Annotated in this window: 47 protein-coding genes, 2 tRNA genes and 1 pseudogene (1 of these 50 cut by a window edge); 26 read left to right on the top strand and 24 right to left on the bottom strand. The window is 72.0% G+C overall.

The window, feature by feature from the left end; all coding sequences use genetic code 11:
* Positions 1 to 153: 153 nt before the first annotated feature.
* The 4 genes from ACFZBU_RS10440 to ACFZBU_RS10425 all read right to left on the bottom strand — a co-directional run bounded on the left by ACFZBU_RS10440 (position 154) and on the right by ACFZBU_RS10425 (position 4803).
* On the bottom strand, positions 154 to 618 hold the full coding sequence (locus ACFZBU_RS10440; protein ID WP_391583054.1) for a hypothetical protein: 465 nt from the start codon (positions 616 to 618) through the stop codon (positions 154 to 156).
* Between the two features lie 114 nt (positions 619 to 732).
* Complete coding sequence (locus tag ACFZBU_RS10435) at positions 733 to 1173, bottom strand: DUF6325 family protein (protein ID WP_391583053.1); 441 nt, start codon at positions 1171 to 1173, stop codon at positions 733 to 735.
* Positions 1174 to 1397: 224 nt separating this feature from the next.
* The gene (locus ACFZBU_RS10430) at positions 1398 to 3992 is read right to left on the bottom strand and encodes a PQQ-binding-like beta-propeller repeat protein (protein ID WP_391583052.1); all 2595 of its coding nucleotides are present in this window, start codon (positions 3990 to 3992) and stop codon (positions 1398 to 1400) included.
* 64 nt (positions 3993 to 4056) lie between these two features.
* Positions 4057 to 4803 carry a hypothetical protein gene (locus ACFZBU_RS10425; RefSeq protein ID WP_391583051.1) on the bottom strand — a complete coding sequence of 249 codons (747 nt, stop codon included), beginning with the start codon at positions 4801 to 4803 and terminating at the stop codon, positions 4057 to 4059.
* A gap of 443 nt (positions 4804 to 5246) precedes the next feature.
* On the opposite strand from ACFZBU_RS10425, the gene ACFZBU_RS10420 reads away from it, so the two are divergent.
* Entirely contained in the window at positions 5247 to 5777 is a 531-nt protein-coding gene (locus ACFZBU_RS10420; RefSeq protein ID WP_391583050.1) for a cell division protein SepF, read from the top strand.
* A 154-nt stretch (positions 5778 to 5931) separates the two neighbouring features.
* Here ACFZBU_RS10420 and ACFZBU_RS10415 read toward each other — a convergent pair whose 3' ends face one another.
* Positions 5932 to 6519: an NTP transferase domain-containing protein gene (locus ACFZBU_RS10415; RefSeq protein WP_391583049.1), complete on the bottom strand. Its 588-nt coding sequence runs from the start codon at positions 6517 to 6519 to the stop codon at positions 5932 to 5934.
* Positions 6520 to 6768: 249 nt separating this feature from the next.
* Between ACFZBU_RS10415 and ACFZBU_RS10410 the strand changes: the two are divergent.
* The 3 genes and pseudogenes from ACFZBU_RS10410 to ACFZBU_RS10400 all read left to right on the top strand — a co-directional run.
* Positions 6769 to 7035: pseudogene (locus ACFZBU_RS10410) on the top strand (polysaccharide deacetylase family protein); the annotation flags it as partial.
* Positions 7036 to 7243: 208 nt separating this feature from the next.
* Positions 7244 to 8299, top strand: coding sequence for a DUF4328 domain-containing protein (locus tag ACFZBU_RS10405; protein ID WP_391583048.1), 1056 nt, complete (start codon positions 7244 to 7246; stop codon positions 8297 to 8299).
* Between the two features lie 123 nt (positions 8300 to 8422).
* Complete coding sequence (locus ACFZBU_RS10400) at positions 8423 to 10474, top strand: UvrD-helicase domain-containing protein (RefSeq protein WP_391583047.1); 2052 nt, start codon at positions 8423 to 8425, stop codon at positions 10472 to 10474.
* Between the two features lie 199 nt (positions 10475 to 10673).
* On the opposite strand, the gene ACFZBU_RS10395 is transcribed toward ACFZBU_RS10400, so the two are convergent.
* A tRNA-Lys gene (locus tag ACFZBU_RS10395) sits at positions 10674 to 10747 on the bottom strand.
* 206 nt (positions 10748 to 10953) lie between these two features.
* On the opposite strand from ACFZBU_RS10395, the gene ACFZBU_RS10390 reads away from it, so the two are divergent.
* From ACFZBU_RS10390 to ACFZBU_RS10355, 8 genes are all read left to right on the top strand, one after another.
* Entirely contained in the window at positions 10954 to 12258 is a 1305-nt protein-coding gene (locus ACFZBU_RS10390) for a hypothetical protein (protein ID WP_391583046.1), read from the top strand.
* Positions 12259 to 12302: 44 nt separating this feature from the next.
* Entirely contained in the window at positions 12303 to 14330 is a 2028-nt protein-coding gene (locus ACFZBU_RS10385; protein ID WP_391583045.1) for an AAA family ATPase, read from the top strand.
* On the top strand, positions 14323 to 15597 hold the full coding sequence (locus tag ACFZBU_RS10380; protein ID WP_391583044.1) for a hypothetical protein: 1275 nt from the start codon (positions 14323 to 14325) through the stop codon (positions 15595 to 15597). Before ACFZBU_RS10385 ends, ACFZBU_RS10380 begins: the two co-directional genes overlap by 8 nt.
* Positions 15598 to 15604: 7 nt before the next feature.
* Positions 15605 to 16078 (top strand): hypothetical protein, encoded by a 474-nt coding sequence (locus ACFZBU_RS10375; protein ID WP_391583043.1) that lies wholly within the window; start codon positions 15605 to 15607, stop codon positions 16076 to 16078.
* Entirely contained in the window at positions 16078 to 16980 is a 903-nt protein-coding gene (locus ACFZBU_RS10370) for a hypothetical protein (protein ID WP_391583042.1), read from the top strand. Before ACFZBU_RS10375 ends, ACFZBU_RS10370 begins: the two co-directional genes overlap by 1 nt.
* Positions 16977 to 19544: an Hsp70 family protein gene (locus ACFZBU_RS10365; RefSeq protein ID WP_391583041.1), complete on the top strand. Its 2568-nt coding sequence runs from the start codon at positions 16977 to 16979 to the stop codon at positions 19542 to 19544. The genes ACFZBU_RS10370 and ACFZBU_RS10365 overlap by 4 nt, the downstream gene beginning before the upstream one ends.
* A 1-nt stretch (position 19545) precedes the next feature.
* On the top strand, positions 19546 to 19956 hold the full coding sequence (locus ACFZBU_RS10360) for a hypothetical protein (protein ID WP_391583040.1): 411 nt from the start codon (positions 19546 to 19548) through the stop codon (positions 19954 to 19956).
* 73 nt (positions 19957 to 20029) lie between these two features.
* Entirely contained in the window at positions 20030 to 20593 is a 564-nt protein-coding gene (locus ACFZBU_RS10355; protein ID WP_391583039.1) for a Uma2 family endonuclease, read from the top strand.
* 18 nt (positions 20594 to 20611) lie between these two features.
* Here the strand turns inward: ACFZBU_RS10355 and ACFZBU_RS10350 are convergent, their stop codons facing one another.
* The 6 genes from ACFZBU_RS10350 to ACFZBU_RS10325 form a co-directional block, all read right to left on the bottom strand.
* Positions 20612 to 21535, bottom strand: coding sequence for a M56 family metallopeptidase (locus ACFZBU_RS10350; protein ID WP_391583038.1), 924 nt, complete (start codon positions 21533 to 21535; stop codon positions 20612 to 20614).
* A gap of 4 nt (positions 21536 to 21539) precedes the next feature.
* Positions 21540 to 21923 carry a BlaI/MecI/CopY family transcriptional regulator gene (locus ACFZBU_RS10345; RefSeq protein ID WP_391583037.1) on the bottom strand — a complete coding sequence of 128 codons (384 nt, stop codon included), beginning with the start codon at positions 21921 to 21923 and terminating at the stop codon, positions 21540 to 21542.
* Positions 21924 to 22094: 171 nt separating this feature from the next.
* The gene (locus ACFZBU_RS10340) at positions 22095 to 22247 is read right to left on the bottom strand and encodes a hypothetical protein (protein ID WP_391583036.1); all 153 of its coding nucleotides are present in this window, start codon (positions 22245 to 22247) and stop codon (positions 22095 to 22097) included.
* A gap of 35 nt (positions 22248 to 22282) precedes the next feature.
* Positions 22283 to 22810, bottom strand: coding sequence for a hypothetical protein (locus ACFZBU_RS10335; RefSeq protein ID WP_391583035.1), 528 nt, complete (start codon positions 22808 to 22810; stop codon positions 22283 to 22285).
* 113 nt (positions 22811 to 22923) lie between these two features.
* Positions 22924 to 23379 (bottom strand): hypothetical protein, encoded by a 456-nt coding sequence (locus ACFZBU_RS10330; RefSeq protein ID WP_391583034.1) that lies wholly within the window; start codon positions 23377 to 23379, stop codon positions 22924 to 22926.
* A 611-nt stretch (positions 23380 to 23990) separates the two neighbouring features.
* Entirely contained in the window at positions 23991 to 25211 is a 1221-nt protein-coding gene (locus ACFZBU_RS10325) for an amidohydrolase family protein (RefSeq protein ID WP_391583033.1), read from the bottom strand.
* Positions 25212 to 25415: 204 nt separating this feature from the next.
* Between ACFZBU_RS10325 and ACFZBU_RS10320 the strand changes: the two genes are divergently transcribed.
* Complete coding sequence (locus tag ACFZBU_RS10320) at positions 25416 to 26423, top strand: acetamidase/formamidase family protein (protein ID WP_391583032.1); 1008 nt, start codon at positions 25416 to 25418, stop codon at positions 26421 to 26423.
* A gap of 97 nt (positions 26424 to 26520) precedes the next feature.
* Complete coding sequence (locus tag ACFZBU_RS10315; protein ID WP_391583031.1) at positions 26521 to 27321, top strand: endonuclease V; 801 nt, start codon at positions 26521 to 26523, stop codon at positions 27319 to 27321.
* A 186-nt stretch (positions 27322 to 27507) separates the two neighbouring features.
* Here the strand turns inward: ACFZBU_RS10315 and ACFZBU_RS10310 are convergent, their stop codons facing one another.
* From ACFZBU_RS10310 to ACFZBU_RS10300, 3 genes are all read right to left on the bottom strand, one after another.
* Positions 27508 to 30072, bottom strand: a complete 2565-nt coding sequence (locus tag ACFZBU_RS10310; RefSeq protein ID WP_391583030.1) for an ABC transporter permease — start codon at positions 30070 to 30072, stop codon at positions 27508 to 27510.
* Positions 30073 to 30094: 22 nt separating this feature from the next.
* Positions 30095 to 30853: an ABC transporter ATP-binding protein gene (locus ACFZBU_RS10305; protein ID WP_391583089.1), complete on the bottom strand. Its 759-nt coding sequence runs from the start codon at positions 30851 to 30853 to the stop codon at positions 30095 to 30097.
* A gap of 333 nt (positions 30854 to 31186) precedes the next feature.
* On the bottom strand, positions 31187 to 32179 hold the full coding sequence (locus ACFZBU_RS10300) for a helix-turn-helix transcriptional regulator (protein ID WP_391583029.1): 993 nt from the start codon (positions 32177 to 32179) through the stop codon (positions 31187 to 31189).
* A 64-nt stretch (positions 32180 to 32243) separates the two neighbouring features.
* On the opposite strand from ACFZBU_RS10300, the gene ACFZBU_RS10295 reads away from it, so the two are divergent.
* Positions 32244 to 32741 carry a pyridoxamine 5'-phosphate oxidase family protein gene (locus tag ACFZBU_RS10295; protein ID WP_391583028.1) on the top strand — a complete coding sequence of 166 codons (498 nt, stop codon included), beginning with the start codon at positions 32244 to 32246 and terminating at the stop codon, positions 32739 to 32741.
* 143 nt (positions 32742 to 32884) lie between these two features.
* On the opposite strand, the gene ACFZBU_RS10290 is transcribed toward ACFZBU_RS10295, so the two are convergent.
* Together ACFZBU_RS10290 and ACFZBU_RS10285 are read right to left on the bottom strand one after the other, a co-directional pair.
* On the bottom strand, positions 32885 to 34510 hold the full coding sequence (locus tag ACFZBU_RS10290) for an ABC-F family ATP-binding cassette domain-containing protein (protein ID WP_391583027.1): 1626 nt from the start codon (positions 34508 to 34510) through the stop codon (positions 32885 to 32887).
* A 231-nt stretch (positions 34511 to 34741) separates the two neighbouring features.
* Positions 34742 to 35536 carry a YoaK family protein gene (locus ACFZBU_RS10285; protein WP_391583026.1) on the bottom strand — a complete coding sequence of 265 codons (795 nt, stop codon included), beginning with the start codon at positions 35534 to 35536 and terminating at the stop codon, positions 34742 to 34744.
* Positions 35537 to 35817: 281 nt separating this feature from the next.
* On the opposite strand from ACFZBU_RS10285, the gene ACFZBU_RS10280 reads away from it, so the two are divergent.
* Entirely contained in the window at positions 35818 to 37095 is a 1278-nt protein-coding gene (locus ACFZBU_RS10280) for a hypothetical protein (protein ID WP_391583025.1), read from the top strand.
* A 225-nt stretch (positions 37096 to 37320) separates the two neighbouring features.
* On the opposite strand, the gene soxR is transcribed toward ACFZBU_RS10280, so the two are convergent.
* A complete protein-coding gene (soxR, locus tag ACFZBU_RS10275; protein WP_391583024.1) occupies positions 37321 to 37794 on the bottom strand; it encodes a redox-sensitive transcriptional activator SoxR in 474 nt (157 codons plus the stop codon).
* 134 nt (positions 37795 to 37928) lie between these two features.
* Here soxR and ACFZBU_RS10270 point away from each other — a divergent pair, with 134 nt between their 5' ends.
* Positions 37929 to 38633: an SDR family NAD(P)-dependent oxidoreductase gene (locus ACFZBU_RS10270; protein ID WP_391583023.1), complete on the top strand. Its 705-nt coding sequence runs from the start codon at positions 37929 to 37931 to the stop codon at positions 38631 to 38633.
* Positions 38630 to 39646, top strand: coding sequence for an S-adenosylmethionine:tRNA ribosyltransferase-isomerase (locus ACFZBU_RS10265; RefSeq protein ID WP_391583022.1), 1017 nt, complete (start codon positions 38630 to 38632; stop codon positions 39644 to 39646). Before ACFZBU_RS10270 ends, ACFZBU_RS10265 begins: the two co-directional genes overlap by 4 nt.
* A gap of 70 nt (positions 39647 to 39716) precedes the next feature.
* On the opposite strand, the gene ACFZBU_RS10260 is transcribed toward ACFZBU_RS10265, so the two are convergent.
* The 4 genes from ACFZBU_RS10260 to ACFZBU_RS10245 all read right to left on the bottom strand — a co-directional run bounded on the left by ACFZBU_RS10260 (position 39717) and on the right by ACFZBU_RS10245 (position 43963).
* Positions 39717 to 40412, bottom strand: coding sequence for a DUF6629 family protein (locus tag ACFZBU_RS10260; RefSeq protein WP_391583021.1), 696 nt, complete (start codon positions 40410 to 40412; stop codon positions 39717 to 39719).
* A 169-nt stretch (positions 40413 to 40581) separates the two neighbouring features.
* Complete coding sequence (locus ACFZBU_RS10255) at positions 40582 to 41289, bottom strand: class I SAM-dependent methyltransferase (protein ID WP_391583020.1); 708 nt, start codon at positions 41287 to 41289, stop codon at positions 40582 to 40584.
* A gap of 47 nt (positions 41290 to 41336) precedes the next feature.
* Entirely contained in the window at positions 41337 to 42521 is a 1185-nt protein-coding gene (locus ACFZBU_RS10250) for an Ig-like domain-containing protein (RefSeq protein ID WP_391583019.1), read from the bottom strand.
* A 182-nt stretch (positions 42522 to 42703) separates the two neighbouring features.
* Positions 42704 to 43963 (bottom strand): Ig-like domain-containing protein, encoded by a 1260-nt coding sequence (locus ACFZBU_RS10245; RefSeq protein WP_391583018.1) that lies wholly within the window; start codon positions 43961 to 43963, stop codon positions 42704 to 42706.
* Positions 43964 to 45040: 1077 nt separating this feature from the next.
* Between ACFZBU_RS10245 and ACFZBU_RS10240 the strand changes: the two genes are divergently transcribed.
* From ACFZBU_RS10240 to ACFZBU_RS10220, 5 genes are all read left to right on the top strand, one after another.
* Positions 45041 to 46555, top strand: a complete 1515-nt coding sequence (locus ACFZBU_RS10240; RefSeq protein WP_391583017.1) for a sensor histidine kinase — start codon at positions 45041 to 45043, stop codon at positions 46553 to 46555.
* An 83-nt stretch (positions 46556 to 46638) separates the two neighbouring features.
* Positions 46639 to 47103 carry a roadblock/LC7 domain-containing protein gene (locus ACFZBU_RS10235; protein ID WP_391583016.1) on the top strand — a complete coding sequence of 155 codons (465 nt, stop codon included), beginning with the start codon at positions 46639 to 46641 and terminating at the stop codon, positions 47101 to 47103.
* Positions 47100 to 47459, top strand: a complete 360-nt coding sequence (locus tag ACFZBU_RS10230; RefSeq protein WP_391583015.1) for a DUF742 domain-containing protein — start codon at positions 47100 to 47102, stop codon at positions 47457 to 47459. The genes ACFZBU_RS10235 and ACFZBU_RS10230 overlap by 4 nt, the downstream gene beginning before the upstream one ends.
* On the top strand, positions 47440 to 48063 hold the full coding sequence (locus ACFZBU_RS10225; protein ID WP_391583014.1) for an ATP/GTP-binding protein: 624 nt from the start codon (positions 47440 to 47442) through the stop codon (positions 48061 to 48063). The genes ACFZBU_RS10230 and ACFZBU_RS10225 overlap by 20 nt, the downstream gene beginning before the upstream one ends.
* Positions 48060 to 49370: a cytochrome P450 gene (locus ACFZBU_RS10220; RefSeq protein WP_391583013.1), complete on the top strand. Its 1311-nt coding sequence runs from the start codon at positions 48060 to 48062 to the stop codon at positions 49368 to 49370. Before ACFZBU_RS10225 ends, ACFZBU_RS10220 begins: the two co-directional genes overlap by 4 nt.
* Before the next feature lie 49 nt (positions 49371 to 49419).
* On the opposite strand, the gene ACFZBU_RS10215 is transcribed toward ACFZBU_RS10220, so the two are convergent.
* On the bottom strand, positions 49420 to 50634 hold the full coding sequence (locus ACFZBU_RS10215) for a cytochrome P450 (RefSeq protein ID WP_391583012.1): 1215 nt from the start codon (positions 50632 to 50634) through the stop codon (positions 49420 to 49422).
* Positions 50635 to 50893: 259 nt separating this feature from the next.
* A tRNA-Lys gene (locus ACFZBU_RS10210) sits at positions 50894 to 50967 on the bottom strand.
* A gap of 256 nt (positions 50968 to 51223) precedes the next feature.
* Here ACFZBU_RS10210 and ACFZBU_RS10205 point away from each other — a divergent pair.
* The 3 genes from ACFZBU_RS10205 to ACFZBU_RS10195 form a co-directional block, all read left to right on the top strand.
* Positions 51224 to 53017 carry a hypothetical protein gene (locus ACFZBU_RS10205; RefSeq protein WP_391583011.1) on the top strand — a complete coding sequence of 598 codons (1794 nt, stop codon included), beginning with the start codon at positions 51224 to 51226 and terminating at the stop codon, positions 53015 to 53017.
* 80 nt (positions 53018 to 53097) lie between these two features.
* The gene (locus tag ACFZBU_RS10200; protein ID WP_391583010.1) at positions 53098 to 54297 is read left to right on the top strand and encodes a hypothetical protein; all 1200 of its coding nucleotides are present in this window, start codon (positions 53098 to 53100) and stop codon (positions 54295 to 54297) included.
* A protein-coding gene (locus tag ACFZBU_RS10195; protein WP_391583009.1) for a hypothetical protein crosses the window boundary here: on the top strand, positions 54294 to 54641 show its start. It continues 1191 nt past the right edge of the window; only the first 348 of its 1539 coding nucleotides appear in the window; it begins with the start codon at positions 54294 to 54296; its stop codon lies off the right edge, out of view. The genes ACFZBU_RS10200 and ACFZBU_RS10195 overlap by 4 nt, the downstream gene beginning before the upstream one ends.

Raw genomic sequence — 54641 nt, 5'->3', positions numbered from 1 at the left:
CCCCCCCCCCCCCCCCCCCCCCCCCCCCCCCCCCCCCCCCCCCCCCCCCCCCCCGCCCCCCCCCCCCCCCCCCCGGGCCCCCCCCCCCCCCCGGGGGGGGGGCCCCCCCCGGGGGGGGGGGGCCCCCCTTCCGCGTGCCGGTGTGGGTGCCGGCTATTGCGGTGCGTCGGTGAGGTCCGTGATCCGGCCGCCGGCCAGGGGGACGCGGTACCAGACGTCGATCGTGGAGTCGCCGAAGTGTTCGGTGACGATCACCGTTGCGCTGCCCGCGCCGCTGCCCTCGTAGTGGACGTCGCGGCTCTGCGGGGTGTTCTGGGCGCGGAAGACCGGGTCGGCCATGTTCTGTTCGGCCCATGCGTCCAGGCGGGCGTTCAGCTCGGGGGTGAGGAACTCGTTGCGGACCTCGGTCGGGTCCATGTTCGGGTTGGTGCCGTTGACGGCGGACAGGTACTGGTCGTAGAAGGCGGTCACCTTCTGCACGACACCGATCTGTCGGGACTGATGCGCGCCGGGCGGTGCACCGCCGTCGGCGGCGAGTGCCGGAGCGGCGGCGCCGGCGGAGAGGAGGAGTCCGGCGGCCAGTGTGATGGCGGCCGTACGGCGAATCCTGGCGGTCATGTCGACCTCCGCTTGCTTGGGGATGTGCCCTTGCACCGATGGAGACGCCCAACCGGTGGGGCGGGTTGCGACCTTTTGCCCGGCTTTACCATTCGGGAATCGATCCGTTCCCGTTCAGGTGCCGTCGGGCGTCCCGGCCAGCGTCTCTTCCGCGTCGTCCAGTACGGACTGCGGCAAGCGGGTGTAGGAGAGCAGCCGGCCGCCCGAATCGCGGATCCGGGTCGCCACCTCGCGGGCCCAGATGTTCTCCACGAACAGCACGACCACCAGCGAGTCGGGCGGCATGACCTGCCCGATCTGATCGGCGTCCTCGTCCCCGGCCAGCCCCAGCATCTCGCGCGCGGCCAACTCCGCCGCCATGTCGCGCAGCCCCTCGAACTCGCTGACCTCGTGGCTGCTCACCTCGCCCGAGACGTCCTTGACCACGATCAGCGCGTCGATCAACCGCACGTCCCCGCGCTCCTCGACCGACTCGAACGCGTCCAGCACGGCCGAGGTCAGCCGTTGGCCCGGAAAGCCCAACACGATGGCGTCGACGGGTCCCAACTCGGCCATGCTTCCTCGTCTCGGGGAGTAGGTGCGGCGGTGGAGAGCGGCTGCGGCAGTGGAAAGCGGGTGAAGCTGGTGAAGTGGGTGCGGCGGTGCGAGGCGCGGCTGCGGCGGTGAAGCGGAGCATGCTCGCAACTTCGTTCCCGTTCCCGCTTCGCGCACATTCATGTGTCGCCGCGCGACCCCACCGGGATCCGCCGGACCCGGCCCGGTCCCGATCCGCACCGGGCTCACCCCTCGTACGCGACCACCGATGCCGCCCGCTTCGGGGCGTCCGTGCGTTGCCACTGCCCGAGGTACACGTTGCCCTTCGCCGGTACCACCCGTGAGGACACCTCCGCCGGCAACACGACCTGCCAGGCCGGTTTGCCGGTTTTCACCTCCAGGGCGAACAGTCGGGCGCCGTCGTCGCCGGTCGCGCCGGTCGACGTCGCGTCCATCGAGACGTACACCTTGCCGTTGGCCACGACCGGCGTCTCCAGCGCGCCGTAGGAGGGCATCTCGCGCTTCCAGACGACATTGCCGGTCTTCGCCTCCAGCGCGTAAACGGCGCCCTTTGCCACCGACGTGGCCGGTCCGTTCGTGGGCGACGCGGTGCCGGTGGCGGAGGGCAGCACACCGGCCTGCGGCTTGGAGGGGTGGCTCGCCACGTAGACGACGTCGCCCACCCGGGTGATGCCGGTGACGTTGCGGGTCTCCATCTCGTACTTCCACGCCTGCGCCCCGGTGAGCGGGTCCACCGCCACCACGCCGGACCTGGCCTCGTCGTCGGACGCGTCGTAGACCAGGAAGGCGGTGTCGCCGGCGAGGGTGAGGCCGTTGCAGGATCCGCCCTTGACCGGGATCGGACCCCAGATCGCGGCGCCGGTGTTCGCGTCCCGGGCGTAGCGCTGCCAGGTGTACAAGCCGTTGACCCGGCCGGAGGTCACCAGCGCGAGCACCCGATCGCCGACCGGCACCACGTTGCGGCCCCACGGGCAGTCCTTGAACGGGATTTCCCACTTCTGAATGCCGGTGCGGTCGTAGGCGTGGATCACCGCCGGGTTCGAGGAAGTCCTGGGCTCGGCCATCACGTAGACCAGGCCGCCGGCGAACACCGGGGTCGCCGGCAGTCCCGTGTCCCGGGACATGTCCGCCTTCCACACCTCCCGGTGCGTGGCCGCGTCGATCGCGACGATCCGCCCGGGGTCGGCGCCGTACGTGTTCGCCTCGGCGACGCCCAGGTACAACAATCCGCCGTCCAGGCTCGCCGGCAGGTTGACCCAGCGGGCCGCGTATTCCAGGGACCAGCGTTGTTCGCCGTTGACCGGGTCGAAGGCGTGCACGGTGCAGGTCGAGGGCTGGGACGGCTCCGGGACGGACGCGGAGGTGTCCACCGTCCAGGAGACGACGAACACGTGGTCCTTCGTGGTCAGCGGTGCGGACACCGAACTGCCGGCGGTGGCCTTGCGCCAGACCTGCTTGCCGGACTCCGCGTCGATCGCGGTGACCTGGCCATTGCCGCCGCCCGTGCCCTCCGCGACGTGGTAGACGAGCTCGCCCTGCACGCTCAGCGAGGAGCCGGCGGCGGGGCCGGCCTGGTACGACCACACCTGCTTGCCCGGATTCGTCTCGTCGCCCATCAGCAGCCACCCGATGCTGCCGCCCGCCGCGGCCACGGCGAGTGCGCCGCTGCCGAACAGGAAGGTTCGACGGGCCAATGCCTTCTTTCCGATCGGCGGGTCCGAGACGTCCCCGGTCGGCGGGTCCGGCAGGCCGACGGTCGGCGGCAGACTCGGCTGGGGCGGTGGGCCGGACCCATCGGGAGCGACCGGCGCGCCCGGGCCGATGGGTGCTGCCCGGGTCGTCGCGGCGGATGGGCCGTTGTCCGCTCCGATGCCCAGGGCCCGAGTCGGCGGCTGCGGGGCGTCGTTCGCCACCTCGACCGGCGTTGTCGGATCGCCCAGGTGCCGCCGCTCCAGCTCGGCGGCGAGTCCGGCCGGCAACCACGAAGTCGCGGGCGGCGGTTCGTCGTCGCCCATGCAGCGTTCCAGCACGGCGATCGGCTCGGGCCGACGGGTCGGGTCCTTGTCCAGGCATTCGGCGAGCAAGTCCCGGACTCCGTCCGGCACATCGCTCAACGACGGCTCCTCGCGCAGCACCCGCAACATCATCTGCAACTGCGGCAGTGGCGGATCCTGATGGAACGGCCCCCGCCCGGTGGCCGCGTACACCAGCACCGAGCCGAGCGAGAACACGTCGCTCGCCGGCCCGAGGGCTCGGCCCGCCGCCTGTTCCGGCGACATGAACGCCGGCGACCCGACCACGCGACCCGTCCCGGTCAGTCCCTGGCCGCCGTCGTCCACCGCGCGCGAGATGCCGAAGTCGATCACCCGCAACCGATCCCGGCCGAGCACGACATTGGACGGCTTGAGGTCGCGATGGATCAGGCCGGCGCGGTGGATGGCCATCAGCGCCTCGGCCAACTGCGCGCCCAGGACACGCAGCGCGCCCTCGGGCAGCGGGCCGTATCGGGTGATCGCCTCGGACAGCGACAGTCCGGTCAGGTATTCGGTGGCCAGCCACGGCGGTTGCGCGTCCGGGTCGGCCTCGGCGATGGGTGCGGTCCACGCGCTGTCCACCCGCCGGGCAAGGTCTATCTCGCGCCGGAAGCGGTCCCGGAAGCCGTGGTCCGTCGCGAACTCCGGGCGTACGGTCTTGACCGCGACCCGAACCCCGCTCGGAGACGTGCCGAGGAACACCTCGCCCATCCCGCCCTCGCCCAACCGGCCGCGCAGCCGATACGGCCCGAGCCGCGTCGGATCCCCGTCGCGCAGTGCTTCCATGACCACCGTTCCCCGTTCCGGTCGTACAGGAGAGGCCACTTTAGCCGCCGCGCGGAAGCGGGAATCAGGTGCTTCCCCCTCGGAAATACTGTCGCCAGATTTGGATTTGCCGGGTCTCGGCGTGATCCGGACCCAGCACTCGGGCGAAGTCGGCGATCAGTGGGTCGTACAGGGCCAGCGCCTCGCCGCGATAGCCCGCGAGGCCGCGATTGACCGCGTGTCCCGCGCGGGCGACCAGCGATTCCAGGCAGTCCGCGCCCAGGATCCGGATCGAGTCCAGGGCGAGCGCGCCGTACATCGCGGCGGCCCGGAGCGGATCGCCGGACTCGCCGGTGAACCGGGCCTGGAAGCTGCGCGCGGTCAGCGTGCTCTCCGCCTCGGCGCCCAGCGCGCGGGTCATGTCCGCCACGAGTTGGGTGAACAGGGCGACCGCGCGCGGTGGTTCGCCGCCCTCGCCGGTGAATCGGGCGTGACACAGCCGCATGTCCAGGGTGACCCAGTCGCCGGCGCCCAGGTGTTGCGCGGCGACCGGGATCAGGCCGGCCAACAACTGGGCGGCGCGCCGGGGATCGCCGTCCAGGCCGACGAAGTGGGTGTATGCGCGGCGGATGTTGAGCGTGTCGCGATCGGTGCCCCCGAGCACCCTGCTCGCGACCTCGCCGAGTTGGTGGTAGAGCCGGACGGCCGCCGCGGGATCCTCGCGCATCCCCCACTCCCAGACGACGCCCACCTGTTCGTTGATGCGGGAACGCGAGGGATACGGCTCTTCGAGCGGACGAGGGGGCCGCACGATGCGGAAAGGCGAATCCATGCTCACCTCCGAAGATGTCGCATCCGAGTGTGCGACTTGCGCCCGGTCCACCGGTAGGGGTCGGTTGCCGTGCTTCGTCGTGCTTGGTCGTCCTTCGGCGTCCTTCGTCGCTCGTTCGGTGGACCGCGCACGATTGTGGGGGTGGGCGACGTTCTTCTGGGGGCGGTGGCGGAAATTCGGGTATTCGTACATCCGTTCGAGTTATCGTGTTCGAATGGCGCGCTCGGACTTTCGATGCGGTTCGATTCGAAATGCGCGGATAAAGACCTCAAATGGCGTCAGAAGCCGCACTGGGTACGCCCGTTCGAGGTCGGTTGGATGATCTGTCCGTTTATAGGCGCGTCGTTCGACGCACCAGACCCGGCACTCGCATACAGTTCGGTCGAGTGGAGGATGACGAGATAGCCCGGACGGGGCCGGGACGAGCGGACGCGGAGGTGCCCATGGGCGCATTGCGCAAGGCCGGCTCGTGGCTCGGGATCGGTTCGGGGGACGTGGACGACGACCTGTACCGCACCGGCGCGGGTGCCTACGAGACCGGTACATACGACGCGGAGGACGACGACACGGGGTCGCGCTGGGTCTACGACGACGAGCCCGAGGAGTCGCGTTCGCGCGCCTTGGAGGGCAGCGTGGTGCCGGCGTCGGAGGTGTTCGCCGCGCGGGCAGCCGCCTCGGAGACGCCGGCCCGGCCGAGCACGCGGATCGCCGTCGTTCACCCGAAGAGCTACCACGAGGCCAGAGCGATAGGCGAATACTTCCGGCAGGACATTCCGGTCGTGATCGACCTGACGGCGATGGACGAGTCGGACGCCAAGCGGGTCGTCGACTTCGCCTCGGGGCTGACCTTCGGCCGCCGCGGTGCGATCGAGCGGCTGGCGAAACGGGTCTTCCTGCTCATGCCGGCCGACGCGCGCCTGTTGACGGGGGACCCGACCCAGCAGAACCACGACGGGTTCTTCAACCAGGCGTAGCCGGCGGGTGAGTGTGGCCGGCGGGCGGGTGCGGTCGGCTTTGGTTGGTGTTCGGTGTGGTCGGCCGCCGGGTGTCGTCGGCGGCTTCGACCGGCCGCCGCCGTGCACGACAGGACGGACCCGGGCCCTGGTGGGGCCGGGTCCGTCCTGTCGTTCAGGGGTCGAGTCGGTCCAGGTCGGCGGGTGTGTCGATGTCGAACGGATCGGCGATGTCGGCACACTCGATCAGCCTTAGTCGAGCGCGCTGTTCGGCGAGCAGGACCCGGGCGCCGGCGTCGCCTTCGGCCGTGCGGGCCAGTTCGGGCCACCAGGCGCGGCCGAACAGGACGGGGTGACCACGCTTGCCGGCGTAGGCCGCCGCGATCAGGTCCTCGGGCGTGCCGGAGGCTGCGATCAGGCGTGCGACGGCGGGGGCGCCCACGCCCGGCATGTCCACGAGGGTGACCACGAAGGCCTCGGCGTCGGTGGGCAGGGCGGCGACTCCGGCGGTGAGCGAGGAGCCCATGCCGCTCGCCCAGTCGTCGTTGCGCACCACGACGGCGCCGCCCAGATCCGCCTCGGCCAGCACGACGTCGGCCTCCGCCCCGAGCACCACCACGACCCGGTCGCACCCGCCGCGCAGCAACTCGCCGACCCCGAACTCGACCAGCGGCCGCCCCCGGTGCCGCAACCGAGCCTTGGCCCGACCCCCGAGCCGCCGCCCACCCCCGGCGGCCAACAACAACCCGACCACATGACTCACGGGCGCTCCTTCCTGTCGGCGACGTCGCCCCTCGCTCGGGACTTCGTGTCCTCACGCTTCGCTCCGGGTCGCGAAGTCCACGCTTGCGGCTTCGCGGCTCTCCGAGTGTCGCGCGTCGATCACGGGGCGGGCCGGGTCGGGGGCGCTGACGCGCCGGGGGGCGAGCTCGGCTGCCTCCGGGGAAGGCGGGTGCTTGGCGCAGCCGAGCCATCCGAATGCGGGCGTACAAGGACCCGGAGATGATCTCGGGTGCTGCGCGAGGCGGGGATCCGGCCGGCGCTGTTTCCGACCGATCAATACGCGAAGCAGGACGCGGAGTTCTTCCGGCGGATGTGCGACGAGACCGGCGGCGCGATCGAGAATCACACCCTCGACCACCCCAATCTCCAGGGCAAGCCATACGGCGTGCAAAAGAACCGGATCCGCGGCACATCCGACGCCCACGAACGCGAATTCGGCAAACGCCCGAAGCTGCTGCGCCCGCCGTACGGAAACCACGACGAGAACACGATGCGCGCGGCGGGCGATTGCCCGCCCTGCCGGCCGGCCCGCGTGCGAGTGCGAGTGCGAGTGCGAGGACAATGCGACCCGGGCGGGGGCGCCACCGGGGAGGGGCTGCGCGATGCGGAGCGGGTCGAGCGGGTCGCGTGGGTCGCGTGGGGCGACGCCGCGGGTGGCGGCGCAGGGACCACCGGCACCGCGCCCACCGCGGCCACGGTCCGGAATGCGAGGGTGGGCGCTGCTCACGGTGCTCGCCCTGGCCGTCGTCGCCGGGGATCACGTGCTCGCGTTCCGAGAGGCGCTGACGGGTCGCCAGTACGACGGGGACGACGGACCGCGATGGATCGTCGGGCTCGTTGTCGCGGGCGTCCCGTTCCTGGCCTGGGTGGCCGTCATGCGGTCCGACGCCCTTTTCCGCCCGGGTGAACCTCCCCGGGAACTGACCCGATCGGCGGTCGTGCCCTGGCTGATCCCGGTCCACCAGTGGTGGGCCCCCTTCGGCCTGATGCGGGCGATCGTGGCCGCCACCGCCACCGCCACCGCCGCGTGGTTGCGGGCCGTACTGCGGGCGTGGTGGACGTTGTGGATCGGGATGTGGACGGCCTGGTGGACGTCGGTCGGAGTGGGCCTGTCCGCGGACTCCGCGGGCCGTGGCGCCGACGCCTGGGTACGCGGAGCGGACGGGACCTTTCGCCTGGTGGCGGTGCTCGCCGCGGTCGCCGCGATCGTGCTGGTGGTCGGGCTGACCCGGGCCCGGGCCGGTCGCCGGGCGGAACCCGCGGTGGACCGGACCTGGGCGGAACTGCACGGGGACGGCCTCGACTTCGCGAGCCGTGCGTCCGTCGTGGCCTGTTGTTTCCTGGCGCTCCCGGTGTGCTGGGTCGGCTCGGTGTACGTGGCCACCGGCCCGCTCTCGGTCACCCTGTCCCACGACGAATTCGTCGGCACCTGGCACGACACGGCCGGTGCCGTGGTGACGCTGACCGCCGACGGGCGATTCGTTGCGCACGGCCTGCCCGGGTTGCCATGGCAGCGGAGCGAGCCCGACCACCTGCCCGTGCCGCTCGGTGAGCGGTGGTCGGGAGAGGGCCGTTGGACGTACGAGAAGGGTGCGCTCACGCTGTCCGGGCCGGCTGTCGACGGCTCGCAGTCGCCTTCTGCCCCGCGGGAGTTCGCCCTGGAGGCTCTGCGGCCACGCGGCTCGCACGGACATCCCCGCCTGTTCACCGAGATCGGCGATCCGGACCGGAACCTGCGCTACGAACTGCGCAAGGGCTGAGGAGCGACGCCGGTCCGATACGGCCGCTCGGCCGAGGTCGACCCACTTCCGGGCTGGTGTGTTGCCGACTACAGTCGTGACTCGTCGTGGGGGCGGGGGTGCGGTGTGTCATCCGATGATGCGATGCGGCGGCGGACGCGGGAGCGGGAGCTTCGGGAGCGGGCCGCGCTGGCTCGGCGGGAGGCTCGGAGGTCGGCCGGCTCGGAGGGGGAGCGGCGGGTCGTCGCGCAACTTCTCGTGTTGACCGGCCAGGGCTGGCGGTTGCTGATCGACCGGCGGTGGCCGGGGGCCGAGAGTTCGCCCGCGGGTCTGCTGGCGGTGGGTTCGGGCGGGGTGTTCGTGATCCACGTCGAGGACGAGCCGGCCGCTCCGGAACTGGTCGACGGATGTCTGCGGGTCGACGGTCGAAGCCGCGAGCACGTGGTGGACGCCCTTCTCGCGGCCACCCGGAGCACCGAGTCCGCCGTCCAGGAACTGGGTCTGGCGCCGATCGCCGTCGAACCGCTGATCGTCTTCGCCGGTCACCCCGTCGACCGGCGGCTGGGCCGGGTCCGGCTGCTCGGCGAACGCGAGGTGGCTCCCGCGCTGGCCGGCGCCACGCACAAGCTCAGGGCCGCGACCGTGCGTGCCGTCGCGGAGCATTTGGGTCGAGCCTTTCCGCACCACCGGCCGTGGGCGATCCCGCCGCCCGATCGGCGCGAGGCCGGTCAGGTTCGCGAGGTCGCCGAGGAACCCGCCCTGTTCGACGGTGAAGCGCTGCTGGCGGCGACCCTCGACGCCGAGCGGCGCGGCCCGATCGAGCAGTGGATGACGGTGCTGCATCCCGACCAGGTCGGCCTGGTCCGGCGCAACTGGGCCGGTCCCGCCCGGATCAGCGGCCCCGCCGGCACCGGCAAGACCGTGGTCGGGCTGCACCGCGCCGCGCACCTCGCCCAGCGCGGCACCGGACGGATCCTCTATGTCACCTTCGCCAACAACCTCCCACGCGTGCAGGGCACGCTGTTCCGGGTGATGGCACCGCGAGTCGCCGAGCGGGTGGACTTTCGGAGCCTGCACGCCTGGGCCCGGGAACTGCTCGCCGAGCGCGGTGTCCGCGTCCGGCTGGACAGCGGCACGGCGGACACCGCGTTCGGCCTGGCCTGGTTGCGGTCGCGTCGCGAAGGCCGCCTCCCGGAGCTGTCACCCTCGCCGAAGTACTGGCAGGACGAGATCGAGTACGTGATCAAGGGTCGCGGCATCACCGATTTCGCGCAGTACGCGGCGCTGCCCCGCCGCGGCCGAAAGACCCTGCTGCGCAGGTCGGACCGGGAGGCGGTCTGGGCCCTGTACGAGTTGTACGAGCAGTTTCGGATCGAGCGCGACGTCCACGATTTCGGGGATGTCCTGCGGATGGCCCTGGAGGAGGTGCGCCGCGAGCCGGGGCGCACGTCCTACACCTCCGTGATCGTCGACGAGGTGCAGGATCTGACCCTGGTCGGGGTGCAGCTGCTGCACGCTCTGGTGGGTGACGCCCCCAACGGTCTGCTGTTGATCGGCGACGGGCAACAGGCGGTCTATCCGGGCGGATTCCGACTGGCCGACGCGGGCATCGACATCCGCGGCGACCGGGGCCAGGTGTTGCGGGTCAACTACCGCAACCGGGAGCGGGTGTTGCGGACCGCGTTGGCCGTGGTCGCCGACGACGACTTCGAGGACTTCGACGGCGATCGGCTCTCCGGGCGCCGCGATGTCGAACTCACCTACCACGACGGCGAAACCTTCGAGGGCACCTGGCCGACGGGCGCCGAACACGACGGCGCGCTGGTGGCCGCGCTGCGCGCGCTGGCGGACGCCGGGGCGATCGGCGACGCGGCCGTACTGTGCCCCTCCCGCAAGGACATCGAGCACTACCGGCGCCTTTTGACCAAGGCCCGGCTGCCGGTCCTGGCGTTGGAGAGCTACCACGGCGTGGAGGCGAACGCGATCAAGCTCGGCAGCTATCGCCGGGCCAAGGGACTGGAGTTCAAGCACGTGTTCCTGCCCAGGTACGACGCCGCGGTGCGAACCGCCGGAGCGCCGGGCTTCGTCGACGCAAGCGAGGCGGTCCTGGCGGAGCACCACGAGTTGGCCCGCAGGCAACTGTTCGTGGCGATCTCACGCGCCCGCGAGTCGGTCTGGAAGGGCCGGATCGGCTGACCGCCCCCCGATCGCCGACGGCCCCGGCTCCACCGGACGCCCACCCCCCGGCGCGTCGGCGCCCCCGACCCAGGCCACCTCACCCCACCCTGCCTCACAGCGGGAAGGAAAAAGTGCCCCCTTACGAGCGCTCGCGCCGAAGGCGCACGACGAGAAGGGCCCACCGGAAACCGGCGGGCCCCTCTCGGTGTTGCCGCTGTGCGCCGCCAGGGACTCGAACCCCGGACCCGCTGATTAAGAGTCAGCTGCTCTAACCAACTGAGCTAGCGGCGCTTGCTGCGAGAGAAATACTACCCGATGTTCGGGACCGCTCTCACCCGGGTTTTCCGGTGCAGGCGGTCTCACCATCGGTGACGATCACGTTACGGGGACGGGTTCGCCGGGTGCGCTCCCCGCAGTTGGTGTGGCCGAGTACCGTGCTGCTTGTACGTCGTCGCGACCGGTGCCGTCGGCCCGGTCGTGTTCGCGGGGGAGACGCCATGTCGGATGCCGGGGCGGTACGGGCGTTCCGGTCGGCCACGCATCGGGAGGGCGGGGTGGAGCCTCGACTCGTCGCGATGCGGGACTTTCTGGCCAACGCCTCCGACGTCGAGGTGGCCCGCAACCGGGGGCTGATCGAGAGTCAGGTCGAGGCGGTCGCCACCCAGCAGGCGGAGACCGCCGCGCGGATGCTCGCGGACGTGCTCGCACGCGACCCGCAGGGCCGGTACCCGCGCGCGGTGGACGCGGTGCTGCGCTGGTGGGTGGTGCAGCCGGGCGACGGTTTCGTCGAGACCTGGAGCACCCTGGAGCAGGCGCTGGCCAACGGGCCGCGCCCGCTGGAGCGGGCGCTCCTGGAGGTGCTCGGCGGCCTGGACCCGCGGGCGCCGGTTCGGCACTGGCGGGTGGCCGCCACCTCGCGCGTGCTGGAACGCCTGGAGGAGCGCTTCGAACAACCCTCCCGACACCTCGACCACGACCTGTGGCGGTTGCTGCCGGTGGTTGCGCCACCGGGTGCGCCGACCGGGCGCGGCGACTGGGCGTGTGTGCTGGGCGATCGCGCGGCGGCCCGCAGCGAGGAGACCGAGGCCCGGACGTGTTACCGGCTCGCCTTCGAGCGGGGGTGCGCCGCGGCGGCCCCGCGGCTGGCCCACCGGCTCGCCGTCGAGGGGCATCGGGAACTGGTCGGCGGCGACCCGGGCCGGGCGGTGCGGTTCCTGTACGAGGCGGCGATGCTGGACCCGGACCACGCGGAGTACGGCGAGCTGCACCGGGCCGCCGTCGCGGCTCGGGACGGTCGACCGGCCGCCGGCACCCGACCCGGTTCGGCGGCGGCCCTGGTGCCGGCGGCGGCGGAGCTGCTGGAGCGCGGCGACGATATGGGTGCGGTCCGGCTGCTGCGGCGCGGCCTGCGCGAGGCCGAGGACACGGACGCCGGCGGGCCGGATCCGGACATGTGGCCGGTGCGGTTGTTGCTGGGCGCGTTGGAGGACCACGACGCGATGGTGGCCGGCGCGGCACGCGACCTGTTCGAGCGGCACGGCGCGGCCTGGTCCCGGCGTACCCCGCTGGGGCCCGGCCTGGTGCTGCACCGGGTCGCCCGGGCCGACCCCGAACTGGCCGCCGCGCTGGTGGAGTCGTTGCCCGCCGAGCTGCGCTCCGGGCGGCTCGGCCGGGCCGTCTCGACGGCCGCCGCGTACCGAATACTGGCCTCGGGTGTACGCGCCCTGGGCGCGGGCAGGCCGGAGGTGGCCCGGGCCCGGGCGGACCTGGCCGAGCGACTGCTCGACGGCGACGAGGCGTGAACCGGCGCGACGTGGACGGCCGGCGAGGCGGGGGAGACGACGACGTGGACACGGACATCCTGGGGGTGCCGGAGCAGGTGTTCGACAGCGCGCTGCTCGCGGCCACCCGTCGGTTCGCCGGCGTCGCCGCGGTGGCGCGCGAACTCGGCGCGGACACCGTCGAGGTCGCGCACGCGCTGATCGCGCTGGCCCGGATCGACGGCGGGCGCGCGGCGGGTCTGTTCGACCGCCAGGGCATCCCGCCCGACGTGCTCGCGGCCGGTCTGCTCGGCGCCGGCGGACTCGGCGACGGGTCCGCCGGCGGCGCCGGCCCGGACCCGGGCCACAACGGTCGGTCGGCCGCCGGCCTGCTGGGCGGCCTGCCGGTCACCGGCGATCTGCGGCTCGCCTTCACGGCCGCGGCCGACACCGGATACGTCGACGAACGTGCGCTGCTCGCCGAGTTGTTGCCGCGGCTGGAGGTGGGCGCGGTGGACCTGCTCGTCGGCTACGGTCGGGTCGACCTGGCCGCCTGGCAGGCGGAGGTGGCCGCGCCGCGCCCGGCGGTCGAGGTGCTGCGGGCCGACGGGACGATCGATCCCGGCCCGTTCGGCCCGGGGGCCCGCCGGGTGCTGGCCATGATGGCGACCGAGGCCGCCGGCCTCGGCCACGAACGCTGCGGCATCGCGCTGCTGCTGCACGCACTTGCCACCACCCCGGGCGGCCTGCTCGAACAGGCCTTCCTGTTCCTGCGCCGCGACGTGCGGGCACTGCGCGAACAGACCATCGCGCTCACCGGCACCCGGGGCCGCGCCGCACCGGGCGCCGGGCCGGCCGGGCCGGCCGGGCCGGACGAGTCGCTGCGGTCGACCCTGCGCCGGGCGGCGACCTTCGCCGCGACCCGAGCCGACCCGGGCGACGATCCGCAGACGGCCGGCCCGATCACCGAACGCGACCTGCTCGCCGCGCTCCTGGACACCCCCAGCGGGCTGGCGGCCGGCTTCTTTCGTGACATCGGCCTGGATCTGGACCGGCTGCGCCGCTTCGCCGACACCTACTACCGCGAACCCGCCGAGCCCGAGCCGACCCGAGCCGCCGAACCGCTCTCCCCCGAGGAGGCGGTGCGCTGGGTCCGGTCCCGGCTGATCGGCCAGGAGAGCGTGGTCGAGCGACTGGCCTTCCACATCGAGCTGATCAAGCGCTCGCTGACCCGCGGCTTCCGACCGGACGACCGACCGCGTGCGGCGCTGCTGCTCTGCGGCCCCAGCGGGTCGGGCAAGACGATGACCGCGCGGCTGCTCGCCCAGGTCGTCTACGGCTCGGAGGATGACGTCCTGGTCTTCGAGATGGGGCAGTTCAGCGCGCGCGAGTCGATCAACAACTTCATCGGCGCGCCGCCCGGCTATGTCGGGTTCGGCGAGGGCAAGTTGACCAACGGGCTGCGCGACGACCCGCGCCGGGTCTTCCTGTTCGACGAGGTGGAGAAGGCCGACGCACGGGTGCTCGACGCGCTGCTGCGGCTGCTCGACGAGGGTCGGATCAGCGATCCGGCCGGCCCCGTCCGCGAGGCGCACGACGCGGTGGTGATCCTGACCACGAACCTGGGCGCGACCCACTCGGCGGCCGAGGCGGTCGAGGACGACGTGGACAGCGTGGAGAACCTGATCGGCTCGATCCTGGCCGAGGGCTCCACCGGCAACACCGCGGCGAGCGCGCGACTGCGCCGCACCATGGAGGGGTTCTTCCGGCCCGAGTTCCTCAACCGCGTGGACGAGGTGATCCTGTACTCGCCGTTCGGCCCCACCGAACTGCGCGGGATCGCCGAGAACGGCCTGGTCCGGCTCGCCGCGCGGCTGCGCGAACAGATCGGCGTCGAATTGCGCTGGACGGACGAGGCCGCCGACCACATCGCCACCGTGGCCTGGCGCGGCCGGCCCGAGGAGGCCGCACGCGGGGTCAACCGCTGTGTCAACGCGGTCGTGCCGAGCATTCTGCGGCTGCTCGACGAGGGCGACGCGGCGGGCCGGCCGATCACCTCGGTCCGGGTCCGGGTCGCGGTGGACACGCTCGTGGTGGGGAGCGGCGATGACTGACCGGGCGACGCTGCGCGCGTTCGCCGCCCGGCTGCGCGAACACGGGGTCGGCGAGGACACGGTGGACGGCGACGCGTACGCCAGTCTGGGCAGCGGCGGCGATGCGCAACCGTGGAGCGCGCGGGCCGAGGAGTTGTGGACGAGCGGCGGCGGCTCGTGGCGCACCCACCATCTCGCGGTGGCGTTGCACGCGCGGGCCTACGACCTGGAGGCGGCCGGTGATCCGGAGGCCGCATTCCCGTACTGGAAAAGGGCGTTGGCGCACTGGGCCGAGCTCTACCACGACAGCGCGTTCTGGGACCGGATGCACGAGCACCTGGAGGCGGTCGGCGGGACCGAGGTGCCGGCGGCGACCGTGCAGGAGGTGCGCGAGCGGTTGCCCCGCGACCTGCTCGCGCCGCATCTGACCCTGGCCGCCGAGCACCGCCTCCACGATCCGTTGCGCGCACGCGCGCACGTGGACCTGGTCCGCGAGTCCGGCTTCCCGCGCTCGGCGGTTCTGGGGGCCCGGGCCGACCTGGTGCGTGAGGTGCTGGCCGAGGCGTCCCGCGACGTGGAGGAGGGCCGCTTCGACGAGGTGGTCGAGCTGCTCGCGTCGTGGCTCGCGGTGGACCCGGGCAACCTCGGGCTGGCCCGGGCCCTGTTGTACGCGGCCCGGCGGCATATCGAGATCGTGGTCGCCGCACCGGGCTGGGCCCGAAAGATCGAGCCGCTGGTCGAGCGGGTGGCCCGGTTGGTGCTGCCGGCCTGGGACGAGGTCGGCACCCCCGAGGGCTCGTTCGCGGTCGAGCTGGCCAGGCACGAATATTGGCGCGGGATCGTGGTGCGCGAGCTGGAATCCGGCCCGGCGACCGAACCCGCCGCGCTGGAACAGGCCACCCTGCGCTCGGGCCGGCACCTGCTGCGCGCGCTCGAACTCGACCGCGACCTCGCGGTCAAGAACATGTACCGCGACGTGGAACAACTCGCCGCCGAGGAATGGGCCCTGGCCGCCACCGCCCGACAACGCCAGGGCCTGCCGGACGGCCACGTCCGGGACGCACTGCGCCGGGCGTTGGCGATGTCCGCGCCGGGGCCGTGGGGCAGGCTGTTCATGGCGCGGGTGCTGATCAATCTGCACACCGTGCGGCCGGACGACCTGGCCACCGCCCGCCGGCTCGCGGACGAGGTGGCCGCCGATCCGGAGGCGAACCAACCCGACATCGTCAACGCGCTTCGCGGGGTCGTGCTGTCCCTGGCGTCGGCGCGCGGGTCCGAATGGAGTTGAGCGCCCGATGAGCAGCGCCGCGAACGAGAACGCCCGGGAGAACCCCTGGGCCTGGCAGGCGGGTCGAAACCCCTATCGGGGCACGGCCTTTCAGATCCTGGACCTGGATCCGGACCTGGCCGGCCGGGCGGCGATCAAGGCCCGGGTGCGCAAGCGCAGACAGCGGATCGCCCGCAGTGCGGACCGCTTTCCGGTGCACGGGCGGGTACTCGGTGCGGCCGAGGTCAACGCGGCGGAGGAGACGCTGGCCGACCCGGCCGGGCGGCTGCTCGCCGAGCTGCTCACCCATCGGCCCGAGCGGCCCGGGCCGGATCCGGCCGAACAGGCAGAGGAGTTGGCCGAGGAATTCGCCGAGCTCGACCCGCCGGAGTCGACCGGCCCGGCCAGGATCGGGATCGACCGGCGCGTGTTCGCCGGCCTGGTGCCGGCTCCCGCGCCGCGCGAGTTCGTACCGTTGTGGACGGAAGAAGGGGCGCACTGATGGCAGCGACACCCGAACGGGGCCCCCTCGCGGCGGACCCACCGACGGAGCCGGCGGATCCCGCGGCGGACCCGATGGCGATCACCGAGACCGAACGGCCGGTCCCCGAGCGCCCACTCGATCCGCCGTTCGCGCTGGTGTACGACGTGGTGCGGCGTGCGGCGCGGGAACGCGAGTCGGGCCGCGAGGAGATGCGCAAGCGACTGGAGTCGACGCACGAGCGGTACATCGGCCTGGCCGCGGATGCCGCGGTCGCGCTGCACGAACTGCGCGGCAGCCTGGAGGGTGAGCCGGTGCCGACCGTACTCGCCTCGATCGCCCGACGGTTCGCCACCGCGCTGGACCGGGCGGGGGTGCGGTTCGACGATCCGGTGGGCGAGGCGTACGCGGCGGTGGGGCGTCGCGTGGACGTCGCGCACGCGCCCGACAGCGGCGACGAGGGCGCGATGATCGTGACCAAGACGCTGCGGCCGGGTGTGCTCCTGGACGACGGCGAGGTGATCCGGCGCGCCCAGGTCGTGCTGGGCTTCGTGCCCACCCCGGCCCGGCGGGAGGGTGCGACGCACGCGCGCGGCGAGCAAAGCCCGGGCGGGAAGGCGTCGGGCGAGCCGGGGGCACCGGACGGGCCGGAGCCGACGATCGCACCGGATGGGTCGACCGCCGCGGAACCGCCGGACGACGGGCCCGATTCGGCGGCATCGGAGCCGGCCACGCCGCAGCGCGACTCCTCGCACGGCGCGGCCGACTCGCGCGATGCCGGCGACCGCAGCGATGCGAGCCGGCCGAGCGACCCGAGCGACGCGAACGATGCGAGCCACGAGAAGGTCGCGAGCCCCCAGAGCCCGGCGAGCGACCCGAACGACCCGAACGACCCGAACGACGAAGGCGGTACCACCAGATGAGCATCGTGGTCGGCATCGACCTCGGCACGACCAACTCGTGCATCGCCATACCGGCCGACGCGGAGATCCCCGGGAAGGAGGAGCTGATCGCCGCCCGCCGGTTGCGGCCGGTCGGCGACTCGCTGATCGTGGCCAATCCGGACCGCTCGCCGACCACGCCCTCGGCGGTGTGGATCGATCCGAGCGGCAGGGCGATCGTCGGCCAGCTGGCCAAGAACAAGGCCCGGCTGCCGGGTGCGCCGCCCGCGATGTTCTTCAAGCGCAACATGGGTACCGACCAGGTGGTCACCGCCGGACATGCGCGACTGACCCCGCTGGAGGCGTCCACGCACATCCTGCGCCACCTCAAGCAGGTGGCCGAGGAGACCCTGGGGGTGCCGGTCGAACGCGCCATCGTGACCGTGCCGGCGTTCTTCGAGACCCGGGCCAAGAACGAGACCACGCGCGCGGGACAGGCGGCCGGCCTGGAGGTGGTCGAGACGCTGATCGAGCCGGTGGCCGCGGCCCTCGCCTACACCCACGAGCGGGCCCGCGAGCTGACCGAGCCGCAGACGTTCCTGGTCTACGACCTCGGCGGGGGCACGTTCGACACCTCCGTGGTCACGTGGGATCCCGAGGTGGGCTTCGAGAACCGCTCGTTCAGTGGCGACCGCTACCTGGGCGGGTTCGACTTCGACCGTCGGATCGTGTCCTGGATCGCCGCCCAACTGCCCGAGTACGACCTGGCGATCGACACCGAGAACCCCGCCGACGGGAAGGTCGAGGCGCAACTGCTGTCGGTCGCCGAGGGGGCCAAGCACGACCTGTCCCGCTATCCGGAGACCGAGATCGTCAGCCAGTACTGCGAGGACCGGCGCGGCACCCCGATGAACATCGGACTGCCGATCCGCCGCGAGGAGTTCGAGGAGATGATCGCGGACCGGATCCGCGGCACGCTGGAGGACTGCGATCGGGCACTGCTGCGGGCCGGGATGACCGCCGCCGACCTGGACGAGATCGTCATGGTCGGCGGTTCGTCCCGGATCCCGCTGGTGGCCACGATGCTCACCGAACACTTCGGGCGCGGGCCCCGGTTGCTCAACCCCGACCTGTGCGTCGCGCTCGGCGCGGCCCTCAAGGCAGCGAACGTGCCCAGCCGCAGCGGACACCTGGAGCTGGACCGGCCCGAGACGCTGCCGCCGGAGACCGACATCGGCGGTCGGGTGCTGGCCGGTCCGCACCTGGCCTCGCCGGCGGGCGCGCAGGTGCTGCTCGGCTCGCACGACGGGCGGGTGCAGCTGGCCGAAACGGCCGATGCCGAGGGTCGATTCCTGTTCGCCGACGTGCCGTTGCGCGAGGGCGAGAACGGTTTCACCGTGCAGGTCGTGGTGAACGGGCGGGAGATCGAGGCCCGGCAGCTGCTGATCGAATCCGACGGCAAGCCGCGTTCCGACGCGACCGGCGACGTGCTCGCGCACGATTTCTCGGTCGAGTTGGTGGACGGCCTGCACGTGGTGGTCCGGGCCGGGACGATGGTGCCCTACCGCACCGATTTCCGGCTGGAGACCGCGTCGCAGGGGTCCAGTCTGCGAGTCGGCCTGGTCGAGGGCCTGGTGCCGATCGGCGAGGTCTCGATCCGGGACCTGCCGACGGATGTGCCGGTCGGCTCGACGGTCGAGGTGACGCTCGAATTCGAGGCGGGCTGGAGCATCCGGGCCGAGGCACGACTGCCGCAGGTCGGCGCCGAGGGCAGCGCGGTGATCGACATCCCCCGTCGGGAGATCCCGGGCTGGCCGGAACTGGCCGAGCGGCATCGCCAGGTGCTGACCGGCTGGGCGGAGAAGCGGGACGCGATTCCGGCCGCCGACGCGATCCGGGTCGGTCCGGCGCTGGACCGGCTGCTCGCCGAGATTGCCGAACTGGTCCGGGACCGGGTCGACGCGGGCAAGACGCACCACAAGATCCTGGAGGCGGAGACGCTGGTCCAGGGCCTGCGGGTGGCCACCACGGCGGGCAGTGCGCTGAACCCGGCGATCGGCGAGTTCGAGGACAACCTGGCCTTTCTGGCCCGACTGGCCGACCGGCTGGTGGATCACGACCCGGCCGAGGCGGAGCGCTTCCGCGGCGCGATTCCGGGCCTGCGGGCGACCGGTCGGGCGGCCTACGCGGCGGGCAACAAGATGGACTGGCACCTGGCCAACGAGGCGGTGCGGGACCGGATCAACGCGGCCGAGCGCATGCTGCACGGCGGCCGCTCGCCGCAGCAGTTCACCGCCGCCGAGTTCCAGGTCGCGGTGCTTCAGGAGGTCGAGCACCTGCGCCGCTCGATCCAGGAGATGGACCAGGCATCCGCCGGCCGGCACCGGGCCGACGCGGACGGCTACCTGCGCGAGTTGGACACCATCGCCGAGGACGCCGCCGAGGTGGACGTGCGCGACGAGGCGGCGGGCAATCGCCGGCTGGTGGAGATCTATCGAGGTCGGATCATGCCGCTGCGGGCCCGGGCGGACCGCTGGATGGAACAGATCCGGGAGGGCTCCCCGCACATCGGGCTGCGGCTCCCGAAGAGCTCCCTGGAGAAATGACATGGCGTTCGCGATCACCTGCCCCCTGTGCCGCCGCCGGATCGCCGACCTGACCGAGCGCTGCCCGGCGTGCGGCGGCGACCTGGGCGCGCTCGCGGGCCTCGTCGAGTTGGCCGACCGGCACTTCAACGACGCGGTACGCGCGGCGCGCCGCGGCCGATGGAACACCGCCGCCGAACACCTTGCGGTCACCCTCGCGCTCAACCCGGCCGACGCCGAGGCCCGCCAACTGCTCACCAAGGTCCGCTACCACCAGGACCCGAAGACCCTCCCGGACCGCCTGTGGCGCAAGGCCCGCACCCGACTGCCGTACGGCGAACGCCTGCCACCGACGCTGCCGCGCGGGGCGGACCTGCGCCGCCTCCTGGAGGCGGCGGGGAGACGGCCGGCGGCGGCACGAAAAGCGGAGTGACGGCCGGGCGGAACGGTGCGTACCGTTCCGGACCGGCCGTGGATGCCGGGTCTCGCGACCTACCATGGGTGACATGGACCGCGAGGAGTTCGACCGGTTGACCGCCATCGCCGACAGTGTGCGAACGCCGACCAACTACAAGATCGAGATCAGCGACGGCACGCTCGTGATGATGACCGGCCCATCCGGCATCCACGAGTTCATCGTGCTTCGCCTGCGCATGCGCATCGAGCGCGGGATCGCCGGTCGCGACGAGTGGGCCGGGATGGCGGTGCACGGCGGGATGGACGTCCTCGACGACACCAACCTGATAAGGCGCAACCCGGACGTGTGCGTCTTCCCGGAGGACGACCTGCTCACCGTGGAGAATCACGTCCCCGCCGCCGACCTGCGGCTTGCCGCCGAGGTCGTGTCGCGGTCGAACCCGGAGAACGACTGGGAGGCCAAGCTGCGCGACTACCCGCGTATGGGTATCCCGGTCTACCTGATCATCGACCCGCGCCAGGGCACGATCACGGTGAATTCCGAGCCGAAGGCCGGCCGGTACACCGCGCGGGCGGCCTACGCGTTCGGCCAGGACGTGCCGCTTCCCGGCTTCGGTTTCTCGATCACGACGGCGGACTTTCCCACGTACTGAGGGGCGGCCCGAGGCACCTCACAACATGTGGTCGGCCGTCAGGAGGATGGCGTGTAGGTCGATGGCCGCGTCCCAGGTGGCCCATGTGGAGAGCGCGGCGCCGCCGAGGGCGACCAGGGTGGCCGCGCCGGGGCGGCTCCACGGGGTGGGCCAGCGGTCGGCCGGGGTCGGCGCGAGCAGGGCGGCCACCCGGCGCGGGACCGGGCCGCCGGTCGCGGCCATCGCACCGCGCGGCGTGACGGGCCCGGCCAGCGCGGCCTTGCCCACCGCATGCGCCACGACCCGACGATCGCCCACCACGCGCGCCGCGGCCTCGTCCGCGCAGCGCTCCAGCGCGTATGCGATCGCCGTACGCATCGGCCGCAGCAGCGGATGCGCGCACATCGCCAGCGTCGCCACCAGCAGAACCCGATCGTGCCGGCCGCTCAGATGTGCTCGTTCGTGGGCCAGCAGCGCCCGTCGCTCGTCCGCGTCCAGCCGGGCCAGCATCGACGCCGAGACCACGATCCGAGGCCGGCGTCCGGGGAGCGCGAACGCGGTCGGCGGCCCGGTGGGCAACACGGTCAACTCCGTGTCGCCGGCCGCCGCGACCCCCGCGCGCAGCACCGCGAGCGCGCGCCGCCGACGCCACGACACGACCGCCACGCACACCAGGGCCGCGGTCAATGCCGCGCTCGCCAGCGAGCCGATCACCTGGACATTGGGAATGGAGGCGCGCACTTGCGGGTCCGACCAGTGGTCGGGCAGCGGTACGCCCGGGAGTTGCGCGGTGCCCACCACGGTCAGCAGGCCCAGGCTGATGGTCGCGCACAGCGCCAGTACCGAGGTCAGCGCGGTGAGCAGGCCCACCACGCGGCGCGGCGCGAGATGGTCGACCGCGAGCCGGGCCACGGGTACCGCGGTTATCGGCAGGAGCAGCGGCAGGTAGACGATCCAACGCACGCGACTACGACCCGCCCTCTTCCAACAACCGACGCAGCAGCGCCTCGTCGTCGGTGGACAGGTCGGAGACGAACCGTGCGAGCACCGCCTGCCGGTCGCCCTCCTTGTCCAGCACCTGTCGCATCCGCCGCGCGGCCAGCCCGGCCTCGTCGTACATCGGCGCGTACACGTACGAGCGGCCCGACCGGGTGCGCCGGAGCACGCCCTTGTCGTGCAGGCGGGACAGGATGGTCACCACCGTCGTGTAGGCCAGCTCGCCGGACAGTTGCTCCTGGACCGCGCCCGCACCCATCGCCGTCGGCGACGTCCACAGCAGCGACAGGATCTCGGACTCCAACTCGCCGGGGCCACGCCGCGCGGGCGGTCCGCCTGCTCTGCTTTCGGTCACTTCGGCCTCCGGTGGATGGGCACAGCGCCCCGGCAGCCTAAACGGTCGTGTTCCGGGATCGGCGACACGTACCCGTTCCGCCGGCCGCCGGCGCCGGTGTGCACCCGGCCGCGGCGGGCTCGGACCGGGGGTCGGATTCGGGTGCGCTTTCGGTACCCCGGATCGGCGCGTTCAGGCCCGGTAGCCGCGCATCGGTACGTCGAGCAGCACCTCGAAGTCCATCGGTGGGTCGACCGGGAAGCGCCCGCCCTCCTCGACCGAGGTCCGCCCGAACGCGGCGGCGGTGGCGGCGGCGATGGTGCGGGACCGGCCGCGGGCCGCCACCGCCGAGTCGGGGCGGCCGCCGGTGCGGACCGGCGTCAGGCGGCGGTGACCAGCGGACGACGAGGACCCTCGGCGGGGCCACTCCCGGTCGACGTCGCCTCGGCCGGCGCGGCGGCGCGGTCCACCCGGAGCGCACAGCCCTCCGCACGCAGCGCGTCGACCAGGACGTCGTGCCGCCGACCACGCCTGCGGGCCGGGTCGGCGTCGGCCGGAAGCAGCACGGCCACCCGCCGCTCGGGCAGCCCGCGGACGAAGGTCGCCAGTGCCTCGACGAGCCGATCGTGCTCGTCGTACACCACGCTCAGCGGCGCATCCACGCCGGACGCATCCCACGCGGCCACCAGGGCATCCCGCGCGGCCCGTTCGCCGGCCCGGGTGACGTGCACGGCGATCGCCCGACCGGCCGCTCTGTGCGCGGTGCACAACGCGGCGACGGCGGCGGCGTCCATCCGGGCGATCGGCACCACGACGGCCTGCGGACCGCCCTCGACCCGGCGCGCCTCGGCCCGGTGGATCGAGGCGGTGCGGCGGATTCCGGTGACCCGGCGGATGGCGGCGAACATGGCGGCCTCCTTTCGACCACCTCCAAGCCTCACCCCGAACCCGGCCGCCCGGCCCACCCGTTGACGCGCTCTTGGCGTCCGGGACACCGATCCGAGCGCATTCCTTACCCGGATCAGGCCGGCCCGAAGACCGTGGCACCCGGCACGTACGGGCTCAGCGACCAGGTGTTGTCACCACCCCACACCACGTGCTCGACGACCGCGACCCGGGCCCCGGTGTCCGTTCGCACGGCGGTGAGCAGGACCCGATACACCCCGTGGAACTCCGGCACCGGGGAGATCCTCACGTCGGTCCACCCCTGACCGCCGAACACCGCGACGCGTACGGCCGCATCGGTGCGCGCCGCGTGCGAACGCAGTCTGCCGCGCAGGCCGTCCGTGTCCTGTGCGTTGAGCAGCCGGACGTAGCGGCGCAGGTAGGGATCGATGGCGCCCTCGTCGGGCGGTCGGCGCGGATCGTGCAGGTACGTCACCAGGCCGATGAACGCGGCGAGCAGGGCGAGCGTGACCAGGACGGCTCGGCGGGCCGGTTGGGGCGGGGCGGAGATCGTGTCGAGGTGTGGGCGCACGTTGACTCACTCCAAGGGCGGCAGGTTCGTGCGGAGGAACGTCCGAGCGGGTCCTGACAAGCCTTCCCTGGTTGGCACGCACGACCGGGCCGGATGGTTCCGCGGCCCGGCGGGCGAACGGGTGGAGGAGGGTTCGGTTGCGTGTGGCGCTCGCCGGGCGGGCGGCGGTGAGCGTGCACTCGATCGCGGCGAAGGCCGCCCGCGCGGGCATGCCGGCGCTGGTCGGGGCCGCGAGAGCGCTGTGGGTGAGGCTGATCAACGGCCGGGCGCGTAAGCGGGCCCGCTGCGGAGCGAGCGGCGAACCGCGGCTGCGGAGCGGACGAGCACCCCGTCCGGTATCGAGCAACCGGCCACACGAACGCTCGTGGCCCAGCCCCCGACGGCCGCGTGGCGGACCGGCAACCCGTCGCGGAGCGGGCGGCGGCACCGCGGCTGCGGAGCAGACGAGCATCAGGCGCACCTCGGCTCGGCCGGTCATGCGCACGGGTCTCGGCTGTTCGGTGTCGGGTGGGTTGCTCGTTAGCTCCGCAGCCGCAGCCGCAGCCGCAGCCGCAGCCGCAGCCGCAGCCGCAGCCGCAGCCGCGGCTCGCTCCGCGAGGGCTGCCGGTCCGCTATGCGGCGGTTGGCACGTGGCGTCGGGTTGGTCGGGTGGTCTCGGTGGGGGATGGGCTTCGGTCGAGGTGGGGGATGGGGGCGCGGCCGTTGTGGGTGACCACTCGGCCGGCACGGAGGGTGATTCGGTCCTGTGGGCGGGTTTGCAGGGCCTCGGCGAGGGAGCCGGCCCGGACCGCGAACAGGTCGGCTGCGGCGCCCGGTTCGAGGCCGCCGGGCTCCAGGCCCAGGACGGTTCGGGCGTGCCCGGCCACCGCGGCCCAGGCCTGGGTCGGCGGCAGTCCGGTGGCGGCGGCCGTGGCCAGGGGGTCGGCCAGGCCCATGGGATGCCCCGCGTCGCGCAGGTGGTCGCCGCCGGCTGCGACGGTGACGCCCGCGGCGATCAGTTCGCGGATCGGCAGGCCGCAGCCGCGCTCCGAGGGCAGTGCCACGACCCGCATGCCGGAGGCGGCGATCGTCTCGCCGATCCGGCCGAGGGCGGACGGTGCGAGGCGGTTCAGGCCGGCCAGATGACCGGCGGTCACCGGGCGGTCGAAGCCCGACGCGCGCAGCAGTCGGGCCAGGTCGCCGACCGCGAGCAGCCGCGGGTCGAAGCCGTCGTCCAGGTGCAGGTCCAGGCCCACCCCGGCGCGGTCCGCGAGGCGCAACAGGCGGCGGATCTCCCGGCGGCAATCCGGTGCGAACCTCGGCTGCCCGCCGATCACGCCCGCGCCCGCACTCACCGCGTCCGTGATGGCGCGGTCGCTCGTCTCCGGCACCGGGACGGCGACGATCTGCAGGTCGAGCACACGATGGAACTCGGCGCGCAGTTCGGCCATCACCTCGACCGCGCGCAGCGGCGTACGGCCCTCGCCGACGTCCAGGTGCGTTCGCACAGCGGTCGCCCCGTGTCGGGCCAGCGTGCGCAACGCCTCGCGAGAGCGTCGCCGCAGGTCGCCGAGGTGGTAGCGGGCGGGCCGGACCAGCCAGGATCGCCACGCGCCGTCGCGCCCGTCCGGGTCCGAGCCCACCGGCTCCCAGGTCAGCGCGCGATCGAGGTGTACGTGCGGCTCGGCAGGTGCCGGCAGCAGCAGGTAGCCGGTCAGGTCCAACCCGGCGCAGGCCCCTCGGGCGAGCCGGCCCGGCTCGCGCAGCAGGCCGATCCGACCGTTGCGCAACACCACGTCGCGGGTACGCCCATCCGGCAGGGTGGCGCCGAACAAGGTGATCCTGTCGCTCATCGCTACCCCCTGAGACTCCGCCCGCGCGGACCGGCGCCGGCCGGCGCGGGCCTCGTACCGCATCGTCGTGCCGCCCGGCCCCACTGTGGCCGGGCGCTGTTGCGGCGGCGTTTCGGCATCGTTACGGACCACCCTTCGCGGGTGAAACGGGTACGTAACGCGACCGACGCCGACCGGCAACGGTGAAGCCGTACAACCGTCCCCATGACCATCACCGAGGCGCCCCCCGTCGCCGTACCGGGCCCCCGGCGCCGCCGGCAGCACCTGCCGGCCCGGCCCGGCACCGTGCTGTGGGGTTGGCTGCCCGGGGCCCGGGATCGCCCGGTGCTGCTCGCCGCCTCGGGCGAGACGCTGACCGTGGACACGGTGTCGCACGAGGGACTGCTCGGCGAACAGGGCCGCGACCCGGTCGCCTTCTTCGGCCGGCACCACATCCCGGCCGACCGTGTGCCGGAGGACCATCGCGCACTGGCCGCGTCCGACGTCGCGCACGATCCGGTCGTGGACGGTCCGCACGTGATCACCGGCCCGATCTCGGTGGCCGGCGCGCGTCCGGGTGACGTACTCGCGGTGCACCTGCTCGACCTGGCCCCGCGCACCTCCTACGGCGTACTGACCGAGCGGCACGGCCGAGGCCGCGGCACCCCGCCGGTCACCGTGTGCCCGATCCGGGACGGCGTCGCCCGGATCCCCACCGCGGCCGGCGACCTGGCGGTGCGGCTGCGGCCGAGTCTGGCGGTGCTCGGGGTGGCCACCCCCGACGGCCTGCGCCGACTGTCCACCCGGGTGGGTTCGCACGGCGGCAACCTCGACCTGCCGATCCTGGGCGCGGGCACCACCCTCCACCTGCCGGTGCAGACCGCCGGTGCCCTGCTCCACCTCGGCGGCCCGCGCCTGGCGCACGGCCACGGCGCGGCGCTGGAGGGGCCGCTTCGGGTCACCCTGCGCGTCGAGGTGATCTCGTATGAGGCGGCCCGCACGCGATTCGGCAACCCGCGCCGTCCGTTCGCGACCACGGCGGACGCGCTGATCCCACTGGGCATCGCCGCCGATCCGGCCCTCGCGCTGCGTCAGTGCGCCGCCCAGGGCGAGGAACTCCTGGTCGCCGGCCACGGCCTGACCCGCGATCAGGCCCGCACCTACCTGGGCGCCACCGCCGTATTCGGCACCGGCCGCACCGGCGCGCACGCCCGGATACCGCTGCCCGGGTAGCGGGGCCTTCCCGGCCGCGAACGGGCTCGCCACGCGGACGGCGCCGATCGCGATATCGAGCGGCGTCGCGAAGATGCCCGGGCGGTAGCGTTCCGGGATGAGCACTTCTTCCGCGACCGGGGCGACCGGGGCGACCGGGGCGGTCGGGGCGACCGCGGCGGCCTGGGCGACGGACGTCACCGAGGCGAACGAGCCCTGGCCCCGGACGGCCGCCGAGGCGTTGGCCGTGCAGGATCGGTTGCGGCCGTCGGTGGACACCGTGGGGCCCGGGCCGGGGCCGACGCAGGTGCGACTCGTGGCCGGGCTGGATGTGGCCTACGCCGAGGACTCGGACGAACTGGCCGCCGCCGTCGTGGTGTTGGACGCCCGCACGCATGCGGTGGTGGAGCGGTCCGTCGTGCACGGCGTGGCCACGTTTCCGTATGTGCCCGGCCTGTTCGCCTTCCGCGAGGTTCCGGCGTTGTGGGCCGCGCTCGAACAGCTCGACACCGCACCGGATCTGCTCGTCTGCGACGGTCAGGGGCTGGCCCATCCGCGCCGGTTCGGGCTGGCCTGCCACCTCGGCGTGCTGACCGGGCTGCCGACCGTCGGGGTCGGGAAGACGCCCTTCGTCGGCGTGTACGAGTCGCTGGGGGACAAGCGCGGCGATGCGGCCGACCTCGTGCACGAAGGGGGCGTGGTGGGGCGCGCGTTGCGCACCCGCGATGCGATCAAGCCGGTGTTCGTGTCGATCGGCCACGGCCTCGACCTGGACACGGCCTGCGCACACGTGCTGGCCCTCACCCCGCGCTACCGCCTCCCCGAGACCACCCGCCAGGCCGACCAGGCCTGCCGCCGGGCCCTGAAGGCCCATCGGGAAAGCGCACCGACGGCCGACCGGGCGACCCCTCGGCCGTAGTCGTAGCCATACCGAACGGCGGGCCGATCCGCGCCGCCCGGAACCGCGCCCCGGCCTCCTCGCGCGGCACGCGAAAGAGCCCCCGAACCACCTGCGCAAGGTGGTTCGGGGGCTCTTCGATCACCGGCTCCCCAAGGGGGGAGGATGGGGAGCCGGCTGCTTCATGGGTGGATCACCCGGTGCGGATCAGTCCGTCGCGATCGCTCGCAGGACGTTCATCCGCGCCGCCCGGAAGGCCGGCATCACGGCGGCCAGCAGGCCGACCACCGCTGCGGCGATCACGATGCCGATGACCGTGCCCCACGGGATCTCCAGGACGTCCAGGCCCTGCTTGGCCAGCAGACGCTGGGCCCCGATGCCCCACGCCATGCCGAGCGCGAGCCCGACCAGGGCGCCGAACACCGCGATCACCATGGACTCCAGGCGGATCATCCGGCGGATCTGCCGGCGCGAGGCGCCGATCGCCCGCATCAGGCCGATCTCCCTGGTGCGCTCGACCACCGACAGCGCCAGCGTGTTGATCACGCCGAGGATCGAGATGATGATCGCCAGGCCGAGCAGACCGTAGATCAGGTACAGGAACGTGTCGATCTGCTTGCCGATCAGTTCCTTGTAGTCGCTCTGGTCGCGAGCCTTGACCTGCGGGAAGGGATCGAGCGACGACTTGAGCGCGGCGCCGACCTTCTTCTCGTCCTGACCACTGGCCGCGTTGATGCTCACGCTCTGGTACTGCACGTTCGGGACGAACTTCTTCATGATCGTGTTCGGGATCACGAGGGTGTCGCCCATACCGATGACATCGTCGGACTTCTTGCGGATCGCGCCGACCTCGACCGTGGTCTTCTGCCCGTTCGGGAAGGCGAGTTCGATCTTGCCGCCGATGCCGAGGTGGTGATCCTTGGCGAAGTCCTCGCCGATGGCCGCCTTGCCCGCCGAGATGGCCGCGTCGCCGCTGCCCTGGAGGTAGGTGGTCCTGATCGTGCCGTCCATGCCCGGGTCCGAGCCGAGGACGAAGTCCTTCTTGGACTTGCCGTCCGCGGTGATCGTTGCGTTGCTCAGGGTCGAGGCGACCACTTCGCCGATGCCGGGCGTCTTGCGCACCGCTTGGACGATGGGCTCGGGGAAGGTACCGGTCATCGACTGGACGGTGTAGTCGGCGCCCAGGGACTTGTCGATCTGCTTGTCGAAGGAGGCCGACATCGACGAGGCCGCGACCGCCATACCGCTGACGAGGGCGACGCCGATCATGATCGCCGACGCGGTGGCGCCGGTACGACGCGGGTTGCGCAGTGCGTTCTCCCGGCTGAGCCGGCCCATCGAGCCGAACAGCTTCGGGTACCAGGAGGCCAGCGCCGGGACCACCGTGCGAGCCAGGAGCGGCGCCAGCACGATGAAGCCGAGCAGCGTGAACAGCACGCCCAGGCCGAGGAATCCGCCGCCCTGTCCGCCGTTCTCCGCGGTGGCCCCCGCGACCAGCGCGAGCGCCCCCAGGCCGAACAGCACCGCGCCGATGATCGAGCGGGTCTTGATCGACTTCTGCGGCGGCGCACCGGCCTCGCGCAGGGCCGCCATCGGGGCGACCTTGCCCGCGCGGCGGGCCGGGACGTACGCGGCGATCACGGTGACGATCACGCCGACCAGGTAGGCCACGATCGGAGTGGAGGTCTTGATCACCAGGGACGTGCCCTTGAGGTTGATCCCGACCGCGCTGATCAATGCCTTGAGGCCGACGGCCAATCCGAGGCCGGCCAGCAGGCCGAGCGTCGAGCCGACCACGCCCAGCAGGACCGCCTCCAGCAGCACCGAGCGGTTCACGTCCGCCCGGCTCGCGCCGATCGCCCGCATCAGGCCCAACTCGCGGGTGCGCTGGGCGACCAGCATCGAGAAGGTGTTGAAGATCAGGAAGATGCCGACCAGTACGGCGACACCGGCGAAGCCGAGCATCGCGTACTTCATCACGTTGAGGAAGCTGCCGAGCTGGTCGTTGGCGTCCTTGGCGGACTCCGCGGCCGTCTGGACCTCGAAGGTCTTCGGGTCGGCGAGCAGCTGCTGCACGCGCTGCTTGAGGTCCTGGTCGCTGACCCCGTTCGCGGCGGACACCGACACCGAGGTGACGACGTTCGGGTCGCCGAGCAGTCGCTGCGAGGCGGCCGCGTCGTCGAACGAGATCAGGGCCGCGCCGGGGTTGGTGGTGGTGAAGGTGACGATGCCGCTGACCTTGACCGGGAAGTCGCCGTTCGGTGCGATCACCCGCAGCTCGTCACCGATCTTGACGTGCTTCTTCTTCGCCGTGTCGGCGTCGATCAGCACCTCGGCCGGGCCCTTGGGCGCGGCACCGCTGGTGATCTTGACCGGCGTGCGGTCGGTCTCGAACCAGTTCGTGGCGATGGTCGGGGCACCCGAGGACGGGCCGACCGACTTGTTGTTCTTGTCGACCACGGTGAGCGATTCGAGGCTGACGTTGCCGTGCGCCTCCTTGACCCCGTCGACCTTGGCGATCTTTTCGATCACCGATCGCGGGAGCGTGGGCGTCTCCCCGGTGAGCGCGAGGTCGTCCTTGTCGAACTCGGACTTGGGCTTGACCGAGACGTCCGACGCCGTGGATTTGAACAGGTCGTCGAAGGTCTTGGTGATCGTGTCGGTGAATACCAGGGTGCCGGAGACGAACGCGACCGACAGCAGCACTGCCAGGGCGGACAGCACCATTCGCCCCTTGTGGGCGAGGAAGCTGCGGAACGTGGCTTTCAACATGGTGGGGGACTCTCCGCCTGTTTCAGCTGGTCCGGGCGCCGTCGAAGCGCTTCATGCGCTCCAGGACGGCGTCGGACGTGGGACGCAGCATCTCGTCGACGATTCGACCGTCTGCCAGGAACAGGACCCGGTCCGCGTAGGACGCCGCGTTCGGGTCGTGGGTGACCATCACGATGGTCTGACCGAGCTCGTTGACACTGCGCCGCAGGAACGCCAGCACCTCGGCGCCGGAACGCGAGTCGAGGTTGCCGGTCGGCTCGTCACCGAAGATGATCTCCGGCCGACTGGCCAGCGCACGGGCGCACGCGACGCGCTGCTGCTGACCACCGGAGAGCTCGCTCGGGCGGTGCTTGAGCCGGTCGCGCAGGCCGACGGTCTCGATCACGGTGTCCAGCCAGGCCTTGTCCGGCTTGCGGCCCGCGATGTCCATCGGCAGCGTGATGTTCTCCAGCGCGGTCAGCGTCGGGAGCAGGTTGAACGCCTGGAAGATGAAGCCGATGTTGTCGCGACGGAGCTTGGTGAGCGCCTTGTCCTTCAGGCCGGTGATCTCCGTGTCGCCGATCCAGCTCTGGCCGCTGCTCACCGAGTCGAGACCGGCGAGGCAGTGCATCAGGGTGGACTTGCCGGAGCCGGAGGGGCCCATGATCGCGGTGAACTGACCGCGGCCGATCTGGACGTCCACGCTGTCGAGAGCGACGACCCGGGTCTCGCCTTCGCCGTACGCCTTGGTGAGCTGCTGCGCGCGGGCGGCGATGGTGCCCCTGGAGTCCGCGTCGGTCATGGCAGCCGTGGCCGTAGTCACGAGTCTGTCCCCCAGTCGAGGTGGTAACGGTGGCGCGCTCCGCGTTTTGCAGTGCACAGGATCACCGTAGGGGGGATGCGGGCTCGGCGAATCCTCTCGAAGGACAGACCCGCTCGTCCTACGCAGGGAGGACCCCGAGTACGCCGATCGACCCTTGCCCCTAGGGGAGGCCCGTACCGGTGAGGTACGTCTCCGAGCGGAGTGAAAGACTCGTCACGCTGCGTTCACCTCGGTTGTACCAACGATCCGCATCCGGGCCGGGGTTCCCGAAATGTCGCGACCGGCCTCGGCGCACCGCGGGCGGGGGTGCCGTCAGTCTTGCGAGGGACCCTCCGTGGGCCTGTGGTTGGCGACGATCGCGGCGCCGATTTCGGCCAGGGCGCGGCGCAGGCTCGGCGGGGACACCGCCTCCACGTGCGCGCCCAGCGCGACCAGTTGGCCCACCGCGACCTCCTCGGACTCGGTGTGCAGTCGCAGTTCGCGCCAACCGGCCGGATCAGGCGGTCCGACCGAGGCGAGCGCGTCCGCGGCGACCACCGGGCCGAAGACGCGCGGCAGTTGGCGCAACCCGAACGGTGACACCCGGATCACGCAGGCCGACCGCATCAGCGAGCGGGCGAAATCGTCGTTGCTGTGCGTCCACCACGCCCCGAGGTCGAAGCCGTCGGGTCGGTCGAAGCGCTCCGGCCGGGCGCTCGCGGCCACCACGCGGGACACCCGATAGCTGCGGATGTCGGAGCGGTGGCGGGCGACCAGATACCAGACGCCGGCCTTCAGGACGAGGCCGAGCGGGTCGAGCCGGCGGGTCACCTCGCGGTCGCGGCGCGCGTAGCGCAGGTCGAGTCGGCGACCGGTCCACACCGCACTCGCGACCTCGGTCAGGCACGGGACGTCCTCGTCGTGCTGGAACCAGCCCGGCGCGTCCAGGTGGAAGCGCTGCCGAACCCGACCCGCGCGGGTGCGCAGGTCGGCGGGCAGCGTGGCCATCACCTTGGTCTGCGCCGCGACGAGCACGGTGTCCAGGCCCAGCGCGTCCGCGGCGTGCGGCGCGCCGGACAGGAACAGCGCGGCGGCCTCGTCGCCGGTGAGCCCGTCCAGTCTGGTCCGCCAACCCTCGACCAGCCGGATCCCGCCGCGCGGCCCGGTCTCGGTCCACAGCGGTACGCCGGAGCTTTGCAGCGCGGCGACGTCGCGGTAGACGGTGCGGACCGACACCTCCAGCTCGATTGCCAGCTCGGCGGCGGTGGCCCCGCCGGGGCGGTTCTGGAGGTGGAGGAGGAGAGCCACCAGTCGACCGGATCGCATGACCCGAAACTAGCCCGGAATCCTTGCCAACGGTTGTCAGGGATGGTGGGGCAGGATCTGCAATATGACGAGTTGGGCGGAGTTCGAGAAGGCCGAGCCGGAGTTCGCGGCGACGGTGCGGGAGCGGTTCGGGATGTACAAACACCACGTGCTGGGCACGGTGCGGCGGGACGGCGCGCCTCGGCTGAGCGGGCTGGAGGCGGACTTCCGGTTCGAGCAGATGTGGCTCGGCATGATGCCGGGTTCGTTGAAGGCGCGGGATCTGCTGCGCGACCCACGATTCTCGATCTTCGCCAATCCGGGGGAGGGCGCGGAGATGGAGCACGGGGACGTGCGGGTGAGCGGGCGGGCGGTGGAGGTCGTGGACGACGCGGTCAAGGGTGGGTACGCGGCCGAGACGAATCCGCCGGAGCCGTTTCATCTGTTTCGGGTGGAGTTGGAAGAGGTGAGTCGGATGGGGGTCGAGGGGGAGGAGATGGTCATCCGGGTCTGGCGGCCGGGGGCGCCGGTACGCACGATTCGGCGGGGCAACGATGGGGCGCCTGCGCGCGAGGAGGGTTGAGGGGAGGTTGGCCTCAAACGCCGGCGGGGCTGCTTGGCCTCAAGCGCCGGCCGGGCTGGTTCGCCTCAAGCGCCGGCGAGGCTGATTTGGCCTCAAGCGCCGGCCGGGCTGGGGTTGGGGTGGCGGGCGCTTGAGGCTTGGGTTCAGGTGGGGGGATTGAGGCCCTGGCCTCTGTGGAGGTGGAGGGTTCGGGTGATGGCGATGTTGGTGAGGAAGGGGCGGTCGTGGGTGGCTACCAGGAGGGCTCCTCGGTAGGCGTTGACGGCCTGTTCGAGTTGGCGGACCGAGGCCAGGTCCAGGTTGTTGGTGGGCTCGTCGAGGATCAGTAGGTGTGGCGGCGGGTCGGCGGACAGGAGTGCGGCCAGGACCGCGCGGAAACGTTCGCCGCCGGAGAGGGTGCCCACCGGTTGTTCGGAGCGGTTGCCCCTGAACAGGAAGTGGGCCAGCCGGCCGCGCAGTTCCGCGTCCGAGGCCGAAGGCGCGAAGCGGCGCACGTTGGCCAGGACACTTTCGTCCTCGTCCAGTACGTCCAGCCGCTGGGGCAGATGCCGCACCCCCTCGACGCCGATGCGCACGGTGCCCTCGGCCGGTTGCTCCGCGCCGGTGAGCAGCCGAAGCAGCGTGGTCTTGCCCGAGCCGTTGTCGCCGGTCAGCGCGATGCGTTCGGGGCCGCGCACGATCAGGTCCAGGCCGTCCGGGCCGTACAGTCCGTCCGCGGTGTTCACGCCCTCGGCCACGAGCACCGTGCGCCCGGCGGGCACCTCGGTCTCCGGCAGCTCGATCCGGATCTCCTTGTCCTCGCGTACCGCGTCCTTGGCCTCGGACAACCGCGTGCGGGCATCGTCGAGTCGGCCCTCGTGGGTGCCCCTGAGCTTGCCCGCGGAGACCTCGGCGGCCCGCTTGAGGTTGCCCGCGACGATCCGGGGCACGCCGCCTTCCAACTGGGCCTTGCGGCCGGTCCGAACCCGACGGGCCAGTCGTACCTGGGCCTCGGCCAGTTCCCTCTTCTGCTTGCGCAGGTCGGTCTGTGCGGTGCGGACCAGTCGCTCGGCGGTCGCGCGTTCCTGTTCCAGGACCTCCAGATACGCACTCAGATTTCCGCCGTGGGTGCGGGCCCGGTCCGGGAGCAATTCGACGATCCGGTCCACCAGGTCGAGCAGGACCCGGTCGTGGCTGACCACCAGGAGCACGCCCGGATAGCCGCGCACCGCGTCGTACAGCCGCTCGCGCGCGGACGCGTCGAGGTTGTTGGTCGGCTCGTCCAGGAGCAGTACGTCGGGACGGCGCAGCAACAACGCGGCCAGCCCGAGCAGTACCGACTCGCCGCCGGACAGCGTGCCGACCGTGCGGTCGAGGTCGACGTGCGGCAGCCCGAGCCGGTCCAGTTGTGCCCGGGCGCGTTCCTCGACGTCCCAGTCGTCGCCGACCGCGTCGAAGTGCCGGACGTCCGCGTCGCCGGCCTCGATCGCCAGCAGTGCGGCGCGCGTTTCGGCGATGCCCAGTACGTCGTCGACGCGCCGGGCCGCGTCGAGCGGGAGGTGCTGCGGCAGGTAGCCGAGGTCGCTGCCGACGGTGATCGAGCCGGATGTGGGCCGCAGGGCGCCGGCGATCAGTTTGAGCAGGGTCGACTTGCCGGCGCCGTTCACCCCGACCAGGCCGGTTCGGCCGTTGCCGATGGCGAGATCGAGGCCGGCGCAGACGGGGGTTCCGTCCGGCCAGGCGAAGGACAGGTCGGAACAGACGATCGCGGGGGTGGTCGGAAAAGACATGGGGCGGCTCCCTGGGACGCGTGGTGAACGGATCGCGTGGGACACCGCGCGGCGGGATCGGGAGGGGCCGGACATGAAGAAGTCGTCCGGGATGGCCACACCGAGGTCGAGAACGCGACCGCGAGCACGAGGAGCTCGAGCGGCGCGATGTCCGGACCTCAGATGCGCAACAGACCATCCAAACGGACGACAATGTGACCGAGCCAGGGTAACCCCGGACCGGCGCAGACCTCAAAGGGTTTTTCCGTCCGGTGGGGTGGGGGGCTCCGGATCGGCGTCGGTGGGGGCGGAGCGCGCGGCCTCGTTCCGGGCCTCGGCCGGGCCGGCCCGGCGATCCAGGTGGTACGCGAACGCGGCCGTGCCGATCAGCAGCACGAGCGGCGCGGCGAAGGCGGCCAGGACGTGTACCCGGAGCACCAGCGACGCGCCGGAGAACGCGCCGAGCGCCATCGCGAACGCGGCGAGCAGTCGGCGGCCCGCGCGCGAGCCGGGCCCGCCGAACAGGCGCATGTCCGCGGCCAGGCCGGTGAGCGTCTGGGACAACACCGTGGTGGTCAGGTCCGGTACGGCCAGCCGCCGGGCCACCGCGTTCTGGAGTCCCATGGCCAGGCCGAGGAGCACGATCAGCGTGTACCGCTCGCCGGTGCCCTGCCCGCTCACCGCCGCGGCCACCACCAGGGCCACCGCGATCGGCACGGCCTGGAGCGTGCAGCCGATCCGGAGCAGGTGCAGCCGCCGGTCGCCGAACGTGGCGCCGAGTCGGCCACCGGCGGCGGCGCCCACCAGGAATGCGGCCAGCGCGGCCATCGAGGCGGCCACGGACAGTCCCGGGGCGCCGGCCAGGGCGAAGCCGGTGAAGACCACGTTGCCGGTCATGTTCGCGACGAACACCCGGCCCAGTTCGAGGTAGCTGAGCGCGTCCACCAGGCCGGTCACCACGGTGAGCACGATCAGCAGTGGCGGAAGTGGGCCCACCTCGCGGGGTGGTACGAGGGTGTCCCTCGCCTCCCGAAGCGTTCGGTGCATCGAGGCCCCCTTCGGCTCGGCCGTGCTCCGGGCGGCCTCGAACGCGGGCCCGGGCCGACTCCGACCCGGCTATCCATAGCCCGTTCGCTGCCTGCGGACACCTCGACGGCCGGTGAGCGCGATCACCCTGCCGCCGAGTGGCCGTACCCGTTCATCCCATGCGGTGACATGACCGATCGCGCGGCTCGGCGTGCCACCAACCGTGTCGACGGGCGACTTAGCCTGCTGTGGATTTCACACATTTACGATCATTTGGGGCACTCGTGCGATCATCCCGCGGCGTGGCCGTAATCGTTCTGTTGGTGGCGGTGGTCGCCGCCATCGGCTTCGTCGTCCTCGCGCGGGGGGACGGCGACGACCCGAAGCAGAAGGCCGCGGCGCCGGCCCGAGGTGCCCAGGGAGCGCCCGCGCAGGCACCGACCCTGATCGGGGACGGTTCCACGTCGAACACCGGGGAGCAGCCGGGCCGGCTCAAGCCGGAGAAGCTCGCGCCGGGCCAGGTTCCGCCCCAGTTCGTGGTGTTCTCCTGGGACGGCGCCGGCGAGGACGACAAGAAGTTGTTCTCCCGCTTCCGCCAGGTGGCCAAGGAGAGCAACGCGAAGATGACGCTGTTCCTGTCCGGGGTGTACGTGCTGCCGGAGGCCAGGAAGGCCCGGTACCAGCCGCCGCACAAGCCGATCGGGGCCTCGGACATCGGCTACCTCGACGATGCCCACCTGCGGATGACGCTGGAACAGCTCGGCGCCGCGTGGAACGAGGGCCACGAGATCGGCACCCACTTCAACGGCCATTTCTGCGGGCCGACCGGCGGCGGTTCGTGGTCGGCCGACGACTGGCGCAGCGAGGTCGATCAGGCCAAGGCATTCGTCAAGAATTGGAAGACCAACACCGGGTGGACCGACATGCCGGCGCTTCCGTTCGACTACGACAAGGAACTGATCGGCGGCCGGGCGCCGTGCCTGGAGGGCCAGAAGGCGCTGCTCTCGGCCGCGCCGTCGCTGGGCTTCCGCTATGACGCGAGTTCGCCCGGCGGGCGGCAGGTGTGGCCGGACAAGGTGAACGGGGTGTGGGACCTGCCGTTGCAACAAATCCCGCTGCCGGGACGCAAGTTCGAGGTCCTGTCGATGGACTACAACGTGATGTTCAACCAGTCGCGCACGGTCAAGGGCGATCCGGCCAAGTTCCGGGAGTGGGAGGACCAGGCGTATGCGAGCTACATGGCCGGCTTCGACCGCGCCTACAACGGGAACCGGGCGCCGCTGATGATCGGCAACCACTTCGAGGGGTGGAACGGCGGCATCTACATGAAGGCCGTCGAGCGCACCATGCGGACCGCGTGCACGCGGCCGGAGACGAAGTGTGTGAGCTTCCGCGATCTGGTGGACTGGCTCGACGTGCAAGATCCTGCGGTGCTCGCGAAGTTGCGGACGTATGACATCGGGGTGAAGCCGAATTGGTCTTCGCTCGGTGGGCCCGTTGCGCCCGCGCCCGCCGCTCCCGCGGTTCCGGTGGGGGCTTCCGGTGGGGGGCGGGCTGCGGCTGTGCGTGACCGGTACTGATCGAGTCTGTTTGGCCTCAAGCGCCGGCCGGGCTGGTTTGACCCGGCCTTCGGCCGAGTGGCCTCAAGCGCCGGCCGGGCTATTTGGCCTCAAGTGCCGGTCGGGCTGCTTGGCCTCATGCGCCGGCCGGGCTGATGGGTTTCGAGGGCCGGCCGGGCTGTGTGCGCCGGTTGGGCCGGTGGGTTCGGGGCCGGCCGGCGTTCGAGGTTGGTGGCGGAGGGGGTGTCAGCCGTAGGTGCGGCGGTCTTCGCGGAGGAGTTCGGGGAGGGTTACGGCGCCGGAGCCGTAGCGGGCGGCTACGTCGTCGGGGTTGGAGATGCGGCAGCGTTTCATCGACAGGCAGCCGCAGCCGATGCACTGCTCCAGGCCGTCCCGCAGTCGTACCAGTGCCTCGATCTCCTCCTCCAGACGCCCGCGCCAGGCCCGGCTGATCTTGGCCCAGTCGGCGGGCGTGGGTGTGCGGCCCTCCGGGAGCTTGCCGAGGGCGTCCTTGATCTCCTCCAGGGAGAGGCCGATGTTCTGCGCCGCGCGGATGAACGCCAGCCGGCGCAGGATGTGCCGCTCGTAGCGGCGCTGCCCACCCGACGTGCGGCTCGCGCTGATCAAACCCTCCGCCTCGTAGTAGCGCAGTGCGGATGCCGCGAATCCGCTGCGCGCGGTCATCTGGCCGACCGTCAACAAGTCCGTCCCGGTGAGCACGCCGCCTCCTGAAGTCCGGTCCACGATCCGGCCGATTTCCGGTTTCGTCCGCTTGACCTGAAGTGCACTTGAACTTGCAGTGTAGACGGGCAGCCCATCACCGGGTGGGGTGTGGAATTCCCCTGGAGAACACCATGCCTGTCGCACTCATCACCGGCGCTTCGCGGGGGCTCGGCCTGGCCCTGGCCCACGCGCTCGCCGCTCGTTCCTGGACCCTGGTCCTGGACGCCCGCGGAGCCGCCGATCTGGCCCGTGCCGCCGACGAACTGCGCGGCGACACCGACGTGATCGCCGTCGCCGGCGACGTGTCCGACCCCGCGCACCGCCGCGAACTGCGCGACGTGGTGCGCGAATCCGGTCGGCTCGACCTGCTCGTCAACAACGCGAGCGTGCTCGGCCCGAGCCCGATGCCGCCGCTGGCCGGCTATCCGCTCGCCGAGCTGGCCCGAGCGTACGACGTGAACGTGTTCGCGCCGCTCGCGCTCGCCCAACTGACCCTGCCCCTGTTGCTCGGTCGGCCCGATCGTGGCGCGGTCGTGAACATCAGCTCGGACGCCGCCGTCAACGCCTATCCCGGCTGGGGCGGCTACGGCTCCACCAAGGCCGCGCTCGACCACGTCACCGCGACCCTGGCCGCCGAGCAACCCGGCCTGGACGTGTACGCGTTCGACCCCGGCGACATGAACACCGACCTGCACCGACAGGCGTTCCCGGGCGAGGACGTCTCGGATCGGCCGGCCGCCGAGACGGTGGCGCCGGCGCTGCTGCGGCTGCTCGACGAGCGTCCCGCGAGCGGCCGGTACACCATCGCCGAGTTCGCCGCGGCGGTGACCTCGTGAGCACCCCCGTCGCCCAGGCGGCGACCGAACCCGCCGAGGCACGCGGCCTGACCCGGGACGGGATCCGGCTGCTCGTGCACGCCGAGGGGCGGGTCGAGCACACCGTGTTCCGCGACCTCGGCCGGCACCTGGGTCCGGGCGACCTGCTGGTGGTGAACACCTCCGCGACGCTGCCCGCCGCGGTGGACGGCTATCGCGCCGACGGCTCGCCGGTGACCGTGCACTTCGCCACCCGGATCGACGCCGAGACCTGGGTGCTCGAACTGCGGCACACCGACGGCACACCCGGGCCGGTGGACGGCGTGCGCCGGTTCGAGGCGGTGCGCTTTCCCGGCACCGGATGCGGGATGGCACTGCTGCTGGACCCGTATCCGACGAAACACACCCCGCAGCGGTTGTGGAAGGCCCGGATCACCGTGCCGCACGCCCGGGTGGAGACCTTCCTGGCCGATCGCGGTCGTCCGATCACCTACGCCTACCTGCGCGAGCGGTGGCCGCTGACGGCGTATCAGACCGTCTTCGCGCGAGACGAGGGCAGCGCCGAGATGCCGAGCGCGGGACGCCCGTTCACCAACGAACTCGTGGTGGACCTGATCACCCGCGGCGTCGGGATCGCGCCGATCGTGCTGCACACCGGGGTGTCCTCGCAGGACGTGGGCGAGCCTCCGCTGCGCGAGTGGTTCAGCGTGCCCGAGCAGACGGCGAACCTGGTCCGGCAGGCCCGTCGGGTGATCGCGGTGGGCACCACGGTGACCCGGGCGCTGGAGTCGGCGGTCCGACCCGACGGCGAGATCGCGGCCGCGCGCGGCTGGACCGACCTGCTGCTCGGCCCGGACCGACCGGCCCGGGTGGTCGACGGCATCATCAGCGGTCTGCACGCGCCGGAGGCCACGCACCTGCTGCTCCTGGAGGCGGTGGTGGGTCCGGCGGTGGTGCGCCGGGCGTACGACGAGGCGCTCGCCGAGGGCTACCTGTGGCACGAGTTCGGCGACAGCTCACTGCTGTTGCCCTGAATCCCGGGCACCGGCACACGATCCCCCGCCGTCGGCACCGGCGGGGCGGGCCGATGCCGAACGCCCGGCCTCAGCGCACGAGTTCGGAGATCGGCCCGTGTCTGTGTCCGGGGCCTCCCGCCGGCAGGTCGCGTCGGGAGCGCACCCACCACAGCACGATCACGCTCGCGACGGCCGCCACGGCGCACCATGTCGAGGCGAAGGAATGGAACCACAGCCGCATCGTGACGGCCGCCCCGACGGCGCAGACCAGGCCCAGGAAGCGCAACAATCGGTCCCGGGCCAGCAGCAGCGACCCCAGGGTCGCCACCAGGTAGCCGGCGATCACCCACGGGGCGCCGGGGATGCCCACCGAGTAGCGCACGGTGTTCCCGCAGATCTCGGCGTTCACCGGGCGGGAGGCCAGCGCGTGTCCGAGTGCGCCGGCGACCACCAGGCCGAGCAGCACGAAGAAGGACGCTCGGACCCGTTCCCGGCCGCGCTCCAGCGGCCATTGCGCGGCCACCACGGCGAGCGGAACGAAGGCGGGCAGCAGGGGGAAGGCGATCACCGCCCACGCCTCGCGGGCGATCTCGGCGGTGCCGGCGGACACCGCACCCCGCTCGCCCTTCCACACCACCGCCTCGACCAGTTGATGAGCGCCGAGGATCACCGGCAACATCGCCATCGGCAGATCGTTGATCCGTCGTACCGAGGCGACGCTTGCTATGCCCACGGCCGTGATGGCGCTGCCCATCACGAGATCGGCTTCGGCGCTCCAACACACGGCTGCCTCGTCTCGCCAGGGGAGGGGTTGTCGGGAAAATCTTCGAAACGGTTGCCTGAACGACTGTCGGAACGCGGTCGGAAGGGTTGTTCCGTGGCAGGCGTACCCGTCGTCGGTATGTTCAACAGTTCATACGCTCATTCGGGCGCAGTCACCGCCGTGGTCTCGGTCACGTTCCGGTGTAGTGAGCACGTACCGCCGGTTGTCCCGTGTAGTTGGGCCCGGCCGTATCGTCCGCGCCCAGGTAGGTGTACGGGAACACCACCTGCCGCGCCCCGCGCAGCACGAGTCGCCGCCGACGCGCGTCGTACTCGAAGCCCTGGCGGCGCAACTCGCCCGGCAGGTCGGCGGCCGGGGCGCGGCCGGCCGATCCTGGTGGGGCCGCGCCGCCCGGCAGCGCGCCCAGCGCGAGTCCGGCCGGGTCGAAGTCGGCGACGAACAGGCCGGTGGGCGTCAGCCAGGACGCGATCCGGGCGAGCAGCCCGAGTCGATCGCCCACGTAGTGCAGACCGTGTACGCAGGTGATCAGGTCGTAGCGCCGCGGCGCGGTCCACCCGGTCGCGTCGGCCGCGATCAGGTCGAGTCCGGCCGGGCGGGCGGCGGGGAGGAAGAAATCGACGAGGTCGATGCCGGTGATCCGTACGCCCTCGGCACGCGGATCACCGGCCGCTTCGAACAGCGCCCTACCGGACCCGCAACACAGGTCGAGCCACGCCGTCCCGGGACCCAATCGGGACAGCGGGTCGAAGCCCAACTCGCGTGCATAGCTGTTGACTCCGCGCAGACCCCGCTCGCGGTTCATCGCGTTGTTCGCCACGACCGGCGAGCGGGTCAGCGTTGCGTCGTCCAGCAGCGGCGGGTCCTCGGGGGTGGTCATCCGGACAGGTTAGGCAGAGCGTGCGGGTGGTGCGTCGGCCGGTGGGGTCAGTTGCCGGCGGTCCACTGCTCCCAGGTCAGGTTCCACGCGCCGTAGCCGTTGTCGGCCGCGACCGGCTTCTCCTCGTTGCCCTTGACCTGGACGATGTCACCGCGGATCGAGCGGTCGTACAGCCACTTGGCGTTCTCCAGCGTCATGCTGATGCAGCCGTGGCTGGTGTTGGCGTTGCCGAACGGGTTCGTCGTCGCCCACGTGTTCGCGTGCAGGAAGGTGCCCGACTCGGTGATCCGGATCGCGTTCGGCACGGCCTTCTGGTCGTACTCGTTGCCCAGGCCCACCGTCTGCGAGTTCATGTCGAGCGTGGGGTAGCGCTCCTCCATCACCATGATCCCGTTCCACGTCGTGTACTTGGGGTCCTCGCCCGCGGTGATCGGGATCGTCTTGACCACCTGGTCGTTCTCGGAGACGGTCATCGTGTGCGCGTTGGCGTCCACGACGGCGATCCGCTTGGTGTCCGAGATCTTGAACGAGAAGCTCTTGAACTGCTTCGACATCACGCCGCCGCCGAGGTCCACACCGCGCAGGTTGAGGTCGACCTTCACCTGGGTGCCGACCTGCCAGTAGTCCTTCGGCCGCCATTCCACCCGCGAGTTGCCGAACCAGTGCCACGCGCCGTCCACCGCCGGGGTGGCGGTGACCTTGATCGCCTCCTGCACCGCCTTGTGGTTCTTCACCGGCTCGTCGAACGTGATCGAGACCGGCTGACCGACGCCGACGGTGGAGTCCGCGTCCGGCATGAACGTCGCGGTGGCCGCCTGGGTGGGGTTGAGCACGGTGAACGCGGCGGTCGCGGTGGTCGGCTTGTTCTCCGCGTTGGTCGCGGTCGCGGTCACCGTGTACTTGCCGCCGTACATGAACGGCACCTTGGGCTTCCACGTGTTGCCCGCCAGCGCGCCGTCCACCGACTCGCCGCTCGCGTTGATCACCTTGACCTCGGCGATCTTGCCGCCTCCGACCGCGATCGTGATCGGCATCCCGGGCTCGACGCCGGTGGTCTTGTCCGCGGGGGTCAGGGTGACGACGGCCGGATCCACCGGGCCGGCGCGGTTCTCGCCGGCGGCCTTGCCCGGGTTCGGCGCCTTCTTCGCGTCGTCCTTGCTACAGGCTCCGGTCAGCAACAACGACGCGGCGACCAGCGCGGCGACTCCGACGCGTCGGGTGGTTCGATTCATGGACAGGGTCCCCCGTGCTCGTTCCCTCAGGTGGATTCACCAAAGGGACGCCGGCAGCGCTGCCGGCGTTGCGCGAGGGACCCTGTGATCACGGTCTCAATCGAGGTGTGACGCTCGGTGTGCGTGGCCCGGTCGGACCGCCGGGGGCGCGACCGCAGCGCGCCCCCGGCGGTCAGGCCCGGTCACTGCTTGGTCGCGCTCGTGGCCAGCCACTGCGACCAGGTCAGGTTCCACGCGCCGTAGCCGTTGTCCGCAGAGACGGTGCGCTCCTTGGAGTTGATCACCTTGACCACGTCGCCGCGATCCGCGTGGTCGTAGAACCACTTGGCGTCCTCGGGCGTCATGCTCACGCAGCCGTGGCTGGTGTTGACCCGACCGAACGGCGGATTCGACTTGTCGTACCAGTAGTTGCCGTGCACGAAGGTGCCGGAGGTGGTGATCCGGACCGCCGACGGGACATCCGGGATGTCGTACTCCTTGCCCAGGCCCACGGTCGCCGAGTTCATCCGGGTCTGGGTGTACTTCTCCATCACCACCATCACACCGCCCCACGTGTCGTACTTGGGGGACTCGCCGGTGGTGACCTTGATGGTCTTGACCACCTTGCCGTTCTCGGTCGTGGTCATCGTCTTGGCGGCCACGTCGACGGTGGAGATCCGGGCAATGTTGCCGATCGCGAAGTTGAAGCTCTTGTACTGCTTGGAGCCCGCGCCGCCGCCCAGGTCCGCGCCGCGAAGATTCAGGTCGACCTTGACCTTCGTGCCGGCCTTCCAGTAGTCCTTCGGCCGCCACTCCACGCGTGTGTTGCCGAACCAGTGCCACGCGCCGGACACCGCCGGAGTGGCGGTGACCTTCATCGCCTTCTCCGCCTCGGCCTTGTTGGTGATCGGCCGGTCGAAGCGCACCGACACCGGCTGGCCGACGCCGACCGTCCCGCCGTCCGGGAAGATCGACGCGGTCACCTCCTTGCCCAGCGTCTGGGTGGTGAACCTGGTGGACACCGTCGTCGGCTGGTTGTCCGCGTTGGTGGCGGTGGTGCTGACCGTGTATTGACCACCGGGCGTGAAGGGGACCTTCGGCTTCCAGGACTTGCCGTCCGCGGCGAGGGTGCCGTCGACCGGTTCGCCCTTGGCGTTGACCACCTTGACCGCGGTGATCTTTCCGCCCTCGACCGCGAAGGTCAGCGGGTCGCCGAGGTCGACACCGGTCGCGCCGTCCTCGGGGGTCGTGTTCACCTGGGGTGCGGCGCCCTTGGCCGGTTCCTGGGGCTTGCCCGACTCGGTGCCGCCCGCGGCACCGCCGGACGCTCCGGGGGCCACCTTGGACTCGCTGCCCGCGTTGCTCGTCTTGTCGCCCTTGTCGTCTCCGCCCAGCAGCCCGCAGGCCCCCGTGAACAGGATCGCTCCGGCGACCAGGACGGCCGGAACGGTGCGCCGTCGCATCGCTTTACCTGCCACTTTTCGGGGTTCCCTTCACACGGGTCGAGAAAATGGAGGCCGCGCGATGCGAGTCTCCGCATCATTGACTTCCGGAGGCCCCCTCAGGTTGCTCCCCGGGGGATGTGATGTGCGTCTCGTATCGAACGTGGGAACCCCGCTTCGGGCCGTGATCGAAGCCCCTTCTCGGGGTCCGAGGCACCGGTCGAGGGCCGATACGGCGGGAGATTCCCGGGTTCGTGGCCGTCGTGCGGGCGCCTCGCGCCGAGCGAACCGGTCGTCGAGCCGGCTCCGGCGCCCGGCTTGCGCGGGCAACGTTCGCAAAGATATAGCGGCCGTGTCGCCGTGGAAGCGGAATGCCCGGATGCGCGACACAGTGGCCGAAAACCGGCGTCGGACCGAGAAATCCGGCCGATCGTGCGTGGGTTCGAAGGATCCGGCCCGGGCCTTCGGGGTCATCCGGCGCGGGAGTCGCGGCCCGCGCTCGCCCTTCGTCTCCACTGCGCGTCGGCGAAAACGCGTTCGCGGGGCCTTCCTCGACGTGACACTGATCACCGTTCGGGGGTGCGTCGGTGGCATCCGCCGCCCCGACGGCCCGGTGCGACCGGCGTGCGCGGCGCCGCGCGGTGCGCGGCCGAACCGCCCCGCGCCGGCCGGTCCGAGGGCTCGGCCGAGACGATCGCAGCCACCCGTGCCCGGGTCGGTCGTCGTTCCCGGGGCGGCCGGTTCGGATCGACCGCGCGGCCGGCCGATGTGCCGATGAGCCGGTCGGCGGGCGGGAATCCGGCGCTTTCGGCCGGTTCGGCGGGCCGATCCGCAGCGTCGGCCCAGGTCCGTCGCAGGCCCTCGACCGCGCCGATCGGATCATGCCCGCGAGCCGCCGACGGGCGGTCGGCGCCGGCTGTCGAAGGCGGTTTGGGCGAGCCGATCCGTCCTGCGCAGAGATGGGTAAGTCGCGGACATATCAGGGCGGTTGGCCACACGTCAGGCTACGCATGCGTCCGGAAGGTCGGTGTTGGGCACGTCCGGATCGGGCCCGGTAGGCTCACGCCCGACCAGCCCCCGGCAACGAGGATCCGCTTGATGTCAGCTGCACACATGCCCCCTCGCGACCGGTCCGGACGACCGCCCATGGGACGGGCGCTGCTCGCCTTCGCGGCCGTGTCGCTCATCACCGCAGGCGCGGTCGTGTGGGCGGTGTCCGCCGTCGGGTCCAACCACCGCACCGCGGTGGCGGTGGGCGGCGTGGCGGTCGCGCTCGCGCTGGCCATCGCCGTCGCCGCCACCGTGTACGCGATCGGCACCGCGGACATGTTGCGTGCCCGGATCGCCGAGATGGAGGGCGACGCGGCCCGGTGGAACGACGACAACCGGGACCGGATGTCCGCCTACGAGGCCGAGGCGACCCGGCTCGCCGACGAGACGCTGCCCGCGCTGGTGGCGCTGCTGCGCGGCGGTGCGTCGGTGGACACCGCGCTCGCCGGCGTACCCGCCCCGCAACACGAGGCATTGCAGCGCACGTTGGCCACCGTCGCCCGCGAGGTGGGACAGGGCGAGCGGATGCGCGCCGCGGCGATGTCCGCGTGTGCGAACGCCGCCGGCCGGGTGCAGGCGCTGTCCACCAGCATGCTCGCGGACCTGCGCGAGATGGAGGGCCGACACGGCGAGGAGGTGTTCGGCGACCTCCTGCGGCTGGACCACAGCACCGCCCAGGCGGGTCGGCTGGCGGACAGCATCGCGGTGCTCACCGGCGCGCGCTCGGGTCGCCGGTGGACCAAGCCGATCGTGATGGAGAGCATCCTGCGCGGCGCGGTCGGCCGGATCAGCGCCTACCAGCGGGTGCGGGTGCACTCGACCAGCGAGGCGGCGGTGGCCGGCTACGCGGCCGAGGGTGTCATGCACGCGCTCGCCGAACTGATGGACAACGCGACCAAGTTCTCGCCGCCCTCCGAGCAGGTGCACGTCTACGTCGAGGACGTGCCCGCGGGCATCGTGGTCACCGTCGAGGACGGCGGCCTGGTGATGGGCGAGTTCGCGCTGCGACGGGCCGAACAGGCGGTCGCGGCGGAGGCGTTGGACCTGACCACGCTGTCCGGGACCCGACTGGGCCTGGCCGTGGTCGGCTGTCTGGCCCGCAAGCACGGGTTGACGGTGTCCTTCCGGCCCTCCTCGCGCGGCGGTACCGGTGTCGTGATGATGATTCCTCGGCAACTGGTCGGCGAGGCCCGCCCCGAGCCGCGCAAGCGGGCCGTGCCGGACACACGTGCCGCCCAGGCGCGTCCCGTCGCGGCGAAGCCGGTCGAGCCGGCGCCGGCCGCCGCGGCACCCCCGGTCTTCGAATCGGTGGTCGAGCCGACCCCCGCGGCGTCCGAGCCGGCGCCCGCACCCACCCTCTCCGGGCTGGCCAAGCGCCGTCCCGGGCAGACCCTGGCCGCCGCGGCCAAGGCGGCGGAGCGGGCCGAGTCGCGCCCGGATCCCGCCCCGCGCGCGGCCAAGCCACGTCCCGCCCCCGGCGCCCGCTTCGGCGCGTTCCGCCAGGCGGTCCAGGGCGAACGGCCGGGTCGGGACGTGACGGCGTCCCCCGACGACAATTCCTGATCGCCCCATCGCCGGGTCGTACGCAACGAGAGAACGGAGGCGGGGGTCGGCCATCCGGACCGGATGTCCACCTCGGAAGCCCTATGAGCGCAACAGCACACGGCACCGACGCACAGCGGATCGGCACCCAGCGGCAGCCCGAGCGTGATCTCGACTGGCTGCTGGAGAACCTGATCGAGCGCACCCCGGGCACCCGGCACTCGCTGGTGTTGTCCAAGGACGGCCTCAAGTTGTGCCGTACCGCGGGCCTGACGGTGGACCAGGCGGACCAACTCGCGGCCATCGCGTCCGGCATCCAGAGCCTGTCGCACGGCGCCTCGATCGAGTTCGGCGACGGCAGCGGCGGCGTCCGGCAGTCGATGACCGAGTTCCACGGCGGCATCCTGTTCATCGTCGAAGCCGGCGAGGGCGCCCACCTCGCGGTGATCGCGGACGACGACGCGGACGCCGGCGTGGTCGGCCACAACATGAACGAACTGGTCGAGCAGATCGGCGAGTACCTGAGCGCACCGGCCCGGCAGTTCGACGAAGGCGGCCGATCGGCATGATCCGGCGGCCAGTCGACAGCGGGGACCCGGACCGGCTGTACACGGTCACCAACGGTCGGACCCACGCGAACGAGGAAGCGTTCGACCTGGTCACGCTGATCGTCAGCGAGTGCGAACCGAGCCCGGGCATGCAGTCCGAGCACGTCCGGATCCTGCGGATGTGCGATCGACCCACCGCCGTCGTGGAGATCGCCGCCGAACTGGGCCTGCCCGTGGGCGTGGTGAAGATCCTGCTGTGCGACCTGCTCGACACGGGGCGGATCACCGCGCGGCACCCGCGCACCTCCCCGCGCCGGGCGCAACTACCCGATACCGAGATCCTGAAGCAGGTGCTCGTTGGACTCCACAACCTCTGAGCTCGCCACGTCCGAGCCGGCCGTTCGTACCCCCCTGGCGAGCACCGCGCGTGACGGGCTCAAGATCGCCATCGTGGGCGGGTTCGGCGTCGGCAAGACGACGATGGTGCGCTCGGTGAGCGAGATACGTCCGCTCAACACCGAGGAGACGATGACCCGGGCGGGCGTGGGCATCGACGACGCGCGCAGCGCGGACGGCAAGACCACGACCACGGTCGCGTTCGACTTCGGTCGGATCTCGCTCAACGACGAGATGGTGCTCTACCTGTTCGGCGCCCCCGGCCAGGAACGCTTCTGGTTCCTGTGGGACCGGCTGTTCTCGGGCACGCTCGGCGCGGTCGTGCTGGTGGACCCCAGGCACCTGGAGGACTCCTGGTACGCGATCGACCGGCTGGAGCACCACGGCATGCCGTTCGTGCTCGCCCGCAACAACTTCGGTCCGCCCGAGCACACGCTGGAGCAGGTGCGCGACGCGCTGTCGCTGCCCGCGGAGATTCCGATGGTCGACTGCGACGCGCGCAGTCGGGAGTCCAGCAAGGCCGTGCTGATCGCGTTGGTGAACCACCTCTACACGTTGTCTGCCGCCCGGGAGCGCGCCCTGTGACCACGCCTTCGGACCTCAACGACCCGAATGCCCCCGCGCCGCCCGAGGGTTGCCCGGCGCACGCGGCCGGCGGGCCGCCGGCCGCGGCACACATCGACGCCTCGCACGCGAACGCCGCGCGGCTGTCCGGCCCGGGGCTGTGGCAGGACCCGCACGGCATGTACCGCAAGCTGCGGCAGGAGCACGGTGCGGTGGCGCCGATCCTGCTCGACGGCGACATTCCCGCGTGGTTCGTGCTCGGTTACCGCGAGGTGCACCATGTGACCGCGAACGACCAGCTGTTCGCCCGCGACTCGCGGCGCTGGCACGCGTGGGACCGGATCGCGCCGGACTGGCCGCTGATGCCGTTCGTCGGCTACCAGCCGTCGGTGATGTTCACCGAGGGGCCCGAACACCGGCGCCGCTCCGGGGCGATCAGCGACGCGCTCGCGGCGGTGGACCAGTTCGAGCTGCGGGCCCAGGCGGAGCGGATCGCCGACCACCTGGTCGACGAGTTCGCCGGGGTGGGCGAGGCCGAGTTGATGGCCGACTACGCGCACCGGCTGCCCTCGCTCGTGGTGGCCGGGCTGTTCGGGCTGCCCGAGCAGGAGACCCCGGCGCTGGTGCAGGACCTGGCCGGTTCCCTGGACGGCGGTGAGGGCGCGGTCGAGGCGCACCTGCGGGTACGGGCCACGATGGCCCGGCTGCTGGAGCGCAAGCGGGAACGGCCGGGCGCCGACGTGCCCTCGCGACTGCTCGCGCACCCGGCCGGGTTGGCCGAGGAGGAACTGATCCAGGACATGCTCGTGGTGATGGCCGCCGCCCAGCAGCCCACCGCGAACTGGATCGGCAACACGCTGCGGCTGATGCTGACCGACGACCGCTTCGCGCTGACCCTGTTCGGCGGCAGGCGCAGCGTCGGTCAGGCGCTGAACGAGGTCTTGTGGGAGGACACGCCCACGCAGAACTTCATCGGCCGCTGGGCGGTGCGCGCGACGGTGCTCGGCGGCCAGAAGATCAAGGCCGGCGACCTGCTCGTGCTCGGCCTGTCGGCGGCCAACACCGACCCGCAGGTACGGCCGGACTCCTACGTCGGCGCCGCGGGCAACAACGCGCACATGTCCTTCAGCCACGGCGAGCACCGCTGCCCCTACCCGGCCCCCGAGTTGGCCGAGGTGATCGCGCGCGCCGCGATCGAGGTACTGCTCGACCGGCTGCCGGACGTCAACCTCTCGGTGCCCACCCGGGATCTGGTCTGGCGCGACTCGGTGTGGATGCGCGGGCTGGAGAACCTTCCGGTCGAGTTCACCCCCGCGTACGTGGGCTGATCCCGGGCCGGTTCGGGCGGGCGGGGTGCCCGCCCGCCCCGAACCGGACTCAGGCCGCCGGCGTGAACGTCACCGGCAGCGCGACCGGGCCGCGGGTGAACACGCCCTTCTCCGCGGGCGCGAACCCCGGTGCGAAGGCCAGATCGGGCATGGCGTCGAGGAGTTGGTTGGTGCCGACCTCGACCTCGGCCACCGCGAGCAGCGCGCCGACGCAGAAGTGCCGGCCGAGCGCGAAGGACAGGTGGTCGGCCGCCGCGGAGAACGCCGTCTTGGCGGTCAGGTCCTCGCGGAAGATGTCGAACCGGTCGGGGTGCGCGTAGCGCCGGTCGTCGCGGTTGGCGGCGCCGATCAGGCACGTGAGCGTGCTCCCGGCGGGCACCACGCCGCCGCTGAGTTCGACGTCCTCGGCGGGCTGGCGCATGATCATGTGCACCGGCGGTGAAAAGCGCAGCGTCTCCGCGAAGGCCCGCGGGATCAGCGACCGGTCCGCGCGTACCGCAGCGAGTTGCTCGGGGTGTTCGAGCAGGTTCTTGAACAGGCTCGCGATCGCCTTATCCGTCGTTTCGCCGCCGGCGGCCAGGAGCAGGCTGCAGAACGCCTTGATGTCCTCGTCGCTCATCCGGGTGCCGTCGATCTCGGCCAGGCACAGCGTGGACAGCAGGTCGCTCCCCGGGTTCGCGCGCCGCTCCGCGATCAGCGGCAGCAGGTACGCGGCGAACTCCTCGCGCGTGCGCAGCCCGGCCGCGGCCACGTCGGGGTCCTGGCTCAGATTGCCCAGGAACGCGATGACCGCCGTGTACCAGCCGCGGAAGCGCTCGTGGTCGGCCTGGTCCAGGCCGAGCATGTCGGCGATCACATCGACCGGGAAGCGCTGGGCGAACTCCGGCACGAGGTCCACCGAACCGCGCTCGCGGAAGGTGTCCACGAGCCGCCGGGCGTTGCGTTCGATCACCGGCATGAACGTTTCCTGGAGGGTGTTGCCGCGAAAGGCGGGCGCCACCAGCGCGCGCCGCACCGAGTGTTCGCGCCCGCTCATCTGCAGGATGGTCCGCCCGTGTACGGGCTCCAACTGCCAGTCGTAGTTGTCGGTGGTGAACACCGGTTCCTTGAAAGCCCGTTCCAGGTCCGCATAGCGCGAGATGATCCAACTCTGCATGCCTTCGTGCCACAACAACGGGTGTTCGTCACGCATGCTTCGGTACAGCGGATACGGATCGGCCGCGAACTCGGGCGAAAGTATGTCTGGCACATCCAGGGCGGTCATCGAATCCCCTTGTCCCACAACGCAATCGAAGATCATCAACCAACCCGTCCAGGCTATGGACCGCGCCGGCCGGGGTCCACCCCCGTCCATGCGGTGCCGTATTCACCGAGGCGAACAAATGTTCCCGTGACATCGATCGGGAAAAGGGTCGAAACATGGAGAGGTCGATGCACGGAGGGCCGGGTCGACACATGAGGGAAACGACAAAACGGCGATGGGGCCCTCGGTGAACCGAGGGCCCCATCGCCGTTTCGCAAGGTGCGCCGCCAGGGACTCGAACCCCGGACCCGCTGATTAAGAGTCAGCTGCTCTAACCAACTGAGCTAGCGGCGCCTGCGTTGCGTGGGAAACATTAGCAGGGGTCGGCGGTGATCGAAAATCGACACCCTTCGACACGCTCGGATGGCGGCCGGGGGCGCGCAGGGAGCGTATCGAGGGCGCGCAAGGTCCCTCGTAGGACTTCTTCGAGGACACGGGGAGGACGCCCTTTTCCAGACATCCGCAAAGAGGTCCCCCGGGCCCTCTCACGCCGGGTACCGTCGGCATCACAGCCTGCACAGCACACCGCACGTCGTAACCGGGAGGGCCGATGGCCATGCGGCAGGGGGCCGGTCCTTCGTCCGGGAATGTCCGGCTCAAGGCCCTACGGCACTCGCATGGCTGGGTTTCCCAGCAACAATTGGCCGATGCCTTCGAGAAGAAGGCACTCGAATGCGGGCTTCGTCTCGGCGTCAGCGTGCGGCAGGTGCGACGGTGGGAAAGTGCGGACCCGCCCTGGCCGACCCCCGATTATCAGCAGGTTCTGCAGGCTTTGTTCGAGCGGCCGTTGACCGACCTCGGGTTCACCCCACCGTGGCAGGCCGAGCTGGCCGAGTACGGCGAGGGCTTCACCGACGCACACCCCGTCGCCGAGCAACCGAGCGCTCCATCGGCGTTCCCCGCGCCCGCTCGGGAAACCGGGCGGGCGCTCGATCGCGTGGAGCACCAGGGCTTCGGCGAGGCCCGGGTCCGCCGCCGCCCGCCACCGGCCGGCGGCCCGGTCGGCGGGGCGATGGCCGCGCCCGCCCACCAGGCACCCGCGGACGGCCGCCAGGTGCCGCCGGCGCGCTCCGGGCGTCCGGTGCCCCCGCCGGGCCCCGTGCCTCCCCCGCGACCGGCCGCACCACCGGGTCCGGTACCGCCGCCCGGACCCGCGGTCGTACCTCCCCGGACCACCCCGGAGACCGGCCCCACGGTGGTCGGCGGCCGGCGGCTGGAGGGCGACGGCCCGCCCGGGCTGCCGGTGCGCCCGCCGCTGCGCGCGATCGGCCCACCCGTCGCCGAGCCGCCGGCCCGCACGCTGGAGATCGCCACCCCCGCGGTGCTGCGCCAACTGCTGCGGGACACCCCCGACCCGGGCCCGCTCGCGGTGCCGATGCACTCGCGGGCCGGCCAGTTGACCGTGGTCGGCGCGGACCAGTACGCGATGCTCACCCGCACCTACCGACAGATGTACTGGGTCGCCCCCGCCGCCATCGCCTATCCGTCGGTGATCGCCCACGTACGCCTGGGCACCCAACTGCTCGACGCCCCCGGCCCCGCCCGGGCCCGCCGGATCCTGGGCGCGTCGCTCGCCGAGACCGCGATGCTGGCCGGCCGGATGGCCTTTTTCGACCTGGCCCGCCCGCACGACGCGCAGGACCACTACCTGGTCGCCTACCGCGCCGCCAACGAGGCCGGCGACACCCTGCTCGCCGCCGCCGTGCTCACCCACACCGCGTTCATCCCGGCCTTCGACGCGGCCCCCTCGGCCGCGGAGGACATCCTCGACTTCGCCCGCAAGACGGCCACCCGCGGTGCGCCGATGGTGATGCTCGCCTGGTTCGACGCGGTGCAGTCCGAATTCGAGTCGTTGCGCGGCACCCCCGAGCGCGGGCTGCACCTGCTGGACCGGGCCGAGGACCTGCTGTGCCACCCGGACAACACGCCCACGCCGCCGTGGTTGGACTTCTTCGACGCCTCCCGGCTGTGGGGCTTTCGGGGCAAGGCCGAACTCACCGCGCGCCGGATGGACCAGGCCCAGGGCTCACTCAACGACGCGCTGCAGAACCTGCCGCCGAACGGCGACAAACAGCGCGCGGTGATGTACGCAGACCTGGCCGAGGCGGCCTTTCAGGCCGGTCAGGTGGACGAGGCGTGCGGCCGGCTGTTCCAGGCCGTCGACATGTTGCGGGTGCACTGGTACTCGATGGCGATGGACCGGGTGCGGGTCACCCGCAGGCAATTGGAGCCCTACAAGAACTCGGTCGCGGTTCGCCAACTCGACGAGGTGCTGGAGTCGTTCAGCGAACTGGCACCCACCGACGAAACCGGGTTCGTGGCGCTTCCCGGGGCGGACGAGTAGCGCCGAATTCCCCGTGTCGGTGACATGGTCCACACTGACCCGGGACCGGACGGTTCGACGACGAAAGCCGTACACGAGACATGCGCACGACGGGTACCACCGGCGCGATCGCCGGCAGGCTGGAGCAGTTGCGCGGCACACTGCCCACCCGCAATCACAACGCCCGCACGGTCGCCGCCCTCGCGGCCAACCCCGGTTGCGCCCGCCGGGGCGTGCTGGACGCGGCCGGCATCGAGAAGACCGTGCTCGCCGACCGGCTCGGCTTCCCGGCCCGGTACGGCGGTCGCTCGCCGTTCGCGATCGGGCGCGGCAACGTGTTCGAGGCCCGGGTCAAGGCGGACGGCGGCACCGAGTTGCGCCGACTGCTCGCCGAGACGCTGGGTGCGAACCCGGACACCGGCGCGCTGGTCGACGTGGACCACGAGAGCGCCGGCCGGCCGAGCCGTGAGGAACGGGTGGCCCGCACCCGCGACGCCCTGGCCCGGGCGGCGCGCGGCGAGCCGGACGCCTGCGCGATCCTGGACCACCCGCTGCTGCCGCTGGACGTGGCCGGCCGGCGCGCCTACCTGGAGCCGGACGCGATGGCCTGCCGGGTGGCCGGCCGGCTGTACGTGGTGGAGATCAAGTCGTTCGCGATCATCGACGGGTCCGCCGACCCGGGCAAGCTCGCTTCGGCCACCCGCCAGGCCGCGGTGTACGTGCACGCGCTGCGCCGACTGGCCGCCGAACTGGGCCTGGACCCGGATGTGGTGGCCACCGACATCGTGCTGGTGTGCGCGCAGGACTTCTCCAACCGCCCGGTCGCCGTCGTGCTCGACGTGCGGCGCGAACTGGCCACCACCCGGCGCCGGTTGGAACGCCTGTCCGGGGTGGAGGAACTGCTCGGCGAACTGCCGGACACGCTGACCTTCGACGTCGACGGCGAACCGGCCGGGGCGGCGGTCGCGCAGGTGCCCGCCGCGTACGTCCCGGACTGCCTGTCCGCGTGCGAACTCGCGCTGTTCTGCCGGGACGAGGCCCGCAGTTGCGGTCCGGGCGGCGGCAGCGTGGGCACGCTGGGCACCTCGGTGCGCGGGGCGCTGGGCGGGATCGAGGACATCGCCGACGCGCTGGCCCTGGCCGACGGCACCCGCGCCGCCCGGCCCGGCGAGGAGGACGTGGCCAGGCTGCTGCGCCGGGCCCAGGCACTGCGGTCCGAGGTGTTGGGAACCGCGACGCCGTGGTCCGTGTCGCCGCCGGCCGAGCCGTTGCGCACCCGGGTGCCGGGCGGCGTCGGGTGAGCGCGATCGCCGCGCTCGGCCGACTGCGCGCTGCCGCGACCGGGGTGGCCCAACCGGCCGCGACCGTGCGGCACCGGCATCTGTCCGCCCGGCCGCTGGTGCTGGTGCCCTATGTGCTCGCGGGCGAGGCGTTCGCCCCGTTGGCCGTGCTGGTCGGCACCGACCGGGACCGGCCGCACCTGCTCGCGGTGCCGCAACCACGCGACCGCGACCGGCGGTTCGCGCACGCGGCGGAGCTGGGCCGGCTGCTGCTGCCCTACCTGGGCGCGTTCGCGGCCGAGACGGAGACGATCGAGCGGCGCGGCGACGACCCGTACGAGCGCAGCGTGGACGCGCCGCAGGTG

It is taken from the genome of Embleya sp. NPDC008237 (genome assembly GCF_042956465.1).
GTDB lineage: Bacteria > Actinomycetota > Actinomycetes > Streptomycetales > Streptomycetaceae > Embleya.
The sequence above is the reverse complement of the archived record's forward strand: the minus strand, read 5'-3'. Positions and strand labels throughout refer to the sequence as shown.

Bases quoted from the DNA above. Each gene is read 5' to 3' on its own strand.
- ACFZBU_RS10440 (WP_391583054.1), bottom strand. From the start codon at position 618: ATGACCGCCAGGATTCGCCGTACGGCCGCCATCACACTGGCCGCCGGA.
- ACFZBU_RS10435 (WP_391583053.1), bottom strand. From the start codon at position 1,173: ATGGCCGAGTTGGGACCCGTCGACGCCATCGTGTTGGGCTTTCCGGGC.
- ACFZBU_RS10430 (WP_391583052.1), bottom strand. From the start codon at position 3,992: ATGGAAGCACTGCGCGACGGGGATCCGACGCGGCTCGGGCCGTATCGG.
- ACFZBU_RS10425 (WP_391583051.1), bottom strand. From the start codon at position 4,803: ATGGATTCGCCTTTCCGCATCGTGCGGCCCCCTCGTCCGCTCGAAGAG.
- ACFZBU_RS10420 (WP_391583050.1), top strand. From the start codon at position 5,247: ATGGGCGCATTGCGCAAGGCCGGCTCGTGGCTCGGGATCGGTTCGGGG.
- ACFZBU_RS10405 (WP_391583048.1), top strand. From the start codon at position 7,244: ATGCGAGGGTGGGCGCTGCTCACGGTGCTCGCCCTGGCCGTCGTCGCC.
- ACFZBU_RS10400 (WP_391583047.1), top strand. From the start codon at position 8,423: ATGCGGCGGCGGACGCGGGAGCGGGAGCTTCGGGAGCGGGCCGCGCTG.
- ACFZBU_RS10390 (WP_391583046.1), top strand. From the start codon at position 10,954: ATGTCGGATGCCGGGGCGGTACGGGCGTTCCGGTCGGCCACGCATCGG.
- ACFZBU_RS10380 (WP_391583044.1), top strand. From the start codon at position 14,323: ATGACTGACCGGGCGACGCTGCGCGCGTTCGCCGCCCGGCTGCGCGAA.
- ACFZBU_RS10375 (WP_391583043.1), top strand. From the start codon at position 15,605: ATGAGCAGCGCCGCGAACGAGAACGCCCGGGAGAACCCCTGGGCCTGG.
- ACFZBU_RS10370 (WP_391583042.1), top strand. From the start codon at position 16,078: ATGGCAGCGACACCCGAACGGGGCCCCCTCGCGGCGGACCCACCGACG.
- ACFZBU_RS10365 (WP_391583041.1), top strand. From the start codon at position 16,977: ATGAGCATCGTGGTCGGCATCGACCTCGGCACGACCAACTCGTGCATC.
- ACFZBU_RS10360 (WP_391583040.1), top strand. From the start codon at position 19,546: ATGGCGTTCGCGATCACCTGCCCCCTGTGCCGCCGCCGGATCGCCGAC.
- ACFZBU_RS10355 (WP_391583039.1), top strand. From the start codon at position 20,030: ATGGACCGCGAGGAGTTCGACCGGTTGACCGCCATCGCCGACAGTGTG.
- ACFZBU_RS10335 (WP_391583035.1), bottom strand. From the start codon at position 22,810: ATGTTCGCCGCCATCCGCCGGGTCACCGGAATCCGCCGCACCGCCTCG.
- ACFZBU_RS10325 (WP_391583033.1), bottom strand. From the start codon at position 25,211: ATGAGCGACAGGATCACCTTGTTCGGCGCCACCCTGCCGGATGGGCGT.
- ACFZBU_RS10320 (WP_391583032.1), top strand. From the start codon at position 25,416: ATGACCATCACCGAGGCGCCCCCCGTCGCCGTACCGGGCCCCCGGCGC.
- ACFZBU_RS10315 (WP_391583031.1), top strand. From the start codon at position 26,521: ATGAGCACTTCTTCCGCGACCGGGGCGACCGGGGCGACCGGGGCGGTC.
- ACFZBU_RS10310 (WP_391583030.1), bottom strand. From the start codon at position 30,072: ATGTTGAAAGCCACGTTCCGCAGCTTCCTCGCCCACAAGGGGCGAATG.
- ACFZBU_RS10305 (WP_391583089.1), bottom strand. From the start codon at position 30,853: ATGACCGACGCGGACTCCAGGGGCACCATCGCCGCCCGCGCGCAGCAG.
- ACFZBU_RS10300 (WP_391583029.1), bottom strand. From the start codon at position 32,179: ATGCGATCCGGTCGACTGGTGGCTCTCCTCCTCCACCTCCAGAACCGC.
- ACFZBU_RS10295 (WP_391583028.1), top strand. From the start codon at position 32,244: ATGACGAGTTGGGCGGAGTTCGAGAAGGCCGAGCCGGAGTTCGCGGCG.
- ACFZBU_RS10290 (WP_391583027.1), bottom strand. From the start codon at position 34,510: ATGTCTTTTCCGACCACCCCCGCGATCGTCTGTTCCGACCTGTCCTTC.
- ACFZBU_RS10285 (WP_391583026.1), bottom strand. From the start codon at position 35,536: ATGCACCGAACGCTTCGGGAGGCGAGGGACACCCTCGTACCACCCCGC.
- ACFZBU_RS10270 (WP_391583023.1), top strand. From the start codon at position 37,929: ATGCCTGTCGCACTCATCACCGGCGCTTCGCGGGGGCTCGGCCTGGCC.
- ACFZBU_RS10255 (WP_391583020.1), bottom strand. From the start codon at position 41,289: ATGACCACCCCCGAGGACCCGCCGCTGCTGGACGACGCAACGCTGACC.
- ACFZBU_RS10250 (WP_391583019.1), bottom strand. From the start codon at position 42,521: ATGAATCGAACCACCCGACGCGTCGGAGTCGCCGCGCTGGTCGCCGCG.
- ACFZBU_RS10245 (WP_391583018.1), bottom strand. From the start codon at position 43,963: ATGCGACGGCGCACCGTTCCGGCCGTCCTGGTCGCCGGAGCGATCCTG.
- ACFZBU_RS10240 (WP_391583017.1), top strand. From the start codon at position 45,041: ATGTCAGCTGCACACATGCCCCCTCGCGACCGGTCCGGACGACCGCCC.
- ACFZBU_RS10235 (WP_391583016.1), top strand. From the start codon at position 46,639: ATGAGCGCAACAGCACACGGCACCGACGCACAGCGGATCGGCACCCAG.
- ACFZBU_RS10230 (WP_391583015.1), top strand. From the start codon at position 47,100: ATGATCCGGCGGCCAGTCGACAGCGGGGACCCGGACCGGCTGTACACG.
- ACFZBU_RS10215 (WP_391583012.1), bottom strand. From the start codon at position 50,634: ATGACCGCCCTGGATGTGCCAGACATACTTTCGCCCGAGTTCGCGGCC.
- ACFZBU_RS10205 (WP_391583011.1), top strand. From the start codon at position 51,224: ATGGCCATGCGGCAGGGGGCCGGTCCTTCGTCCGGGAATGTCCGGCTC.
- ACFZBU_RS10200 (WP_391583010.1), top strand. From the start codon at position 53,098: ATGCGCACGACGGGTACCACCGGCGCGATCGCCGGCAGGCTGGAGCAG.